The organism is Acidaminococcus nyctereutis, from assembly GCF_052216985.1.
Lineage (GTDB): Bacteria > Bacillota > Negativicutes > Acidaminococcales > Acidaminococcaceae > Acidaminococcus > Acidaminococcus fermentans_A.
On sequence record NZ_JBQOUY010000005.1, the window covers coordinates 1 to 54,383 of the forward strand.

66 protein-coding genes are annotated in these 54,383 nt (G+C 50.7%); 7 read left to right on the plus strand and 59 right to left on the minus strand.

What is annotated here, in order from left to right; translation table 11 throughout:
* Positions 1-684 precede the first annotated feature (684 nt).
* From ACTUHY_RS03950 to blaACI, 3 genes are all read left to right on the plus strand, one after another.
* Positions 685-1,905 carry an MFS transporter gene (locus ACTUHY_RS03950; RefSeq protein WP_002584949.1) on the plus strand — a complete coding sequence of 407 codons (1,221 nt, stop codon included), beginning with the start codon at positions 685-687 and terminating at the stop codon, positions 1,903-1,905.
* A gap of 182 nt (positions 1,906-2,087) precedes the next feature.
* Positions 2,088-2,921: a methyltransferase domain-containing protein gene (locus tag ACTUHY_RS03955; protein ID WP_279133747.1), complete on the plus strand. Its 834-nt coding sequence runs from the start codon at positions 2,088-2,090 to the stop codon at positions 2,919-2,921.
* A 297-nt stretch (positions 2,922-3,218) separates the two neighbouring features.
* Positions 3,219-4,073: an ACI family class A beta-lactamase gene (blaACI, locus tag ACTUHY_RS03960; protein ID WP_279133745.1), complete on the plus strand. Its 855-nt coding sequence runs from the start codon at positions 3,219-3,221 to the stop codon at positions 4,071-4,073.
* Positions 4,074-4,274: 201 nt separating this feature from the next.
* Here the strand turns inward: blaACI and ACTUHY_RS03965 are convergent, their stop codons facing one another.
* From ACTUHY_RS03965 to ACTUHY_RS03980, 4 genes are read right to left on the minus strand one after another with little or no spacing between them, the layout of a single operon-like run.
* Positions 4,275-5,843, minus strand: coding sequence for a recombinase family protein (locus ACTUHY_RS03965; protein ID WP_442826686.1), 1,569 nt, complete (start codon positions 5,841-5,843; stop codon positions 4,275-4,277).
* The gene (locus tag ACTUHY_RS03970) at positions 5,828-7,507 is read right to left on the minus strand and encodes a recombinase family protein (RefSeq protein ID WP_442826687.1); all 1,680 of its coding nucleotides are present in this window, start codon (positions 7,505-7,507) and stop codon (positions 5,828-5,830) included. Before ACTUHY_RS03970 ends, ACTUHY_RS03965 begins: the two co-directional genes overlap by 16 nt.
* 48 nt (positions 7,508-7,555) lie before the next feature.
* Positions 7,556-7,717: an SHOCT domain-containing protein gene (locus ACTUHY_RS03975; RefSeq protein ID WP_442826688.1), complete on the minus strand. Its 162-nt coding sequence runs from the start codon at positions 7,715-7,717 to the stop codon at positions 7,556-7,558.
* Positions 7,710-8,102 carry an RNA polymerase subunit sigma-70 gene (locus ACTUHY_RS03980; protein WP_442826689.1) on the minus strand — a complete coding sequence of 131 codons (393 nt, stop codon included), beginning with the start codon at positions 8,100-8,102 and terminating at the stop codon, positions 7,710-7,712. Before ACTUHY_RS03980 ends, ACTUHY_RS03975 begins: the two co-directional genes overlap by 8 nt.
* 250 nt (positions 8,103-8,352) lie before the next feature.
* Here ACTUHY_RS03980 and ACTUHY_RS03985 point away from each other — a divergent pair, with 250 nt between their 5' ends.
* Both ACTUHY_RS03985 and ACTUHY_RS03990 read left to right on the plus strand, forming a co-directional pair.
* Positions 8,353-8,895 carry a DNA-3-methyladenine glycosylase family protein gene (locus tag ACTUHY_RS03985; protein WP_442826690.1) on the plus strand — a complete coding sequence of 181 codons (543 nt, stop codon included), beginning with the start codon at positions 8,353-8,355 and terminating at the stop codon, positions 8,893-8,895.
* A 118-nt stretch (positions 8,896-9,013) separates the two neighbouring features.
* Positions 9,014-10,036 (plus strand): restriction endonuclease, encoded by a 1,023-nt coding sequence (locus ACTUHY_RS03990; protein ID WP_442826691.1) that lies wholly within the window; start codon positions 9,014-9,016, stop codon positions 10,034-10,036.
* Here the strand turns inward: ACTUHY_RS03990 and ACTUHY_RS03995 are convergent.
* The 18 genes from ACTUHY_RS03995 to ACTUHY_RS04080 form a co-directional block, all read right to left on the minus strand.
* A complete protein-coding gene (locus ACTUHY_RS03995) occupies positions 10,017-11,669 on the minus strand; it encodes an N-6 DNA methylase family protein (protein WP_442826692.1) in 1,653 nt (550 codons plus the stop codon). The two genes, ACTUHY_RS03990 and ACTUHY_RS03995, sit on opposite strands and share 20 nt — an antisense overlap.
* Before the next feature lie 373 nt (positions 11,670-12,042).
* On the minus strand, positions 12,043-12,336 hold the full coding sequence (locus ACTUHY_RS04000) for a hypothetical protein (protein WP_442826693.1): 294 nt from the start codon (positions 12,334-12,336) through the stop codon (positions 12,043-12,045).
* A 116-nt stretch (positions 12,337-12,452) separates the two neighbouring features.
* Complete coding sequence (locus ACTUHY_RS04005) at positions 12,453-12,725, minus strand: hypothetical protein (protein ID WP_442826694.1); 273 nt, start codon at positions 12,723-12,725, stop codon at positions 12,453-12,455.
* On the minus strand, positions 12,722-13,279 hold the full coding sequence (locus ACTUHY_RS04010) for an N-acetylmuramoyl-L-alanine amidase family protein (RefSeq protein WP_442826695.1): 558 nt from the start codon (positions 13,277-13,279) through the stop codon (positions 12,722-12,724). Before ACTUHY_RS04010 ends, ACTUHY_RS04005 begins: the two co-directional genes overlap by 4 nt.
* On the minus strand, positions 13,276-13,461 hold the full coding sequence (locus ACTUHY_RS04015; RefSeq protein WP_442826696.1) for a hypothetical protein: 186 nt from the start codon (positions 13,459-13,461) through the stop codon (positions 13,276-13,278). Before ACTUHY_RS04015 ends, ACTUHY_RS04010 begins: the two co-directional genes overlap by 4 nt.
* Entirely contained in the window at positions 13,458-14,315 is an 858-nt protein-coding gene (locus ACTUHY_RS04020; protein WP_442826697.1) for a hypothetical protein, read from the minus strand. The genes ACTUHY_RS04015 and ACTUHY_RS04020 overlap by 4 nt, the downstream gene beginning before the upstream one ends.
* Before the next feature lie 12 nt (positions 14,316-14,327).
* Entirely contained in the window at positions 14,328-14,834 is a 507-nt protein-coding gene (locus ACTUHY_RS04025) for a hypothetical protein (RefSeq protein ID WP_021840511.1), read from the minus strand.
* A gap of 13 nt (positions 14,835-14,847) precedes the next feature.
* Positions 14,848-15,060 carry a hypothetical protein gene (locus ACTUHY_RS04030; RefSeq protein WP_014128559.1) on the minus strand — a complete coding sequence of 71 codons (213 nt, stop codon included), beginning with the start codon at positions 15,058-15,060 and terminating at the stop codon, positions 14,848-14,850.
* Positions 15,050-15,415 carry a hypothetical protein gene (locus tag ACTUHY_RS04035; RefSeq protein ID WP_021840510.1) on the minus strand — a complete coding sequence of 122 codons (366 nt, stop codon included), beginning with the start codon at positions 15,413-15,415 and terminating at the stop codon, positions 15,050-15,052. Before ACTUHY_RS04035 ends, ACTUHY_RS04030 begins: the two co-directional genes overlap by 11 nt.
* Positions 15,412-15,684, minus strand: coding sequence for a hypothetical protein (locus ACTUHY_RS04040; RefSeq protein WP_225723669.1), 273 nt, complete (start codon positions 15,682-15,684; stop codon positions 15,412-15,414). Before ACTUHY_RS04040 ends, ACTUHY_RS04035 begins: the two co-directional genes overlap by 4 nt.
* Positions 15,685-15,696: 12 nt before the next feature.
* Entirely contained in the window at positions 15,697-16,680 is a 984-nt protein-coding gene (locus ACTUHY_RS04045; protein ID WP_127007594.1) for a phage baseplate protein, read from the minus strand.
* Positions 16,673-17,239: a putative phage tail protein gene (locus tag ACTUHY_RS04050; RefSeq protein ID WP_442826698.1), complete on the minus strand. Its 567-nt coding sequence runs from the start codon at positions 17,237-17,239 to the stop codon at positions 16,673-16,675. The genes ACTUHY_RS04045 and ACTUHY_RS04050 overlap by 8 nt, the downstream gene beginning before the upstream one ends.
* Positions 17,226-18,293 carry a baseplate J/gp47 family protein gene (locus tag ACTUHY_RS04055; protein WP_442826699.1) on the minus strand — a complete coding sequence of 356 codons (1,068 nt, stop codon included), beginning with the start codon at positions 18,291-18,293 and terminating at the stop codon, positions 17,226-17,228. Before ACTUHY_RS04055 ends, ACTUHY_RS04050 begins: the two co-directional genes overlap by 14 nt.
* On the minus strand, positions 18,290-18,739 hold the full coding sequence (locus ACTUHY_RS04060; RefSeq protein ID WP_014128565.1) for a DUF2634 domain-containing protein: 450 nt from the start codon (positions 18,737-18,739) through the stop codon (positions 18,290-18,292). Before ACTUHY_RS04060 ends, ACTUHY_RS04055 begins: the two co-directional genes overlap by 4 nt.
* Positions 18,732-19,151, minus strand: a complete 420-nt coding sequence (locus ACTUHY_RS04065) for a DUF2577 domain-containing protein (protein ID WP_442826700.1) — start codon at positions 19,149-19,151, stop codon at positions 18,732-18,734. Before ACTUHY_RS04065 ends, ACTUHY_RS04060 begins: the two co-directional genes overlap by 8 nt.
* Positions 19,152-19,157: 6 nt before the next feature.
* Positions 19,158-20,678, minus strand: coding sequence for an XkdQ/YqbQ family protein (locus ACTUHY_RS04070; protein ID WP_442826701.1), 1,521 nt, complete (start codon positions 20,676-20,678; stop codon positions 19,158-19,160).
* Positions 20,653-21,387, minus strand: coding sequence for a hypothetical protein (locus ACTUHY_RS04075; protein ID WP_021840505.1), 735 nt, complete (start codon positions 21,385-21,387; stop codon positions 20,653-20,655). Before ACTUHY_RS04075 ends, ACTUHY_RS04070 begins: the two co-directional genes overlap by 26 nt.
* Positions 21,387-23,507: a phage tail tape measure protein gene (locus ACTUHY_RS04080; RefSeq protein ID WP_014128569.1), complete on the minus strand. Its 2,121-nt coding sequence runs from the start codon at positions 23,505-23,507 to the stop codon at positions 21,387-21,389. Before ACTUHY_RS04080 ends, ACTUHY_RS04075 begins: the two co-directional genes overlap by 1 nt.
* Positions 23,508-23,587: 80 nt before the next feature.
* Between ACTUHY_RS04080 and ACTUHY_RS04085 the strand changes: the two genes are divergently transcribed.
* Positions 23,588-24,283 (plus strand): hypothetical protein, encoded by a 696-nt coding sequence (locus ACTUHY_RS04085; RefSeq protein WP_014128570.1) that lies wholly within the window; start codon positions 23,588-23,590, stop codon positions 24,281-24,283.
* Positions 24,284-24,313: 30 nt separating this feature from the next.
* Here the strand turns inward: ACTUHY_RS04085 and ACTUHY_RS04090 are convergent, their stop codons facing one another.
* From ACTUHY_RS04090 to ACTUHY_RS04255, 34 genes are all read right to left on the minus strand, one after another.
* Complete coding sequence (locus ACTUHY_RS04090) at positions 24,314-24,466, minus strand: hypothetical protein (RefSeq protein WP_179286728.1); 153 nt, start codon at positions 24,464-24,466, stop codon at positions 24,314-24,316.
* A 17-nt stretch (positions 24,467-24,483) separates the two neighbouring features.
* Complete coding sequence (locus ACTUHY_RS04095; protein WP_014128572.1) at positions 24,484-24,900, minus strand: phage tail assembly chaperone; 417 nt, start codon at positions 24,898-24,900, stop codon at positions 24,484-24,486.
* Between the two features lie 13 nt (positions 24,901-24,913).
* Positions 24,914-25,333, minus strand: coding sequence for a phage tail tube protein (locus ACTUHY_RS04100; protein ID WP_014128573.1), 420 nt, complete (start codon positions 25,331-25,333; stop codon positions 24,914-24,916).
* A 23-nt stretch (positions 25,334-25,356) separates the two neighbouring features.
* Entirely contained in the window at positions 25,357-26,433 is a 1,077-nt protein-coding gene (locus tag ACTUHY_RS04105) for a phage tail sheath subtilisin-like domain-containing protein (RefSeq protein ID WP_442826702.1), read from the minus strand.
* Positions 26,434-26,442: 9 nt separating this feature from the next.
* A complete protein-coding gene (locus ACTUHY_RS04110; RefSeq protein WP_014128575.1) occupies positions 26,443-26,883 on the minus strand; it encodes a phage tail terminator family protein in 441 nt (146 codons plus the stop codon).
* Complete coding sequence (locus tag ACTUHY_RS04115) at positions 26,880-27,299, minus strand: HK97 gp10 family phage protein (RefSeq protein ID WP_014128576.1); 420 nt, start codon at positions 27,297-27,299, stop codon at positions 26,880-26,882. The genes ACTUHY_RS04110 and ACTUHY_RS04115 overlap by 4 nt, the downstream gene beginning before the upstream one ends.
* Complete coding sequence (locus ACTUHY_RS04120; RefSeq protein WP_014128577.1) at positions 27,286-27,633, minus strand: phage head closure protein; 348 nt, start codon at positions 27,631-27,633, stop codon at positions 27,286-27,288. Before ACTUHY_RS04120 ends, ACTUHY_RS04115 begins: the two co-directional genes overlap by 14 nt.
* A gap of 8 nt (positions 27,634-27,641) precedes the next feature.
* Positions 27,642-27,923 (minus strand): head-tail connector protein, encoded by a 282-nt coding sequence (locus tag ACTUHY_RS04125; RefSeq protein WP_014128578.1) that lies wholly within the window; start codon positions 27,921-27,923, stop codon positions 27,642-27,644.
* A 3-nt stretch (positions 27,924-27,926) separates the two neighbouring features.
* Entirely contained in the window at positions 27,927-29,117 is a 1,191-nt protein-coding gene (locus ACTUHY_RS04130) for a phage major capsid protein (protein ID WP_014128579.1), read from the minus strand.
* A gap of 11 nt (positions 29,118-29,128) precedes the next feature.
* Complete coding sequence (locus ACTUHY_RS04135; protein WP_021841993.1) at positions 29,129-29,836, minus strand: head maturation protease, ClpP-related; 708 nt, start codon at positions 29,834-29,836, stop codon at positions 29,129-29,131.
* The gene (locus ACTUHY_RS04140; protein ID WP_021841994.1) at positions 29,826-31,082 is read right to left on the minus strand and encodes a phage portal protein; all 1,257 of its coding nucleotides are present in this window, start codon (positions 31,080-31,082) and stop codon (positions 29,826-29,828) included. The genes ACTUHY_RS04135 and ACTUHY_RS04140 overlap by 11 nt, the downstream gene beginning before the upstream one ends.
* 54 nt (positions 31,083-31,136) lie before the next feature.
* Positions 31,137-32,699, minus strand: a complete 1,563-nt coding sequence (locus tag ACTUHY_RS04145) for a terminase large subunit (protein WP_302358483.1) — start codon at positions 32,697-32,699, stop codon at positions 31,137-31,139.
* A gap of 35 nt (positions 32,700-32,734) precedes the next feature.
* The gene (locus ACTUHY_RS04150; RefSeq protein ID WP_296333841.1) at positions 32,735-33,205 is read right to left on the minus strand and encodes a phage terminase small subunit P27 family; all 471 of its coding nucleotides are present in this window, start codon (positions 33,203-33,205) and stop codon (positions 32,735-32,737) included.
* Positions 33,206-33,371: 166 nt separating this feature from the next.
* Complete coding sequence (locus ACTUHY_RS04155; protein ID WP_021840404.1) at positions 33,372-33,983, minus strand: DUF4314 domain-containing protein; 612 nt, start codon at positions 33,981-33,983, stop codon at positions 33,372-33,374.
* Positions 33,984-34,059: 76 nt separating this feature from the next.
* The gene (locus ACTUHY_RS04160; RefSeq protein WP_296309165.1) at positions 34,060-34,956 is read right to left on the minus strand and encodes an amidoligase family protein; all 897 of its coding nucleotides are present in this window, start codon (positions 34,954-34,956) and stop codon (positions 34,060-34,062) included.
* A 113-nt stretch (positions 34,957-35,069) separates the two neighbouring features.
* Positions 35,070-35,921, minus strand: coding sequence for a hypothetical protein (locus ACTUHY_RS04165; RefSeq protein WP_296333843.1), 852 nt, complete (start codon positions 35,919-35,921; stop codon positions 35,070-35,072).
* Between the two features lie 61 nt (positions 35,922-35,982).
* Positions 35,983-37,494 carry a DNA cytosine methyltransferase gene (locus ACTUHY_RS04170; RefSeq protein WP_366377292.1) on the minus strand — a complete coding sequence of 504 codons (1,512 nt, stop codon included), beginning with the start codon at positions 37,492-37,494 and terminating at the stop codon, positions 35,983-35,985.
* Entirely contained in the window at positions 37,481-38,716 is a 1,236-nt protein-coding gene (locus tag ACTUHY_RS04175) for a site-specific DNA-methyltransferase (RefSeq protein WP_302358478.1), read from the minus strand. The genes ACTUHY_RS04170 and ACTUHY_RS04175 overlap by 14 nt, the downstream gene beginning before the upstream one ends.
* Positions 38,667-38,906 carry a hypothetical protein gene (locus ACTUHY_RS04180; RefSeq protein WP_021840399.1) on the minus strand — a complete coding sequence of 80 codons (240 nt, stop codon included), beginning with the start codon at positions 38,904-38,906 and terminating at the stop codon, positions 38,667-38,669. Before ACTUHY_RS04180 ends, ACTUHY_RS04175 begins: the two co-directional genes overlap by 50 nt.
* 177 nt (positions 38,907-39,083) lie before the next feature.
* Entirely contained in the window at positions 39,084-39,443 is a 360-nt protein-coding gene (locus tag ACTUHY_RS04185) for an HNH endonuclease (RefSeq protein ID WP_442826703.1), read from the minus strand.
* Positions 39,444-39,566: 123 nt separating this feature from the next.
* Positions 39,567-40,016, minus strand: coding sequence for an ArpU family phage packaging/lysis transcriptional regulator (locus tag ACTUHY_RS04190; protein ID WP_442826704.1), 450 nt, complete (start codon positions 40,014-40,016; stop codon positions 39,567-39,569).
* On the minus strand, positions 40,013-41,383 hold the full coding sequence (locus ACTUHY_RS04195) for an SNF2-related protein (protein ID WP_442826705.1): 1,371 nt from the start codon (positions 41,381-41,383) through the stop codon (positions 40,013-40,015). Before ACTUHY_RS04195 ends, ACTUHY_RS04190 begins: the two co-directional genes overlap by 4 nt.
* Positions 41,380-41,688, minus strand: a complete 309-nt coding sequence (locus ACTUHY_RS04200) for a VRR-NUC domain-containing protein (protein ID WP_021840396.1) — start codon at positions 41,686-41,688, stop codon at positions 41,380-41,382. Before ACTUHY_RS04200 ends, ACTUHY_RS04195 begins: the two co-directional genes overlap by 4 nt.
* A gap of 139 nt (positions 41,689-41,827) precedes the next feature.
* On the minus strand, positions 41,828-44,071 hold the full coding sequence (locus ACTUHY_RS04205) for a phage/plasmid primase, P4 family (RefSeq protein ID WP_442826706.1): 2,244 nt from the start codon (positions 44,069-44,071) through the stop codon (positions 41,828-41,830).
* 1 nt (position 44,072) lies between these two features.
* Positions 44,073-44,378, minus strand: coding sequence for a DUF4406 domain-containing protein (locus ACTUHY_RS04210; protein ID WP_256999256.1), 306 nt, complete (start codon positions 44,376-44,378; stop codon positions 44,073-44,075).
* 70 nt (positions 44,379-44,448) lie between these two features.
* Positions 44,449-44,670 carry a hypothetical protein gene (locus tag ACTUHY_RS04215; protein WP_021840393.1) on the minus strand — a complete coding sequence of 74 codons (222 nt, stop codon included), beginning with the start codon at positions 44,668-44,670 and terminating at the stop codon, positions 44,449-44,451.
* A gap of 3 nt (positions 44,671-44,673) precedes the next feature.
* A complete protein-coding gene (locus ACTUHY_RS04220) occupies positions 44,674-45,336 on the minus strand; it encodes a Rha family transcriptional regulator (protein ID WP_095340924.1) in 663 nt (220 codons plus the stop codon).
* Positions 45,337-45,425: 89 nt separating this feature from the next.
* Complete coding sequence (locus ACTUHY_RS04225) at positions 45,426-47,414, minus strand: DNA polymerase (RefSeq protein ID WP_442826707.1); 1,989 nt, start codon at positions 47,412-47,414, stop codon at positions 45,426-45,428.
* Positions 47,415-47,469: 55 nt separating this feature from the next.
* The gene (locus tag ACTUHY_RS04230) at positions 47,470-47,652 is read right to left on the minus strand and encodes a hypothetical protein (RefSeq protein WP_442826708.1); all 183 of its coding nucleotides are present in this window, start codon (positions 47,650-47,652) and stop codon (positions 47,470-47,472) included.
* Positions 47,653-47,664: 12 nt separating this feature from the next.
* On the minus strand, positions 47,665-48,231 hold the full coding sequence (locus tag ACTUHY_RS04235) for a DUF2815 family protein (protein ID WP_014128598.1): 567 nt from the start codon (positions 48,229-48,231) through the stop codon (positions 47,665-47,667).
* Between the two features lie 13 nt (positions 48,232-48,244).
* Entirely contained in the window at positions 48,245-49,372 is a 1,128-nt protein-coding gene (locus ACTUHY_RS04240; protein ID WP_442826709.1) for a DUF2800 domain-containing protein, read from the minus strand.
* On the minus strand, positions 49,362-49,673 hold the full coding sequence (locus ACTUHY_RS04245; protein ID WP_095340929.1) for an rRNA biogenesis protein rrp5: 312 nt from the start codon (positions 49,671-49,673) through the stop codon (positions 49,362-49,364). Before ACTUHY_RS04245 ends, ACTUHY_RS04240 begins: the two co-directional genes overlap by 11 nt.
* Positions 49,660-49,830, minus strand: a complete 171-nt coding sequence (locus ACTUHY_RS04250; RefSeq protein WP_164726697.1) for a hypothetical protein — start codon at positions 49,828-49,830, stop codon at positions 49,660-49,662. Before ACTUHY_RS04250 ends, ACTUHY_RS04245 begins: the two co-directional genes overlap by 14 nt.
* Before the next feature lie 128 nt (positions 49,831-49,958).
* Positions 49,959-50,459 carry an RNA polymerase sigma factor gene (locus ACTUHY_RS04255; protein WP_095340930.1) on the minus strand — a complete coding sequence of 167 codons (501 nt, stop codon included), beginning with the start codon at positions 50,457-50,459 and terminating at the stop codon, positions 49,959-49,961.
* A gap of 385 nt (positions 50,460-50,844) precedes the next feature.
* Between ACTUHY_RS04255 and ACTUHY_RS04260 the strand changes: the two genes are divergently transcribed.
* Positions 50,845-51,681: a hypothetical protein gene (locus ACTUHY_RS04260; protein ID WP_179286733.1), complete on the plus strand. Its 837-nt coding sequence runs from the start codon at positions 50,845-50,847 to the stop codon at positions 51,679-51,681.
* A gap of 95 nt (positions 51,682-51,776) precedes the next feature.
* Here the strand turns inward: ACTUHY_RS04260 and ACTUHY_RS04265 are convergent, their stop codons facing one another.
* The 3 genes from ACTUHY_RS04265 to ACTUHY_RS04275 all read right to left on the minus strand — a co-directional run bounded on the left by ACTUHY_RS04265 (position 51,777) and on the right by ACTUHY_RS04275 (position 54,369).
* Positions 51,777-51,971, minus strand: coding sequence for a hypothetical protein (locus ACTUHY_RS04265; RefSeq protein ID WP_095340931.1), 195 nt, complete (start codon positions 51,969-51,971; stop codon positions 51,777-51,779).
* A gap of 17 nt (positions 51,972-51,988) precedes the next feature.
* Complete coding sequence (locus tag ACTUHY_RS04270; RefSeq protein ID WP_095340932.1) at positions 51,989-52,792, minus strand: helix-turn-helix domain-containing protein; 804 nt, start codon at positions 52,790-52,792, stop codon at positions 51,989-51,991.
* A gap of 302 nt (positions 52,793-53,094) precedes the next feature.
* On the minus strand, positions 53,095-54,369 hold the full coding sequence (locus ACTUHY_RS04275; protein WP_442826710.1) for a type IIL restriction-modification enzyme MmeI: 1,275 nt from the start codon (positions 54,367-54,369) through the stop codon (positions 53,095-53,097).
* Between the last annotated feature and the right edge of the window lie 14 nt (positions 54,370-54,383).

Below are 54,383 nucleotides of genomic sequence, written 5' to 3' on the forward strand. Positions count from 1 at the left end.
AACTATATGTCACCCAATGACTATGAAAAATTATATGCAAACTACAAGAAAAAGGCAGCTTTGATTGCTGGATAACTGATTGATAGAAACCTCAATTTAACTTGTACTCAAACTTGACATAGGACCAGACAAGGTGGCCAATCCCTAAAAGTGTTTGGCCGCACTCGTTCATTTTGGGGCCTTTCTTCTCCCAAAATTGAAATGGGCGGGAAAGCCCTAAAATGGCTTTCCCGCCTTGATTACCCATTAGCAAAGACGGGCGAGACTGTCAACGGCGGCGCTGAAAGCGCCGTTCATCTTGACCGTTGACTGGCTCGCCTGGCTTTGCTACTGCCCGTAAGAGATGGAAAAACAAGATGGAAAACAAGGTTAAAAATGGTTGACAAGTCTATCGGATGTGTGTTATACTGTGCGACAGTTTGAGATTGGAAGGAGGCTTACGTGTGTTAATTTGTGTACGCTAATAAGCAATAAAAAGTAGAAGTACCTTTCCACATGATGGTGGGCTTTTTTTGCGTGCGTATGCAAAGGAACACGTAGGTTTGACACGAGCAGTCTTTGAACTGTATCGTGGTGTTTTTTCGTGCTTTGTTGTTATGCAGGCGTCTGCCCTCTCTGTGGGACAACGCCTGCTTTTTATTGCAGAAACAAAGGAACAATGCAATAAAAAAGGAGGTTCGCATTATGACCCAAAACAACAATTCATGGAGAAAAACTTATTTTACACTTCTTGCCGGACAAGCAATATCCTTTATTAGCAGCGGTATTTTGCAAATGGCCATTATCTTTTATTTGGTTGCGAAAACTAATTCTGCAATCATATTGACGGCGGCAACACTGATTGGATTTTTGCCGCAAGCCTGTTTAGGCCCGTTTGCAGGTGCTTTTGTTGACCGGCACAGCCGTAAAAGCGTAATGATTGGTGCGGATTTGATAATTGCCGCCGCTGGCGGTATTCTGGCGCTGGTGGCGTTTTACATGGAATTGCCCGTATGGTCTATTATGGTTGTCCTGTTAATCCGAAGTGCGGGAACTGCTTTTCATTCTCCAGCATTCAGCGCAGCAACACCTATGATTGTGCCAAAAGAGGAACTTACAAAATGCGCTGGTTACACGCAGACCATGCAAGCAGTAAGTGCGATTATCAGTCCAGCTGCCGCAGCGTTTTTATATGCTGTTTGGCCTCTTAATGCAATTATATTGTTAGATATTGTGGGTGCAATCCTTGCCTGTGTGACTGTTGCGATTTCGTCCATACCAACGCCTGAACTATGTCCAGAAACGAAAAGACAACAGTTTTTACAGGATATGAAAGAGGGGTATGTGGTATTAAAGCAAAACAGGGGCCTCTTTGCTCTGCTCTGGATTGGTGTAATTTATATGTTCTTTTATATGCCAATCAGTACGCTTTTTCCTCTCATCTGTATGTCATACTTCAAAGGAACACCGGCCCATGCCTCTGCCGCTGAAATTGCTTTTGCGGTTGGTATGCTGCTTGGCGGAGTCATTCTGAGCATTTGGGGCGGTTTTAAGAAACGGCGGTACACCATCGGTCTTTCCGTTCTCCTGATGGGCGTTAGCAATATGCTCTCCGGGCTTTTGCCGCCAGACGCATTTCTTGTCTTTGTTGTGTGCTGTACTGTTATGGGAATTTCCGCTCCATTTTACGGTGTGCAAAATGCGATTTTTCAAGAAACGGTCAAACCAGAATATCTGGGGAGAGTTTTTTCTCTACTGACAAGCGCCGCTTCCCTCGCCATGCCGTTTGGCCTTGTCATTTCCGGGCCTCTGGCGGAGCGGCTGGGAGTTGAGAAATGGTTTGTCATTTGCGGAATTGGCATTATCATCGTTGCGCTTGCCGTATTTTTACTACCCGGTTTGAGAGAGATTGACAATACGCAATAATCAACTGCACCTTTTTCTATTACTAAACAAAATGCCTGGATGAAGGTATCTTACAAATCGGAGTTTGGAGGTGAGAATATGACAGCGCATATGAGATTAAGATAACACCGCGGGTTATGTTGCGGTGAATCCGTATTGCATAGCTCGCTTATTGGGCAAGTAATATAATAACGGAGGGAATAATGAATAAAATACTTAGATTTAGTGACAGTGAAAAAGTTTTTCAATGTCCTATATGTAAAACAGATTTAAAATTGAAACAAAAAAGTTTATTTTGTTCTAATCATCATTGTTTCGATATTTCAAAAACGGGTTATGTGAACTTTGCTGTAGGAACAAAATCTTCAAAACATTATAGCAGAGAGACTTTTCAAATTAGGCGGGAGGTTTTAGAAAAAGGCTATTATTCACATATCCTGAATGAAGTGGTGCAGCTTATAAAAAGCTTTAGCAGCATTGATACAATACTTGATGTTGGCTGCGGTGAAGGATATTATTCAAAGCAGATAAAAGAAGTATCAGGTGATAAAGAAATTATTGCATTTGATATTTCTAAAGATGCTGTTCAGCTTGCAGCAAAAAGTGATTTCAGTAATTCTATCAAATGGTTTGTGGGAAATTTGGAAGAAATGCCCATAAAAGACAAAAGGATAGATTGCATATTAGATATTTTTACTCCTGCTAACTATTCCGAATTTAACAGAGTTTTGAAAGAAGGCGGTTATGTAATTAAGGTAATTCCGGGAAATGCTCATCTTAAGGAGCTTCGAGAGACGGCAAAAGAACAATTGAAAAGCAATCAATATTCTAATGCGGCTGTCGTAGATTATTTCCAAAAGAAGTATTCCGTTGTTTATCACAAGAAAGTTTCAGCAACGTATACAATGACATCCGAGGAAATAAAAACCTTTGCGGATATGACTCCACTACTGTTTTGTGTAAATAAAGATGGAATAGATTTAAAAAAAACAAAAGAAATCACTATTGATGCAGAGATATTTGCAGGGAAATTATAAATTCAATTTCAAGGTGGCACTTAAAAATATTGGCGACAAAACTACCAAACCTGCGCGAAATGAACCTGAACTTAATCTTTTCAATCCAAAAGATAATATCGATTCGTTTTTTATGCCTGATTTTTTTAGTTTTGTGTCCAATTTTTGTTGACAAGTGCAAGTGACTGCATCTTTGATTGTATGAAGTGATGTATTAGTAATGGCAATAAGAGTGCTAATTGCTGATGATCACGCTCTATTGAGCCAATACGACCCGTTGAATTTGGCGGGTCGTTCAACAGATAGTAGGAGGTTATTATGAAGAAATTTTGTTTTTTGTTTTTGATAATCTGTGGCTTGATGGTTTTCTGCCTTCAGGATTGTCAAGCGCGGCAGAAATTAAATCTTGCTGATCTGGAAAATAAATATAACGCCGTGATTGGTGTTTACGCCGTTGACATGGAGAATGGAAAAAAAATTTGCTACAAACCTGATACGCGTTTTTCCTACTGCTCGACAATCAAAGTTTTTACGGCTGCAGAATTGCTAAGACAAAAAAATACCTCCGATTTGAATGAAATTCGTAAGTTTTCGGCGGAAGATATTTTGTCCTACGCGCCAATCACCAAAGACCATGTTGCTGATGGCATGACGCTGGCGGAAATTTGTTCGGCATCGCTCAGGTGGAGTGACAACACGGCGGCAAATTTAATTTTGCAGGAGATCGGCGGCGTGGAAAATTTCAAGGTGGCACTTAAAAATATTGGCGACAAAACTACCAAACCTGCGCGAAATGAACCTGAACTTAATCTTTTCAATCCAAAAGATAATCGTGATACTAGCACGCCGAGACAGATGGTAAAAAATTTGCAAGTCTATATATTCGGCGATATTTTGAGCGACGACAAGAAAAAACTGCTGATTGATTGGATGAGCGACAATTCCATAACCGACACGCTTATCAAGGCAGAAACTCCGCAAGGTTGGAAAGTTATCGACAAGAGCGGTTCAGGCGATTATGGGGCGCGGAATGATATTGCCGTGATTTATCCGCCCAATCGCAAACCCATTGTCATGGCGATAATGTCGCGCCGCACGGAAAAAAATGCAAAATCTGACGACGCTATGATTGCGGAGGCGGCAAAACGAATTTTTGATAATTTAGTATTTTAAAGGGGCTTGATAGCATCGGTATTGCCGATGGGCAGAGAGGGCCATCACGCAAAAATATTTCGCCAAACATTTATATCTCACTCAAACTTCGCACACCTGAAACCCTTACTATTATATCATATTCCGATTTTCTTCATCAAAAATACGGCAGAGAATCCTGCGTTTCCTCTTGGATTCTCTGCCGTAATCCTTTTTTCCTGCTTATGCTCTGATTTCCGTCCCGTCCTTGAAGGTCATCCGGATATCGTCTCTGCTGTACACTGTGATGAAATCCACCAGGCTGCCCCACAGCCGGGCATCGAACTCCTTAATGAGATCCTGATTCCTAAGCTCCTTGATGAAGCTGTCCATCTGACGGCTCCGGGCCTTGCGATACTGGATGGCTTCACAGGTCTTGTCGTACTGCGTCTTCGCTGCTTCATACCGACTGACCAGTTCGTTGTAGTTCCGGTCATAATCATCCTGGTTCTGCGCGACCCTGGCGTTCTCGGCTATGAGCTGCTGTATCTTGTCGGCCAGCAGGTTCAAATCTGTGCTTATCCTGTCCCGCTCCTCTTCCAAGTCTTCTGTGTCAGTGAGCCGTTCCTTCAGCAGTGTGATGCTGTCAAGTACGTCCGCTTTGTTTTCGATGAGCTGATTGACGGCCCGGACGAAGGCTTCCTTGATATCATCCTCTGTCAGATGTGGTGTCTTGCAATGGCTCTTGAACTTATCGTTGCATCGGTAGATGGTTCTGCGGTACTTGTCGGTCGAATGCCAGACCTTGGCCCCGTACCAGCCTCCGCACTGGCCGCACTTGATTTTGCTGGAGAAGATGGATACGCCGCTGTAACGTCCCCTGCCTTCACGCCGCCGCTTGATTTCTTCCTGTACCCAGTCGAAGACCTGCGGGCTGATGATGGCTTCGTGGTTATTTTCCACATAGTACTGCGGCACTTCCCCTTCATTCGCTTTCGTTTCTTTGGTCAGGAAGTTGACGGTGAACCGCTTCTGCAGCAGGGCATCGCCCTTGTATTTCTCATTTGTCAGGATGCTCTCTACCGTCCCCGGATACCAGCGTTTCTTTCTTGCCGGAGTTTCCAGCCCTCTGGAAGTCAGCTCCCTGGCAATGGAGTGGAAGGTATACCCGTCCAGGAACAAGCGGTAAATCAGTTTCACCGTCTTGGCCTGTTCCCGGTTGACGACCAGATTCCCGTCCGGTCCCCGGTCATAGCCAAGGAAATGGCCGAACGGCACACACACCTTCCCGTCAGCGAATCGCTTCCGATGGCCCCAGGTGACGTTTTCCGAGATGCTCCTGCTTTCTTCCTGCGCCAGGGAACTCATGATGGTGATGAGGAGTTCGCCCTTGGCATCGAGCGTCCAGATATTTTCCTTCTCGAAATATATCTCGATGCCCTTGTCCTTGAGCTTGCGTACCGTTGTCAGGCTGTCTACGGTATTTCTGGCGAAGCGGCTGACTGATTTTGTGACGATGAGGTCGATTTTCCCATCCATGGCATCCCTGACCATCCGCTTGAAGCCATCGCGGTGACGCGTGTTGGTAGCCGAGATGCCTTCATCGGTGTAGATGCCGACAAATTCCCAGTCATCCCGTTCCCTGATATAGTTCGTATAATAATCGACCTGTGCTTCATAGCTGCTGATCTGGTCATCATGATCCGTAGAAACCCGGGCATAGCCAGCTACTCTCCGCTTCTTCCGGCTGTTGATCGGGGCCGCTGTATAACGGCTGATGGTGGCCGGGATGGCCCTTACTGTCTTTGCCACTTTTCTCTGCTCTCCTTTCTCCGTGCCTTGGGACGTCGCTTGAACGGCGTAGGCGTATAAGAAATCTCTTCTGTTCTCCCATCCTTAAAATGGACAGTCAGGCAGTCTGGCTTTCCGGCTTCGATAGATTCCACTTTCTCCCGGAATCTATCCTCATCAAAGTTCTCTAACCCCATGGCCTCTGCGGCCACACGCTTCAGGTCATCTTCCCGGATGCTGACCGATTCACATTTGCCGCCTTTGCTGCATCGCCAATAAACAGGCCTGTCATGCTTCGTTTTGCACCGCCGGAAAGAGGATCCGCACAAGGCGCACCGGACACGTGTCGTAAAGGCGGAGAACCGTGTTCCCTTGCCATTGGCCATGTAGTTTTTCATCCATGCCCTCTGGCAATTCTTATACTCCTCGGTCCAGCAATCCTTCTTCGCCGTCGATACCCAGTGCTTGGTAAATTTCCGTCCGTTTTTCATACAGAAAACCATCACGTGGTATTCTGGCACTACTATCTTTTCGACCTGGTCAAGGAAGGCCTGCTCGTCAAAATCATCCAGTCCCAGGGCTTCGGTACACTCCTTTACGAGGACTGTCTGCGGGATACTGCCTTTTGCGCCGCAGTTCCGGCCTTTCAGCTTATGGGAGCCGCAATCCCAGAATTCTTCGAACCCCCGGTCCTTGCGGCGATTGTGCATATAACTCCGACCGCAGATGCCGCATTTGATTTTTCCCGTGAAGCAGGTCGTGTTCAAGGACTTATTGGCCAGCGCCCCCAGTTCCTTTCGCCGCGCCATCTCCTGCTGCACGTAATCAAAGGTTTCCTTGTCGATGATAGGCTCATGCGTATTTTCAACATAATACCTAGGAAGTTCGCCCCGGTTCTTCTTCCGCTTCTTGAGGATTGGATCCGTCACATATTCCTTCTGGAAAAGCATATTGCCAGTATAGGTAACATTGGTCAGGACAACCCTGATGTTGGAATCCATCCAGCGGCAGCCATTCCGGGTCGTGATGCCTTCGGCAGCAAATTCCCGTTCGGTTTCAAGACGTGACTTGCCATCAAGGAAATTCTGGAAGATGCGCCTGACAACAGCTGCTTCCTCGGGAACTACCACCAGGTTATCCCCTTCCCAGCGGTACCCGTAAACACGGAACCGCCCGTTAGGATTCCCCTGCTCAAATTGTTTCTTGATGCGCCACCGGATATTTTCACTAATGGAACGGCTTTCCTCCTGGGCAAAAGATGCCAGGATGGTCATCATAAGCTCGCCGTCCCCGCTCATGGTATGGATATTCTCTTTTTCAAACCAAACTTCGATGCCCAGCTCTTTCAGATGCCGGACGGTACGCAGAAGGTCTACGGTGTTGCGTGCGAAGCGCTGGATGGATTTGGTGAGGATGATGTCTATCTTCCCGGCTTCGGCATTCTCCAGCATCCGCAGGAATTCCTGCCGCTTCTTGATACCCGTCCCAGAGATGCCGTAGTCCGCATAGACGCCGGCGTATTCCCAGTCCGGGTTCTTCTGGATGAGACTGCTGTAATAACTGACCTGCGCCGAAAGGGAATGGTGCATCCGCTCCGATTCCATGGATACGCGGGCATAGGCTGCGACTTTCTTTCGCTGCTTCAAATTTGGTATGCGTCGTTCAATCTTACGGATAGTCCGCATAGAATCAGCTCCTTTCGACACTATATATCACTCTGTTTGATACAATTATCAAGTGTATAAGTCACCGGAAAACGGCTGATAGCGACAGATCATCTCCTGCACGAAGTCCCAGTACTCCTTCCCGGTGATGAGCTTTTCGGCCAACATCCGCCTTGCCAGATGCATCACCACCTGGAAGGCTGTTTCATTTTGAAACGCCCTCTTATCCATGGCGGACACCCCCGAATCGGTACTCGATATAACAGGCATGAGAACAGAACTTCCGATGGCTGTTGCCATAGACGATGAATTCTTTCCCGCAGGCCGGGCAAGTGAAGGTGTAGACTGCCTTCCGCTTCACCAGTTCCAGATGTGCGTTCCACCACTTATTCCGGCAGGCATCGCAGCAGAACCGTTTCCGCTTCCGTCCCGGATTCTGTTCAATCGGCTTTCCGCACTGCTCACAGACTGAGGCTGCCGACTTCGCCACCAAGCTGTGCCGTCGGCAGAACGACTTCACCGTGTTGATGGAAATCTGGAGCCGCACCGCTATCCTGCCATATCCTGCCCCATCCCGGCGCAGGGAAATAATCTGTTGTTTCTGTTCGTCCGTCATGATGGACACCTCCTGAAATTTTTGTCTTCAGGAGTAACAGGACAGAACGGCTATCGTTAAGTACTATGAAGGCAAAAAAATACGGATGCCCATGTGAGCATCCGATTTTTCATTACTCGTACTAAGTAATAAGTACGGCTGTGCTGTACCTATAGTAGCTGTCGTTTCAGTGTGTTATAATTAAAGAAACTCAATATAAACACACCACGGCTTAGAAAATTTACAGATGGTGTGTACACAAGGAGCTTCTATGGCCGCTATCGTCACCTTGAATCAAGACAGCCCTTCTGTCCAATATTTATGCAAAAAAGATAAACGACTGGCAAAAGTCATCAGCATGGTTGGCCCGATTACCTATGAACCACACACTGATAATCTCTTTCCTTTTCTGATCCATGAAATCATCGAGCAGATGCTGTCGATAAAAGCCGGAGCCAAAATTTATGGGTGGTTTGAAGAATTATCTGCTGGTCAGATAACCCCGGAGTTTATTTCAAAGCTCTCCGTTGAGGAAATCAAGGCAATCGGTACTTCTACTGCGAAGGCTAACTATATAAAAAGCGCAGCTTCAGCCGTCTTGACAGGAGAACTTGATTTTACGAAATTTCCTGATATGACAGATGAAGCTGCGCTCAAAGAATTAGTCAGTCTTCGCGGCATTGGTACTTGGACTGCAAAGATGTATTTGATCTTCGTCCTGGACAGACAGGATATCCTGCCATTCGAAGACGTTGCTTTTTACAAAGCTACAAATGGCTTTATAAAACAGAAGATGTGTCGAGAGCATCCATAGAAAAGAAATGTAAGAAGTGGAAACCTTATTCTTCTGTAGCGGCTAATTCCTTTACCGGGCGTTAGATATGGGATTTACAAAAGAAGAATTTTATTTATTTAAGAAAGGATGAAATATTATGATTGATTATGTAAAAAATATTTCTGCTAGTGGGCTTACAATCTATGACTTAATAAGTCATGATAATTCACAATTATATATACCAACAAAAAATCTGGAAGCCTTGTTATCCAACTCAATTATTGGTCTCTCATTAAATGGTCTACCACTAAGAACGCGTTCTAAAGTAGTCAAACAAGCAATATGTCACGCACTAGGTTACCCTATCCCAAAATCTTTTAAGAAGACCCAGCCAAGATTCCCTGGACAAAATTTTGATGTATACACGCAAAAGAGTTTAAATGTTCAAATATGGAATGAAGATGTTGAAATTAACCGTCGCTATGTCTTTCTTCGAGTAAATAATCAAGATATAGTAACCAAAGTAAAAATTATCACAGGAAAACAATTAATTTTATTAGATCATACAGGAACATTCACCCAAAAATATCAAGCACGTATGTGTTCATATGATAACAATATATGCTCAAATTCAGACTCTCCAACCGTTAATCAATGGGCAAAAGCCACTAGTTCTACCAATCTTCATTCAGTAAACCCTAATGCCCTGCCTCAAAGTAATATGCTTCTAAAAATATCAGAAGTATATAGACGCTTGTTACCCATCCTAGGCATGTCTGTTAGCCATTTAGATGCTATTCAAGAACGGAATAGAGGGGCAGAGTTACATGCTTTAATTTGTGAGCATCTCGGTTATTCTATTTTTGAAGATGACGGTTCCTACCCAGACATTATCAATCAACTCATCGAAATCAAACTACAAACATCGCCTACCATAGATTTAGGATTACATTCTCCAGAAGACGGTCACGAAATTTTAAGGACTGATTCTATGTTTTTTTATAGTGATGATATTAGATACGTTATTCTTGATGGGGACGTCCAAGGAGATCGTGTTGTTTTAAAGCACCTCTATCTAGTATCTGGAAAAGACTTTTCCACCTATTTTCCTCTATTTCAAGGAAAAATTTTAAACAAGAAATTACAAATTCCTCTTCCATCTAATTTTTTTGACAGCTAAACATTTCATTGACACATTGATTTAATTTTTCTTTATAGCTGGAGGCTGTATTTTCCCCTTCAGCTATAATTTTTTTTACTATAAAAATAGCTTCATGGGCTGCTTCTGTATTGTCAAAAGGGATGGGGAATTCTTCGACATACTGAGTCTGATATCTCCGCTTTCCTGAATATAATTTAGTGTTAAACTTGACATCATAATATTTTTCTATAAAGTCACTATTTGCCACAGCTAACGCTAAATACACTAGTTTTTCCGGAACTTCATCATTTATATCAATCCAATAACAATCTCCATTTACAATAGCACCAGTTTCATCCAACCAAAACTCTGGTTCCTTAGAAATATCTTTGAAAACAATTTTCCGATGTTCCCAAAATGCTGGATTTTGTGGAACCCAAATTTCATACCAATTACGATGAGCGTTTAAAACATATTTTCTTCCTGATAATTGTTCATAATGTTTCACCAAATATTTTTTAGCGTTAGGATAATCATCTAAATCATATGCTATTCTCTTCCCATTCTTCATTGTGTGAGTATACAGTACACTCCAATGCGGTTCGCTTTTCCCTACAATTTGACCAGCATTTCTATGAGTAATTAGTGGGCGTAATAGCTCAATACCGGATTTTTCTCCAGTCCAATCATCACCGATAAACACATTATCAGCTGTGGTTTTTATACCTACACGAACTTTTCCAATATCAGAAAATTTCATTGCGGTATTTTTTTGAATTGTTTCCAACCATTTTTTATCCTGACTCGATACTAAAGTCCATACTTCATCTAACGCAGTAGTATTCAAATTTCCTTGCTTGAACTTATAGCAACGACCATCTGCTAATGAATAATCACCCATACTATAAATTCTATCAAAAATACTATTTATTCTATTTCTATGACATACATCACTTTTGTCCATTTCATATACAGATGTAAATTTTACAGCTTCCGACTTACTGGTAGTTCCAAGAGAAAAAATCAAAATACATGGTAAAACAGCAGCTGAAAATAATTTAGTATCACCTAAATCAGTAATTTGATGAATATTATAATTTTTAATCATATAGTTTCTTACAGAATTCCCTGCTCTAATCGTTAGAAACTTATTTGAAGTGATATATCCAGCAATACCATTCTCTTTTAAAACTTGTTTCGTGCATACTAAAAAAGCATAATATATATCAACTCTTCCAGTCAGTTTTAACCTTTCCGCAATTTTTTGAGCTTTTTCACTGCCTAATATTTGAGTACGAATATATGGTGGATTCGCAATTACAAAGTCAAATTTCTCATTATTATCTTTCTCAATGCAATCAAGAAAATTACAACATTGTATATCTACCTCAACATCTGGAAATTGTTCTTGCAAGATTTTTTGTGTTTTTGTAGCTACATCTATATCGGTTTCATAACCTTTTGCAATTATTTTTTTCCCGATAGAACGAAGTTTATTAATCAATGCAATCAAAAGAGACCCTTCTCCTACGGCTGGATCTAGTATTTTTATAGATTCATCATCCAAGCGGCCGTATTTAATCATTTCTTCTGCTACATAATTCGCCATTTGATAAGGGGTATACACTACGCCATTTTGTTTATTTTTGCTCTCATTTTTATATCTAGCCACTATAATAACCCTCTTTCAAGTTACAAAATTTTCAAATTATAAATTCCTTTTATTACAGTATTATCATTTTAAATCGACTATACACTTATAGCAAGAAAAAAAAACAGTCAATACCAGAAAAACAAAAATGATATTGGCGTCTCGTACTTATGCAATTTTCTTTTTAAGTCTGCTGCGATGGCTTTAACAGTTTGCTGCAGCAAAATGATATACAGCCTGTTTCGAATCTTCACCCACCAGCTTGTTGTGGTCCGGATTTCCGCTTTCAACGAATTCGTAAGATTTCTTCATCTGCACTTGGCTGAGCTGCTGCAGATCATTGTGGTCGATGCCCTTAAGGGCTGCGTCGACTTCTTCTTTGGCAAAGAGAACCTTAATACCGATTTACAAAGGCTTCATAAAAATCACTACGTTTCTCTTCATCATCGAAATCTGAATCAATGAACATCTGCAGTTCTTTCTTCATTGATTCATACAGAGAAGATGAATCTTTGGCATCAGAATAAGCAGTGTGAACCATTTCGCCGTACACACCACAGGTGATGGCATCGTAACGAATGCATCGTTCTAAGGTAATACGGCATTGTCCTTTATATTCTTCATCTTTTAGAATCTTGCCGCCTTCAGAGCCGATTTGATTTAATTCTTCGGTGAGTACCTTCCACATGTTGCTTTCCTCTCAATCAGCCATTTACAGTCCAGACATTGAAAGTTCTTATTTTTCATTGTAACATAAAAAGCCGGTACAGAACATCCCTCCCGATGCCCCATACCGGCTTTTTCTCATGCAATCTTCTGTTTTACATCAGACACAATGGCTTTGACCGCCTGCTGCATCAGGGTGATGTAGAGTCGGTTGCGGATTTTGACCCACCAGCTGGTGGTGGTCTGGATTTCGGCTTCCAGCGGGTCTGTGAGGTTCTTCATCTGCGCTTCCACCAGCTTCTGGACGTCATCCAGGTCGATGGACTTGATGGCTGCTTCGGCTTCGCTCCTGGCAAAGCCTACGACGGTATCGGCGACGGCTTTCTTGATTTCTTCACGGTTCACGGTCATTTACCTCCTAGAATCAGCTGTTCATAATCGGTGACGCCCCTGGCCACGGCTCTGGCCAGGGCATCCTGGGCATTGGCCAGGATGTCTTCATCATCTGGATTGGTGATGAAGGCCAGCTCGACCAGGACAGCGGGCATGTCGGTATTGGTCAGGACATAGAGCCCGTTGACGCCAGGCGTGGCAATCTTTACGCCACGGTCTGTCATATCCAGGGCATCGACAATCTGGTTCTGGATGCAACTCGCCAGCATGCTGCCACGGTAACTGCCGGCGCAGGCCCAGGTTTCTGTGCCATTGGCTTCTTCGGCTTCAGCAGCATTGCAGTGGATGGACACGAAGATGTCGGCATCACTGGCATTGGCGGCCTCGCAGATTTCCTCCAGACTGTTGGACTGGAGCAGTTCTGTTGCTACTCCTGCCGCATTCAGGTAACTTTCCGCAGATTGACCGACGGCCAGAGCCACGTCACATTCACGCAGACCGCTTTCACTGTTGACGGCCCCCGGGTCGGGATGGCCGCCCGGCGCATGGCCAGGATTCAGGAATACTTTCATGTTTTTTCTTCTCCTTTCTGATGAACGGCGGACTTCACAGTGCCGCCGATGTAACCAAGCAGCCCTGACGCAATGGACATGGCCAGCTCGTTCAAGGCATAAAAAATCGCCAGGATCAGTGCTGTGACCAGACCGATGATGACGATACAGTCAGGAATATTCACTTTCTCAAACAAACTCATCCCACCACCTTAACTGTCAGTATGACTTCTGCATTTGTCTCTGAAGATTCTGCCAGATAAGAATATAAAGCATCCGATATTTCCCCAATCATTATGACCCCCAGATCATCATCTTTCTCATAGAACAATTCTGTGGTATCCGATATTCCTGTCCCTGTCGTAAGTTCAACTTTGCAACCTGCATATCGTTTTTCTTCATCCAACAGGAACAGCAGCCCTTTACGGCTTCCATTTTCCAGAGCCCCCACGCCGACTATCTTAGGGCTTTCCGGGGATTGCTTCGTCGTCATAAGCATATGGCCAGTCAGCCACTGCGTGCCCTGTCCCGTCATCGTAAGGCTTACATCTGTAAAAGGAACAGTGGGAATCGGGGCGGCGTCGGTTGCACTGACAATCATGCCATTACTGATGGGTGCCGATATATAAGCAAGTTGAGGATTGGTACTGCTGTTTTCCTGCTCTTCCCCGTTGATAGTGATTTTCCCCGCATAATAATCGGTATCTGCTTTCAAGTTGATGCTCAAGGTATCCTGATACGTTGTAGCATATACGGTATTTCCATCTGAGTCTGTTTGTGAGGATAACTCCGGATGGTTGCAGGTAAGCGTAATGGTCTGATGCTCTTTTTGAATCAGGGTTATCGTCTTTCGTGCATCTGCCTGTGACAGGTCAGCCGTCCCCGTCACCAGTTCACCCTCTGAAGTATAAAACTTTTTCCCCTTAGCCACATCGGCGGCTTTCGCCGTTGTGTCAGACACTTCGCAGAACCGTGCCCTGCCGCCTTTTTTTAGGGGAATCAGGATGGATGGCACTTCGCTGTAACTGGCTCCGGCTATCGTCACATTTACCTTCATGGCCTTCCCTCCTTACTCGACAGTCAGGATTTTCGTCAGGCTGTCCTGGGAAACGGAAACGGTCGTCAGACTGCCCGTCACCTTGGTACCATTGATGTAGGCCGTCTTACCGCTGACAATCGTCCCCGCGGCGGCGGTGGCATCACTGGTATCGACTACGCTGGACTTGCCGCTGATGCCGAGGACCGTCACCCCGGACTTGATGTTCCCGCTGACCAGCTTGGCCTGTTCCTCGCTGCTGATGCGGACTGCCCCTTTGCCGTTATGGAACCCGGCCGGGATGGTATACGTGCCATCGGCCTTGCTGATACTGCCGCTGATGGCTCCGTTATTGGGCATGGAACCCGCGACGAAGCCGTTCCCGATAAAAGCGGATTTTCCCGTCAGGATATCGCCCGATGCCGCCGCAGCCCCGGTCGTATCATAAAAGACAGCTGTCCCCTGCCCTTCTGCCAAAGGGATGGAAACCTGCGGCACTTCCGCATACACGACCGAATTGATTTTTACGTTTTTCGCCATGTTGATTGCTCCTTTACTCGACTTTCAACTCATAGCCATTAAAGCTGATTCTGCCATAGTTCGACGGGATGGCAGCTACCGTCACCCGGGAAAGGGCCGCATGACCGCTGTCAGCGGTGACGACCTGTTCCTCGTCGGATGGGACGATACATCTTTCCTGAAAGTCCCCGGAAGGGGCCTGGGGCATGGAAAGAATGCCGACAAGGTTGTTCCCCTTATGTGCCATTGTCCGTCACGCCCCTTTCCAGGAAAAAAGGCCGGGGCGGAATAAGGGTATCGGTGTATCCGTTCTCCCGCACCAGCTCCACATCATAGATATAACGGCCGCAGGGAAGGTTCCGGGTATCGTCCGGCCAGAAAACCAGGAAGCACGCCGCCCCTTCCTGCCGGATGCCCTGTTCCAGTGTCTTGGTCAGGACAGGCTTTTCATCGGCAAAGTTTTGTTTCAGCGTGAACGCCAGCTCATCGTGCTTTCCAGGGATGAAAGGTTCCCCCGTCACACGGTCGCAAATGACCAGGCGGATTTCTGCCGAATCACCCCTCACAAGGCGGATCCGGTTCTGCACTACAGAGAAGCTCATTTCCATCCCCCCTGTTCCGGCTGCCGCTGTTCCATGGCATCCAGTCTGCGGTGGGCATGTTCTGCCAGGGCTTCCACCCGGGACAGCCGTTCCGCCATCTTCTGCCGCTTGGCTTCCGTATCCGACAGCTGGCGGCGAAGTTCTGCGATACAGTCCCGGAGGCTCCGCACCGATTCATTCAGCGGCTTGATGACGCTGAAATTAAAGATGACGCCGCAGAGCATCAGGACCGATACCAAGGATGCGGCCATCTGTAACCATTCAGCCATATTCCTCACCTCCTAGCCTGTCCGCTGGAACATGTACACGACGATGGACGGCTGCATGTTGTTGTGCGGCTGGCCACCACCCGTCCGGGAAAGGCTGTGGGAATGATTCCCATCCCAGGAGGTATGCCCGTCCACCTGATTCCCATGCCAGCAACCGTCGCCATAACCTACGGCAACAGGTGCATCATTGCCTTCACAGGCATCCCACTGGAAGTTGCGCGGCAATGACCCGCAGGACCAGTGACGATGATTTCCGCTGTCTCCGACTGTATGGCCATGAGCCGGAGTTTCTGGAATCGTAAGGTTGTGCTTCTCCTCACCCAGCTTGTCCCCGGCCTTGTACATGGTTCCGCTGTCTGCTGCTCCGGCCCCGATCAGGCAACGTCCCATGGCAAAGGCCACCCAGGTCGTCCCGGGCCAGTATGTCGCGGGATTCTTCCCGTCCGTAGAAATGTAGATGGCATTGACAGGGAACGGGCATGCCTGGATCTTGGCCACGGCTTCCTCGTCCATATCGGCGTAGGTGACCTTGCCCCAGCTGCCGTTGCTGTGCAGGACGGTATTCAGCTTCCCAGCAGAAGGTGACGGGACCATACCGCTCTGGCCTGCCGTCTTTTCGCCGCAGCCGCTGAAATCTGGCAGTGTAATATCCTTCGTGCCATCAAAGACAACCCGGTGAATCTTCCGCCCCGTCTGCAGCTTCGACGCACTGGCCGCATTGCCGCTGATGCCAGTTGCGTGGGCATTGGCGTCCGTCAGATGGGCATTGATGTCGGCAGCCGTAGCGGAAATCCGCTCATAGAGCCGGGCATCATTGCTGACCAGCTGGGACACGGTCTTGTTCTGCTGGTTGAATACAACCGGGTCTTCCGAAAGATACTGTGGGAAAAGCACATCATAATCCAGCGTATTCTCCACCGCTTCTGTGGGCCGGACTTCCTGTCCGGCACGGTCCGGGAAGTCGGCAGACCATTTCTCTTTGCTGTAATCATCCATTTATCATCACTCCTTTCTTGGATACGATGGTTGCCGTCGAGAAGGTAGCTTCTCCGTTCCAGTGAATCTTGCCATTCCAGGAATAACCCAGGTAGATGGCGTATCCCAGATGGGCCGGCTTGTAGATGTTGAGCTGCGTGATGAGCTTCTGCAAGATCGTGGTATCTTTGTCGTTCATGATGCAGTACACCTTGAAGTAATACTCCTCATTGACTTCCTCGATATGGCCGACACTGTAGAGATTGATGATGGAGTTCATGAAATCTTTTGTAGACACATCCACGTGCTGCAGCTTGAAGAGAATCCGCTGCCTGCGGAATTCGTCACTATCTCCGTCACTGGGCTTGATGCCCAGGAACGATTCATAAAGCGGCAGCGCCCAGGTGGCGGTGTTCACGAAGAAGTTGTCCGCCAGGTCCTGCAGAGCCAGGCGCAGACGGTCATGCTCCTCATTGCAGGTTTCTGCCGCGCAATGGAACATCGGGTCTTTGGATAAGAAATTCGGCAAATACTTCAGGATATCCATCCGGCTCTGCCGCATCCAGTCATTGGCTGACAAGGTTCAGCACCACCTTCCCTGCCACGGGGATCTGCTCGTTCGTCAGTTCCACGTTGGCCGCTTTTCCATTAAGCTTCAAATCCTTATAATCCGTAATGCCGCTGATGGAAAGGAGGAGTTTCCCCATCTGGGCCAGGCTGACATAAGAAAGCGTGAAGCCCGTCTGCTTGAGATAGGCTGTCATGGCTGCCTTTACGGCATCGGGGCTGGCTGTGCCATAGACATCTGCCGTCAAATCAACGGATAATGGCGCCGGCGAAACGACGGTCACGGTCGCACCGATAGGCCGCTGGCTTTCGATGTAGTCATAGACCTCCTGGATCAGTTCAGCCGATGCCGATTCATTCTCTGCCGTGACGATGATGACCTTCACCGTGCCATTGCCCTGCCAGAGCGGGATGACTTTGCAGTTCCCGACGCCATCGACAGACATGGCCCAGTCACGATAATGATTGGCATTGCCCGAAGTAATGGGCTGGCGCACCCGGAACAGGAGCCGGGCAAGGAGTGCGGCATCCGTTTCTTCATCCGCCCCATCGGAGCATTTCTTATGGTTAACGACCGCCGAGACATTCGGGATGGAATAGGGGATTTCCGTAATCGTTCCTTCGGCCACATTGCCAGTCGCTCCGGCATCGGCAGCTTCCACAGGAATCGTAACCTCGGCGGCACCGGCAGGAATGGTGGCCGACTCCAGGGTGTAAAAGCGCCGGCCGTCTTTTGTCTGGAAGAGACTGCTGCGGATGATATAGGCCCCTGCCATCCCTGTCACCGTGACTTCTCCTTTTGCTTTGACGGCCTTCTTGCGATCGACGCCAAATTCCGCTGCCCGCAGCGTCAGGTAGTCGCCCCAGGACGTTTCGGCAAAGGCCGCGTCGCGCAACATGGCCATCTCGGCATAGCTGCTCTCAAATTCCACAGCATTGGCGTCGATCAGGTCGCGGGCAAAGGTGCCTTCCATGGTACTTTGCTCTTTTTCCGTAATGGTGTGCAGGGTTTGGGCCATGCGGCTCTCAATCACATCTTTGGTCTGTGCATCAAATAAATTGCTCATGCCTCGCTCCTTCCTGCCGTCACGGTCAATGATTCGTCACTGTAAATGGAAGTGACGTCAACCGTAATGGCCAAATCATCCCGTTCCCGCTTCTCCACCTCGATATGGTTAATGCGGGCAATGTATGGATTCACCATCAATCCCTCACGGATATTCTGGCAAATCCTGTCTGCCGTATACTGGCTGTTTGGCGCTCTCCCCTGATACGGCTCGATGGTAATGCCATAGCTGTCATCATAGGCCAAGTAGCGATACCGCTCGGTGAGGATTGCCTTATAAATCCAGACCTTGAGGGCTTCATTTTCTGTCACCATCAGGTTCTGGCCTTTTTCATCGTAGCGGAAGCACTGCTTATCAAAGTCATAGCCGTATTCTACGAAAAGAGGCAGCGACTCATTCCGGTTCGCTGCCTGGATGCTGTTCATTGCTACAAAAGGATCAGCCATGGCCATCAATCCTCACAATCTCATCCAAAATAATGTACTGCTGAATCCGGTCGTTGATGAGCATGGGCATGATGGCCACGTACATGCCGGGCTTTAGTGTATCCGTATAGATGACGGAATCGGTGTAGTCATTATCGATATCATGATTATGGGACTGGTAAGCCGCATCACCGCTGCCGCCGGCACGATTCTGTGTCGCCGATACCAGATGGCCTTTAGCTGTGCGGCCGTAGCCTGCCAGGAGATAATGGGAAATCCACAGCTCCTCTTTCGTCAGGACGATGCCATTGTAGCGGACCTTGATATCTGGCGGCGAGGCCAGGATCTGCCCGATTTGAATGTCCGGGCTGTTGCTGCTGCGGCTGACCTGCTCCATCAGATTCAGCAGGCTGATATACGGATTTTTCTGCATCTCCTGTCACCCCCTCGATGTCTTGATGATGGTCGCCGGATAATAGTCGCTCCCCATATCGATGCTGCCTTCGTAGTGATGAAAACAGCCATAGACATGGGAGCTGTTGCCCCAGCAGCCGCCGCTTCCGTCATAGACGACGACATGCCAGTTCGGGTCCGGCTTGCTGTAGCGGTTGTACATGATGATGTCGCCCTTTTCGAGCTGCGACGGGTCATAAGGGATAGCCAGACCCTGCGCTTCGGCATCGGCCCGCAGCTGATCGCAGCCTTTCACGCCATTGTTATATTCCTGCGCTGCAAAAGGGGAATAGCCCGCCGCAGCGATGGTCGCCCGGTCGACACAGCCTTCTGAGCCATAGGGAGAAACGGTACCCTCGAAATTGGCCATACACGCATCGACCACACTGCTGCCAGCCATAGCGCCACCTGCAGAAACAGAAGATGTCGATTTCGTTTCCGCTGGCGGCACATAGTCCGGGTTGGCATTGTACGATGTACTATCCAGTTCCTGTTTCTGCTCATCCAGCAGTTTGTTGAATACCAGATGCAGTTCCATCAGGTGCTTGCTGCCTTCGATTTTATGGCTGTCCGACTTGATGAAGAACTGCCCCTTGAGCTGTTCTTCCTGGACTGAGACAGAAAAACCGGCGATGCACTGGATATGACCGATGGCCCGGATGGACATGTCATGGGCGACGGTCTTCAGCATGGCCCTTGCCTGCGAAGCATCGTCCTGCTTGGGGTCGGCCTTGCAAATGGCCTGGATGAGACCGAATCGGTCGATATCCGTCTGATTGGGCAGTTCGCCTTTCGTCTGCCCGGCACTGTCGACGACGATGACCTTAGAAACCATGTCTTCGACCGACTCCGACACGGAAGCGCCGGTCAGGTTTGTCACATCGCTGATCAGGAAATCTTCCACCACCTGGTCGTTCATGCAGACCACGTTGAGCTTCCCTTCGGTCATGTAGATATGGTATCCCTTGCCATCCTGTGCGGATTGATAGGATAATGCCTGCTTGATAGCCTCCGTAGCCGAGATATCATCGGCAATGAAATTGCAGGTGACGGACAGGTCGGGAATAGTCCCGGCCGGAATAGAAAAGTCATTGATGGTCTGGCGGATGGCGTCGGCCACTGTGACGTTCGTGTACTTCTTGGTTATGCGGGACTTGGCCAGATAGACGATATTGTCAAAGGCTGTAAAATGCATCACGGAAGAGCCGCTCTCCCGGCTGCGGCCAAAAATACGTCCCTGGAACAGGTGGACAGTCTGCTGCGTCTTATCGTCAATGTGGATAAACAGCACCTCGTCCCCCAGTTCCAGTTCCGGATTCTGCCAAGATTTATCCCGTGTCGTATAGGCCAGGTCGAATTCCAGCCTGCGTCCGGCCTGCTCGACGTCCCCGGACCAAGTTGCACAAATCAGCCAGCCCGTAAGGTCTGCGTTCTCGGGCTTTTTCTGGCCTTCCGTCTGAGCATCCTCGGTATTGCTTTTCTTATTGATTCTTTGCAACTGGAACATTTTCATCATTCCTTTTGAGGTTCATCGTCGTCAGGCGGATGATATCCCCGGGCGAAAGACCGCCGTTACGGACGATGCTGCGATAGATCTGGAACTTCGAGAACTGCTCATTGTTGAGCGTCACCGATTTCCCCACGGCCCGGCCGATGACGTTGCCGATGCTGTCACCGGGATAATAGGTGATGTTCTTCTTCATCTTCGACCAGAACGATTCCGGCCGCTTCTTCAGCCCTGTCGCAGCATCGGTCTTTCCCGTCTCCGGTGCTGTGACGTAGCGGTACTCCGTCAGGCCCAGCTCGTAATAGACATCGCCGCTGCCGTCCTTTTCACCAAACTTGAAGGACGAAATCAGGCAGGGCATGGAAAGCGGCGTATCCGACACCGTCAGCTGACAGACGCTGTCACCGGTACGCATCGTTTCCAGTTGGGCGATGTATGTATAAGGCGCAAGGCCCATCATGGCAAAGGGATAATCCTGTGCTGGGAAAAATCCGGAAAGGGTCAGTGTCCTGAGTCCCGTCTTTCCCATCATGAGGTAGTCGCCGAAGTTATTGATGTTCACCGTGCCATGATTCGTATTGACAGATACCATCAGCTCCGAAGGCAGGACGGGAAAGACCACCGCTGCCGATTCAGAAGAGAGAGAAATCGTGAGGGAAGATGCAGCCTGGCCGATGGCGTTCAACAGAGATGCTAAGAAAGAACTCATCAGAGGGTCGCTCCTTTCATGCGGTTCATGCCGTACAGTCTCATTTTTTCGACGAGTTTTTCAGCGACGGCGTCGATGTCCTGCTCGCTGCGGACGTTCATCGTATCAATGCAGATGGTGATGCCGCCGCTGCCGGCGTTCATGGCCTGACGGATGCTTTCATCATGAGGTATGACCGTACTGCCGTTGGGCAGGTGTACCAGCTCGCCCCGGCGGTCTTCATTGATGACGGCAAAGCCGCCACGAAAGTTCTCGACACCGCTTTCAAAGTGGCTGATACTTGGGATATCAAATCCCACATGGGTCGGCGCCCCTCCCGTCAGGGACGGAATGTCGATAGACAGGCCGTTGATGCTGGAAATCAGGCCGTTCACCTGGTCGATGACCCAGTTCACACCGCTGCGAAAGGTGTCCTTGATGCTTTCCCAGATACTGGAGGCCGTCTCGCTGATGCCGTTCATGGCTCCGTCCCAGGCAGAACTGATCCAGTTCATCCCTGCATCGACGGCGTCCGATACAGCCTGTATAGCCTGTTCGATATAATGCGACACGGTATCCCAGTTCCTCCACAGAAGGTACAAGGCAGCAATAATCGCGGCAATGATGATAATGATGGGATTGGCCATGGCTGCGGCGCCTACGGCACGGATGATGGTGATCATCATGCGTCCGGCAGTCAGAAAGGTACTGCCCATGCCCCTGGCCACGATGGCAATGCCCCGGCAGACCGGAATGAGTCCTTTGAACTGGGTCGAGAGATACTTCGAGACACTGCCGGCTTTGCTAATGCCCGTGGCAATAGAGTTGAAAGTACCAAAAGCCCTGCCGCCGACCGTCAGCACCCGCCCCAGGGTGGAACCGAAGAGCTGGAAGGTCACGATGCCAAAAGCCACCTGGCCAATCAGCGTTTTCTGTTCCGGTGTAAGCGCACGAAACCAGGCAGCCAGTTCCTTGACGCGCATCGACATGGCCTTGAAGTACGGCGTAAACGACACTGCTAAATCCATGCCGGCATTCTTCAGCTGGTTCATGGTAATTTGCATCTGCTCCGACGGGGTCAGCATCTTCTCATAGGCTTCCCGGGTCATGCCGGCAGACTGGGCCATCTGGTCCATGACCTTATCGAAGTCCCCGGCTCCCTTGCCCGTCAGGACCAGGATGCTGTTCAGGCCCTCGACAGAGCCAAAGAGCTGGGCCATCTGTTCGGCATCGCCGCCTGTCGCCCGCTTCACTTCGTCCAGGAACTTCACCCAGCCCACGCTCTGCAGATGAGCCGCATTGAACTCAAGGCCAAGGGACTGAGCCAGTTTCGCCGCTTCGGCAGACGGCTTCAGGATGTTGCTGTAAGCCGCCTTGAGTCCGGTAATGGCCTCGCTGGTCCGGATACCGTTCTTGGTCAGGACGGCGATGGAACCGAACAGTTCCTGGGTACTGACATTGAGCTGTGCCGCAATGGGGATGACATTGCCCATGGACTGGGCCATCTCGCCAAAGGATGTCTTGCCGAAGTTCTGTGCCAGGAGCATCTGGTCCGTCACCGCCGTGGCTTCTTCTGCCGATTTTCCATAGGCATTGAGGACCGTGGTCACACCGTTAACGGCAGTCGTCGTGTCGGTGAAGCCGGCTTTCGCAGCAATTGTCATGTCTTTGACAAAGCCCACGGCATGGGCCGCATCGACACCAGCGGAAATGGCCTGGTAGACCGATTCCGAAAGATCAGCGACACCTGCGCCCGTTTCATCGCTGACAGCACGAATCTCATCACTGACCTTCTGCATGGAAACAACCGTCGTGTCGACCAAAGTCGAAATCTTGGCGATACCGTTGGCAAAGTCGCTGTGCAGCTTGAAGCCTGCCGTTGCGGCTGCCAGGATGGGGGCTGACAGCAGGGCTATCTTGTCTGATAAGCCGGAAATCTTGCTTCCCGTCTGCTCGATGCTCTTCGCCGTCCGTTTCTGGATGCGCTCATGCTCCGTCAGCTTGTCCGACAGTCCGCTGACCGATTGTTTCGCCGCCGCCATCTGGGTCTTCATGGTCCCCAGGCTGGCATTGACGCTATGCACGGTCGGCGTGAACAAATCCCGCAGCCGGATGGCGGCATCGATGACATTATTGGCCATGCTGTTTCACCTCTCAATGTTGTTACAGATATTAAAAATATAGTAAGATAAAAGAAATCTATCGTTACGGAGGAATTCCAATGCGCTATTTCAATGAAACAGAAAAAAGATTAGCTGAACGATATCACCATATGGAGCTTGGTACTTGCAAAATCTGTGAAGAATGTCACAAGAAAGAACATTTATCCTTACCGATTGGCTGCTGGTGCGTAGGTTCCGATTTTAATAAAACTTCCAAGAGAATTCTATTTGTCGGTAAAAATGCCAGAAACAATCCCGGCACGATTGAAGACGGCTTCCGCAATCCCTTTCAATATACCCGTGAATCTCTGTGGAACAAAAGCTGGCCATATTGGAGCTATACTCGTGCTATCACTCAGAGAATATTCGGTGACGATTCTATAGAACACATCGCATTTACCAATATTGTCAAATGCAACAATTCCGGAGGAAAGGATACTACCTCAGATTTTGTAAAATCCAACTGTATCCTAAACCTAAAAGTCCTTCAGCAGGAATTAAAGGTAATACATCCTACTCATATCATTTTTTATACATCTTGGTATTATGACGATTACATCCCTAACGTTTTTGACCGTTATAATATTCATTACAACGGTTTTAAAGACATTGGGAAAAGAAAAATGCCCTGGCAGGAAGCCATTTCCACCCTGGGCAATCAAACCTTTCATGTACTACGTGTCGGCCACCCACAATGCAAGAAAAAAAGCGACTTCGTCTATGAAATATCTAAGTGGCTTGAGCCTGCCTTATGACTTTATGGCAGATAGCCGTATTTTCAGCAGTTAATCCGATAATGCTGAAGATACTTTTTTATCGCGTTCTTCCATCTCATAGCGGATGAAAGCATACAGCACCTGCCGTTCGCCGTATCCCAGTTTCATGACCGCTGACGGCAGCAGGTGATGCTCCCGGAACAGGAGATACATTGCCTGCACTTCGCCATCGGTCCGGATCAGTTTTTTACGGCTTTGTCCGCCTTTTCCTGGGTCGTATAGCCGTTGAGTTCTGTGATCTGCGCTGTGAGATCAGCAATCTCACCTGCCAGGAAGAGCTTGCGGATGATGTCACCAGGAAGTACGGCCCCGAATTTTTCCAGCAGATCCTTGTTCTTGAGGTCCGGATCGGCAATCCCCGCCAGGAGCGTCTGGGTCTGCATCTGATAAATGTCGATGTTATCGGCGCTGCCGTTGGTGAAGTCCACGGCCATCTTCTGGATATCGGCGTAGCGTTCCGGGTCGATAGCCCGGAGCGTGATGATAAAATCGAATCCGAACAGCTTCGAGAGCCGTTCCATCTTCACTTTCTTTTCAGGCCGTTCGGCCAGCTTGTTCACTACATCTGCTTTCAGCAGTCGGTCTACCATATTCATGTGCTTGTTCTCCTTATGCTAAATCCAAGAGGTCCCAGTCCGAGAAAGTGAAGCTGTAGCTTTCCTCGCCCATCTTGTCCACTTCCCAGTCGGCCAGAATGAGGCTGTCAAAGGTCGCATCCTTGATGACGATGCGTTCGCTGCCTATGGCATCCTTGTCATCTAGGACGGAGACGATGGTCACGACGGTCTGCTTGCCCGCCTTAATGTTGTCGTTCATCTTCTTGATCATGTAGCTCGAGACTTTATGGAGCTTCAGCTGCCCTTTGCAGTCATAGCCCGTGACCTTGTAGCCCTTGCCGACATGGCGGAGCATCTTCACTTCTTCCTTGGTCAGGGTGACCTCGGCCTTGAAAGCCGTGGCTTCGGCCATGAGGTCGCCGTCGATATAGAGGTCGGCATACTTTCCGTTCATCACCCGTTTGGCTTCCATGCTGTTCACTGTACTTCACCTCCTCAGATATTGACGGCAATCGTGACATCTTCCATGGCATCCAGGAGCGAAGCATCTACGGCTATAAAGACATTGCTGCCGATATTGGCCATCTTGATGTCCATTTCCGACATATCCGCCAGTTCCTCTTTCGTATACTTGCCATTGGATTCCAGCCAGATCTTTGTGGATTCCACATCGATATAAGCCGTATTCTGCCCCTGCTCCAGCAGGCCCTCCTGGGCCAGCTGGTCAAGATACCCCTGGATAGCCGTCACCAGGAGGCATCGGTTGGCATAGCTGTTGGCATACTTGCCAAGGTAATGATCCTGGGCTGTGGTGCGGATATCGTCATACATCATGTCCATCAAATCGACGAGCTTGATTTTCTGGAACGATACCCCTTTGCCCTGGACCGTCGTGACCAGGGAGTTGATGCCGCGGCCCAGCTTGACCTTTTCCCCGTCAAAGAAGAAGAACAATTTGCCGGCATCCGTCATAGTATCCATTTCTTCCTTCGTCCAGACGTCGCAGCCGATGACTTCCGGCAGCGGCGCATACGTACAGGCAATGGTCATCGGCGTTCCTGCGATGATGCCCGCGATGCGCCCGCAGTACTGGGCCGTCGTGTAGGTCTTCGTTTTCGTACGGATGACTTGATTGACGAAGTTGATGACTCCTTCCGTATCCGCCGTGCAGTCCGGCAGGACGGCCTTGATGCGCTTATTCTTATTCGTCCGCATCCCCTTGATCCAGGTCGCGATAGTGTCGATGTGGTTTTCTTCGATGTCCGGGATGACTAGGTAATCGAAGCGCTTGTTCTCGATGGCCTTGAGGACATCGGTATAATCTTCTGCATCCTTGCTGATGATTTCGGCGATGACCTTCTTCGGACTGTTCACGTAGCCGCGAAGGGTCAGTTCCAGCTGCTCACGGTTGCTGTCTGAGAGTTCTTTGGGAATGTCATCTGCCGTGTACAGGTTCACTTCCGTCTGGGACGGCAGTGTCTCTTCTTTCAGAATCAGAAGGACAATACCGCGTTCGCTGCGTTCGACGGCACTGATGCCTTTTTCTTTGAACGCGATATTAATGGATGGCATTTTCATGGGTTACGTCTCCTTTCCCTGATACCGCTGATGCAGTACCTTCATGATTTCTGCCGTTTCTTCTTTTTCCCGGGCGTCATAGTACTGGAAGGTCAGCGTCAGACGCCCGCCGTCATTGTCCGTCCCCATCAGCTCCTCACTCATAGACACGACAGGGAGATAACGGTTGCCGACTTTCAGTCCGTCCCGGAATAAATTTTCCGCAGCAAAAAGCACGGCGTAGATGGCCGTGCTTTTTTCCTGCTTCTTCGGCAGATACGTAATGTAGAGGTCCGTATCCCGGTAGACCTCGTTTTCTTTCTGCGGCGTCGCTACCGTCATTGTCTTCAGGAAAAAGGCCGGCGGCGCAAAGCCTTCCTTGACTTCCTGCAAATAGACGGGGTACGGGAACCGCTCTTTGAGTTTCTGCTGCACCGCCTGCAAGATATCGATATCATGGATCATGTGCCGCCTGCTTTCTTGAGGAGCTTCTTCGTGAGTCTCTCCAGTCCCGGCTGCAAGTCGCTGGCTTCGAAGACCTTGACGGATTTCTCCGTATAGTGCTGGCCTTCATAATAGCCCACGGTCCTGCCGCCAGGTGTTTTCTTCGCATGGCCGTTATTTAAGAGGTGATGTACGGGATGCTTGTTGATCAGCTCATAGACCAGCTCGGAACCGTTGTAGCCTTCCACCTTATGCTTCCAGCCTTTCTTCAGCTTGCCCGTGCTGCCTTCCGGCGTGTTTTTTACGCACTCCTTCTTGAGCTTGTTGCCAAGCGTCACCAGGCCCTTTTCGGTAGTGCCGGGAAACTCTTCAATAGCAGAAAGCAGTTTTTCTGAAAGGTCATCCAATCCTTTGACCTCAAAGTCACTTCCGCTCATTGTCCGTCCCCCTCACTTCTTCCGTACAGTACAGTTCCAGAGCTTCATGGCGCATATACGGGTCAACTATGGTATCGATGTCGTAGAGGTGATCCTGATACTTCACCTTCATATCGTGGGTGACACCCGGACGCCAGCGAATGGTGATCTTGCTGTACTCCGTGTCCGCCTTGCGTTCCATCTCATAGAACACTTTGCCCCGGGCAGGCTCGATGGATGCCCAGCAGCGGTACACTACGACGTCGGCCTGGGTATCGAAACCATATTCATCCGTCACGGCCTGCTTTCCCAGAATCTCAATCCGTTTATTCAAAAGCCCCGTCTTCATGGGCATCCCCCTTTTCAAAAACAGCTCCGCCGGACCCCGAACAGCAGCCAGCGCAGACGTTTCAAAAGGCCTGCGTAGTCCGCTTCCTCCCGGTGCTCATATAAAAAAGCCGCAGCGAAGAGAATCGCTTCGTGAAAAACCACGGGATTCTCTTCGGCATCGGCTTCCTCGCAACGGGATATATCCAGGCAGAGGGCCTGGGCTGTTTCCAGGGAAGACTGGATGACGTCATCATTACTCGTGTCATCTTCATCAATCCGCAGGTATTCCCTGGCTTCTTCCAGCGTCACAATCATGGCTTATCCCTTCGCTTTCATCTCCAGGGCCTTGACCGCTTCCTTGAGCATCAGCATGCCATCGACGCGCTGGCTGGCAAGGAAGCCGATCTGGCCGTTGGCGGCATACAATTCGTTAAGCCGCTTGAAGGAGCGGTATTCCCTATCGGCAATCCAGTAGTAGCTGAAGTCCCCGAAGAGCATGGGACGGCTGCCCGCCGCCAGTTCCGGTGCAAAGGAAGTGCAGTAGCAGGGACGGTTCAGGATAGTATCCGGCGTACCTGCGGTGACAGACGGCTGCCAGATGTAGTTGCCGTTGTTGTCCTTCACCTTGCGCAAGGCCTTAATGGTTGCATCGTTCAGGAGCCATACGGCCTTGCGGCGGTACGGGATGCGCAGGGAGTGATACAGGTCGATGACATCATCAAAGGTGATGGATGCGCCATTGGCTATCACGCCCAGCTCCGCGGACGGGAACACGCCAGTCGGCTTGTTCTTCCCGTCACCGGTGAGGAAGGCTTCTTCTTCCTTCGTGCCGATACGGCGGGCAAATTCACCGGCAATGTAGCTTTCCAGGTCGAAAGCGCTGTCGTTCAGCAGTTCTTCCGACACACGGATAGCCGTCCCCAGCTTGTACGCCCCGATGGACTGCTGGCCGAAGGTATCCTGGCTGTCCGGGTAGAGGCCGTTCTCTTCCATCCAGGACGCTTCGCCATGACCCGTCACGATGGGAATCTTGCGGTCGCCGCTGGTGTGGATGACCGTGGCCAGGCCGCGGAAGAAATTCTCTTCCTGGAGCTTGTCGATGAGCTGGTGTTCGAATTCGTCCGGTACCAGATAGCCACCATCAGCATCGGTGCCTGCACTCAGGGCGTTCTGTACATCAATGAAGTTCTTATGGCGGATGCTGTCCCAGAAAGCCTTACGATAGGCATCGGACGCACGGCCTCTCTTTTCTGCTCCATTCTGGCCTGCGCCAGGGAGTTCAGTAATCGGCATCGTGGTCGGCTGGGACAGCTGGGCATCGAGCTGCTGCTGGCGTTCCAGGCGGTCGATTTCTTTGCCGAGGTTCACCACATCCGCTTCCATCTTGTCGTAGCGAGCCGCATCTTCTGCAGAGACCATGCCGTTTTCATCACGGACGGTATCCAGAAAATTCTTGGCGGCATCCCACAGATTCTTGCGTTTCTCACGCAGTGCTAAAATCGTATCCATTGTTGTCCTCCTTAATGAATGAGCAATGCCAGCCGGTTCTCCAGGGAAGCGGCTGGCACTTTATTGACAGGTTCACGTGGTTTTAATTTCTGTACTAACGAATTGGTGACAGTAACAGGGGTGTAAATCATGGCTTCCGGCTGCTCCCCATCGTCTTTCTTCTGGTCGAAGAGGATTTCATCGGCAAAGCCAAGTTCCACGGCCTTCTTCGCGTTGAGCCAGGTCTCGTCATCCATCATGTGCGAAATCTTCGTGCGGGCCAGGCCGCTCTTGATTTCGTAAGCGTTGATGATGCTCTCCTTGACTTCGCTCAGCATGCCGATGGTCTTTTCCATCTCTGCCTGATCGCCATAGGCCAGGGTCGCCGGATTATGGATCATCAGCATGGCCACTGGCGACATGCAGACCTTGGTCCCGGCCATAGCGATGACGGACGCAGCCGAAGCGGCCAGGCCGTCAATCTTGACGGTGACGTTCCCCGGATAATCCATGAGCATGTTATAGATTTGGGCAGCGGCAAAACAGTCACCGCCCGGACTGTTGATCCAGAGTGTGATATCGCCGCTGCCCGCATTCAGTTCTTCTTTGAATGCCTTCGGCGTTACCTCATCGCCCCACCAGGTCTCATCCGAAATCTGGCCGTCCAGATACAGCGTCCGTTCACTGCCGAAAGAATCCGGTGCTTCGTTAGTCACCCACTTCCAAAATTTATGTTTCATTCGTATCTCCCTTCTGGGCAAAAGCCCCGGCATCCTTGAGCTTGGTCATGCTGCCATTGACAAGGTATAGATTACCGCCCTCTTCATCCGACACGGGATTCATGTCTTCCATCTCCCGGATATCGTTGGCGGACAGCCAGCCGTTCTGCCGGCCGATGCTGTACCCGGTCATGCGGCTCTCATAGTCGCCGCGCATGAGACCGTTCACGTTGAACTTCAGGAAATACTGTTTCTTCTCTTCCGGCAGGAACAGGGCTTTCTGCATGGCCTGTTCCCAGCGGATGACCCATGGATCCAGCGTGTACTTCACAAATTCCATGGACTGCTGCTCAATATTATTGAAGGAACTTTTCTCCAGGTCGCCAATCATGTGTGGCGGGATGCGGTAGAGCCGGGCAATCTCATCGAGCTGGAACTTCCGTGTTTCCAGGAACTGTGCTTCTTCCGGCGGGATGCCGATCTGCTGGTACTTCATGCCTTCTTCCAGCACAGCCACCTTGTGGGCATTGCCCGTCCCCCGGTAGACGGCATTCCACGAATCCCGGACTTTGGCCGGATCCTTCAGAACGCCTGGATGTTCCAGCACCCCGCTGGGGCTGGCCCCGTTCGCAAAGAAAGAGGCACCGTATTCCTCGCAGGCCATGGTCATGCCCACGGCATTGCGGGCCATGGCAATCGGCGAATAACCGACCAGGCCGTCAAACCCAAGGCCGGGGATATGCAGCACTTCTTCCTTCTGCAGGGCCACCTGCCCGTACGGCTTGATGTTCGGATTCTCGTCTCCCGTCTTGGTATACAGATAAAAAATCTTTCCCCGGTCATCCCGGCAGACGGTCATCTTGTCCGGCCTGAGCGGGTATAGTCCCTGTACCCGCCCTAATCGGTCGCGGATGATCTGGGCGTAAGCATTGCCCCAGATGAGCAGGTGGCTCATGAGCGTTTCCCGGAAGATAAACGAAGTCATCTCCGGATTCGGCTCATCATGGAGCAGATGGTACAGCGGATGGTCATAGACCCGCTCCTTGCCGCCAGGCGTGTAACGGTACAGCTGGAGCGGCAAGGCCGCCAGAGTTTCCGCCAGGATGCGGACGCAGGCATACACTGCCGTCGTCTGCATAGCCGTGAACTCGTTCACCGTCTTGCCACTGGCAGAGGGGCCGAACAGATAACGAAAATCCGTGCCGATATAATAGTTCTGAGGCTTGTCCCGGGTACGGAACAGGCTGGATAAAAAGGGGATTCTCATAAAATACCTCCAAAAACGGGCACAAAAAAGCACCTGCCATTTTTGCAAATGTCTTTAAAATGCAATAACACCTCGTTCGTCATAGACACTGCCACTGCCAGTCCCGTTGCGGATGCAGCGGTCTAGTGCCATGATGGACGCCACGATTCCGTCAATCTTTTCGACGGATTTTTCTTTGTCCGGCTTGATGTTTCCCGCAGGATCTTGGCGCATGACGACGTTGCTGGCCATCCATTTGAGAACGGGATTGCCGCCATGGATGATGTTCCCTTCCATCAGGAGCTTGAACAGCTCCTTCGACGGCGGCGACATATCCTTGAACCCCTGGCCGAAAGGCACCATGGTGAAGCCCATATCTTCCAGGTTCTGCACCATCTGGGTGGCGTTCCAGCGGTCATAGGCGATTTCCCGTATGTGGTACGTTTCCCCCAGGCGTTCGATAAACTTCTCGATGAAGCCGTAATGGATGACGTTCCCTTCCGTCGTCTGGATGAAGCCCTGCTTCTGCCAGACGTCGTAGAGAACATGGTCCCGGCGGCACCGCAGTTCCAGCGTGTCTTCCGGCAGCCAGAAGAAAGGCAACAGGATGTATTTCTCATCATCGCTCCGTGGCGGGAAAGCCAGTACCAGGGCCGTGATATCCGATGTACTGGACAAGTCCAGCCCGCCGTAGCACATCCGTCCCCGCAGGGAATCCAGGTCAATGGGAAGGCTCCCCTTGTCGTAGACCTGTTCCGGTATCCAGCGGATGCTGGCCGAAGTCCAGATATTGAGCCGGAGCTGCTTAAAGACATTCTCTTCCGCCGGATTTTCGACAGCATTCCGATAGGCTTCCCGGACGCGATCAATCTGAATGGTATGCCCCAGAGAAGGATTGGCTTTGTACCAATTGGCTTCATCCGTCCAGTCTTCCTCATGTTCCAGGCCATAGACCACGGGGTAAAAGGTGGAATCTTTCTTTCGGCCCGCCATCAAGTCAAGGGCCTTTGTGTGCAACTCATAGCAGATACTGTTCTTGTCGTTGCCCGCCGTCGTGATGATGAAGAAGAGCGGCTGCTCCCGGGCATCGCCGGAGCCTTTGGTCAGGACATCATAGAGCTTGCGGTTCGGCTGGGCGTGGATTTCGTCAAAGACCAGGCCCGACACATTGAGTCCGTGTTTGGTCCCGGTTTCCGCCGACAGCACCTGGTAGAACCCGGCGTTGCGATAATTGATGATGCGCTTGCCCGCCGTCCGTATCTTGGAGCGGCGCATCAGGGCCGGACTCATCTCGACCATCTGCCGTGCCACATCAAAGACAATGGAAGCCTGGTTGCGGTCACAGGCCGCACCATACACTTCGGCACTCGGCTCGTTATCGGCATAAAGAAGGTACAGGGCGATGGCTGCAGCCAGCTCGCTTTTCCCGTTCTTCTTTGGAATCTCTATATAGGCCGTCAGGAACTGCCGCTTCCCGTTTTCCTTGACGATGCCGAAGAGATCACGCACAATCTGTTCCTGCCACGGCAGGAGCAGGAACGGCTGCCCGGCCCATTTGCCTTTGGTATGACAGAGATGCTCGATGAAGGCAACCGCCCTGTCGGCCTTGTCCTTGTCGTAATGGGAATCCGGCAGCATGAACGCTGACGGCTTATATACAAATGCCAAACTTGTCACCCCCTTAACAGCAGTTCCATTTCATCCGTTTCTTTTTCTGCCCCGTTCTCTTCCCCAACTATGCGGCTCCGGGCTGACGGGGTCAGGCCAAACTGCTCACAGAATTTCAGCATGATCTTGAGGTTCGTCTGGGCAATGGCTACCTGCGGTACCTGCTGCAGGTAGCCGTTCGGCGTCCGCACCATATCCCCATGCTGGGTGATGAACTCTTCCGCTCCTTTCCATCGGGCATATGCCTGGCAGTACCCGGCAAAGGCCATCATATCCAGGTTGGTCAGCATCCCCATCTCAGCAAGGACTTTCCCCAGCCGCTTCCATTCTTTCTTGGCGTCATCTTCCAGCCAGTCCGGGCAGCGAGGGAGCCGTCCCTTTAGCATGGGTTCCTTCTTATTGAGGGGACGATGGCCGGGATTGCCTTCCAGCACCTTGAGCGCCGTCGGCTTCGGTTTTCTTCCTCGTACAGCCAATGGCGCTCACCTCCCAATAAAAAAGCCCTTGCGGGCTGTACGACAGAGGGGACCGCATCTGCGTTCCCCTCGGGTTCTCTTTTTTAATTCTTCATGACCCATTCGATGGCGTGGCCATTGTCTTCGAACAGTTCGACGCTGACTGCCTATCCGATATTTATGCATCTTATTCGATGACTTCCCATTCGTCGGTTCCGGGTATCAGCCCAAGACTGCTGCCTGTATCCCACTGTACATGGATGGTTCCAGCATCATCGACGAACTGGACGGTGCCTTCAGTTCCCTTGGGCGGAGCTTGCCTGTCATCCATGGCGATAAGCCGGAGCCGCGTTCCTTCCATCCGTTCCCGGCTGTGCCGCAGGCCGGCTCGCAGGATAGACAGGTCGAAACCGAACCTGCGGTAATCCCGCTCCATGTTCTGATAATACCAGTCCTCCGGAATACCGAACCGCCGGTCTTCGTGCATGATGTACACAAGACCGCTGATGATGCCGTCATCTGTTTCCACATCCACTTCTTTTTTATAATAGAACCGCGGGAAGCCTTCATAGGCATCGAGCCGCCGTTCATCCGCCGGAGAAATGCGCCAGAAAACAACCGGCACGAAGGCATCCGCCTTCTTCTCGATAGTGGCGTAACATCCTGTCAGAGAACCTTTGAAGAGGAGTTCATAGCCCCGGATTCGGCCCGTCCCTGAAAGAACGGCGTCAGGACACCGTCTTGCCATCTGTACTTCACTCATGTTGCTGCCGTAGGCAATGTAGATTCTTTGTTTCATCGCTCTCATCCTTTCTGAAGGGATTACCCTTCTACCACCCCAAGGGCAGCCGAAGCTGCCCGTAAGGCTATCCCCTTCAAGCGGCGGCATTGCGCCATGCGGAATTGCCCGTGAGGTGTTTCAGGAAGTGGAGCCGGCAGGTCTTGAACTCGTCACCGATGAGTCCGAGCCGGAGCATCCAGCACCGGAAAGCGTATTTCTCATTGTCCGTTTCGGTCTTTCGGGCCGAGGCTTTCTTCTGGGCCAGGGCCTGATGAGCGACGGCCAGGCAGAACTGAATGTATGCCTTGATTTCCCCAGCGTGGAGTGTCCCGTTGAAAAGCCGGAACTCGACGGTTCCTTTGGTGAAGGTGGCATGCAGGTTCAGCCCGTGGTAGCGGGTGCTGTTGTAATGATGGTTCCGTCCGTAGGGTGCTTCCTGATACCAGAGGTCGGCGATGCCGTCCAGCGTGTCCGGCTTTTTCCGGTTGAGATCCTTCAGGAAGGTGGTGTTCGTTTTCCGGCAGTATCGGTTTTCCCGCGAGGGGTTGATCTGGAGGGCGCGGTAAATCATGTCTTCTTTGCTCGCCATAATGTTCACCAGGTTCCGTAGGGTCTTTGCCGTGAAGCGTTCGGCCCCGACGTGAATGTGGATGCCGCAGGATTTATTGGCAAAGGCCCCGGCCTTGCGTAGCATCCGCACCAGTTCCTGCAGCTTCGGGATGTCTTCGTAGGAAAGAATGGGACTGACCACTTCCGTGCGGTAGAAGCTGGAAGCATCTGTAATGTTTCCGTTCACCTTCTTCTGTGGAACCAGGCTGGAGTCGTTCATGGCTTTCCATTTCCGTCCCTGTTCATCCCTTGCGGTGTAGGTATCGTAGGCTCCGCCTTCATGCCGACTTTCCGTCCCGAAGAAGCGGGCCATGAGGCTGGCGGCCCGGCTTCTTGTAATCCCTGTCATTTCCATTTCGATGCCAAAGTGCAGTGTTTTCATAATCCTCTCTGTCCTTTCTATGTGTGCGTGTGTTCTTTTGGTACACTATATATCACTCTAAAGGCACACAATAGCAAGTCATTTTGAGAATAATTATGAATTAAATTGAAAATTTATGGGTTCTGATGCCGGCGTTCCTTCTGCTTTCTGGCATGAGCCTTGGCTTCTTCTTCCGTGCGGAAGGCACTCCATCCCTTCAGGCCTTTCAGCAGGGCCATGCGCGATTCGTGGCTGGCCTTGGTCCCCATGCCGATGCGCAGGAGCCACATCCGCAGGTAGTACTTCTCGTTTTCAGGCTTCCGTGTGTCAGCCTGAACCCGTTTCGCTTTTTTCGCTGCGCTGACCATGAAGGCCGCTAGTTCAATCAGGGCGCGGTTCTTCACAGCATTGCCGGTTGCGGCAATGCAGAATGTCACCGTATCTGCCGCAATCCAGAAGCCCCGCCCTTCCTTGCGATAGTTCTGATAGATGGCAAAGAAGGAAGTCTGGTCGGTACCAGGTTCTTCTTTCAAGTCTTCCACCAGCCTGTCCGGCACATGGATGTTTTCATGTCCTGCCGCCCGGTTCAGCAGGTACTGCTGGGCGTGGAGCATGAAGACCAGGTTGCGGAGCTGCGCACCGTCCATGCCATCAATGGGAACCTTGATTTCCATCCTGTCCGGATGCGGCAGTGCGTCCAATCCTGGCGTTTCATCCTGCTCCAGCGGCTCTTGCGGCACTTCGGGTTCCGTTCCTTCTGCCGGTTCCGGATGCGGAAGGATTCCTGCTTCCTGCAGGAAAGCCGTGATGGCGGCTTCTGTCTTTTCATCATCGCATTCGATATCGCCGCTGCGAAGGATGCGGAACCCCCGCCCTTCGTAGGCAAAGGCCGGCGTCCCCGTATAGCGGAGCTTTTCGTTATGGTTGAAGGGAATCAGCCTTCTGGCCAGTTCCTTGCGGTCGTTCAGGTTCGTCTGGATTGTCATGGTCTATGTACCTCCTTGTTTTGCTAGTACATATATCACTCTGAACGCCGATAATAGCAAATCATTTTTGCATCTTTTTCTCAAAGAAGCAGGCAATGCCGGCCAAGACGAAATACACGCAGGGAAGGGCGACACCGTTGCCCCACATCTTGTATTCCGCAGAATCCCGGTACGGTTCCTTCAGCCATTTGATAATCTGGTTCCGGGTCTTGGGCTTTGTCTTTTTCCCCAGGGCTTTCCGATGGGTCTCAAAGACATCGCTCCAAAAGCGGATGTCTTCTTCAGACGGGTTCCCTGTTTCCAGATGGCTGCACCACCAGTCCGGGAATCCCTGGAGCCTTGCACATTCTGCCGGCATCAGGCGGCGGACACGAGCATGGCTGTTGATGAGCGGCGGATCTTTATAATCCGTAGCTACCAGGGAACTGGCCATTTCCTTCGCCGCCCGTGTGAAGTGGGAATTCTTGCTGGCACTATAGGTCAGCTCCACCACAGCGATGCCGCCCTGGTTGCTCCCCGGTACATTTCCCGAACGGTCGACGGTCCGGCAGGTATCGCTCTCATAGATATGGTTCCGCATATTGCGGGTGCCGTCCGAGGTCTGCCGTACATCATAGGTTTTCTTTTCTCTGTTGCCCCCGCCCTGCAGGATCAGCGGCTGGTTGTTGCCGCCCGTCCCGTACCGCGCCGTGAGTGATGGGTTCACAGAGAGCGGCCCCTTGTACCGGGCATCGGCTCCATGGTTCTCAAACACCGGACCCGGCAGATTGACGATGACCGGAGGATGATGGGCTTCTGCCCGTAAGGTGTTCGTCCGCTCTTCCGTCACATCCATTCGGATGCCGCCCTGGTCATTCAGGCAGATTGTGCCTGCCGTTCCAGGGCCAGGCGCAAGACGTCCGGCAGCACCCTGCCATGCTCGGAAGCCCTGCGCAGAATACCCTGACAGGCCCTCGGACTCAAATAGAACCTTTCCGGCACTTTGTCCATTAAAATCTGCGACAAGGTAGATGCGCTTTCTTCGCTGGGGGACGCCCCAGTATTGGGCATCGAGGACGCGCCAGGCCACAGAGTACCCGTTTCCCAGGATGCATCCCGCAGGCTGCCATCTGGCACAGCCAGCCACTGAAACCGCAGGGTCTTTGATGCGGCAGATTTCTTCAAGGACCGTCCGGAAGTCCTCTCCCTTGTTGCTGGAGAAAGCCCCAGGGACATTCTCCCACACGATATATCTTGGATATTGTCCATTCGTTTCTTCCCTCATTTCCTTCACGATGCGCACTGCCTGATAGAACAGCGAGGACTGCGAACCGCCAAGGCCATCCCTTTTTCCGGCAATCGACATATCCTGGCAGGGACTGCCGAAGGTAATGATGTCTACCGGCTCGATTTGTGCGCCGTTTATGGCACTCACATCGCCGTAATGCTTCACAGATGGCAGCCGTCTCGTCGTCACGCGGATGGGGAACGGCTCGATTTCCGAGTTCCATACAGGACGGATGCCCGCCAGGATGGCGCCCAGTTCAAAACCGCCGCTCCCGGAGAACAGGCTGCCCAGCTTAATCTGTTCCATCATCTGCCACCTCCGCATACGGGATTTTCTCGTCCCCGCGCAGGACAAACACACCCGCGTCCCCATATTCACTGATGTAGCGCCTGACGATGACGTCGACGAACTTCTCGTCCAGCTCGATGCCGTAACAGATGCGGCCCGTCTGCTGGCAGGCCATGAGCGTAGAACCGGAACCGAGGAACGGGTCCAGGATGATGCAGTGGCTCATGGATGAATTCTGTATAGGGTACGCCATCAGGGCTATAGGCTTCATGGTGGGATGCTCTTTGCTGGCTTTCGGCCGGTCGTATTCCCAGATGGTCGTCTGTTTGCGGTCGGAATACCATTGATGCCTGCCGTTCAGCTTCCAGCCAAAAAGGCACGGTTCATGCTGCCATTGATACGGGCTACGTCCCAGTACCAGGGCGTTCTTCTTCCAGATGCAGCAGCCAGACAAGTAGAATCCTGCGTCCTTGAATGCCTTGCGGAAGTTCAGCCCCTGGGTATCTGCGTGGAATACATAGATGGAAGCATCCTGCTCCATGTTCTGTTCCATATTGACAAAGGCCGCGAAAAGGAACTGGTAGAACTTGTCATCCGGCATATTGTCGTTCTTGATCTTGCCGGCTGTTTCTTCCACATCGACGTTATACGGCGGATCCGTCAGCACCATGTTGGCCTTCTTCCCCGCCATCAGCCGTTCATAGGTTTCCGGCAGCGTCGCATCGCCACAGATGACGCGGTGGTCACCCAGGAGCCAGATATCTCCCGCACGGGCGACAGTCGGCTTTGCCAGTTCGCCGTCGACATCAAAGTCATCTTCCTTGATTTTCTTGTTGTACACTTTCGAGAAGAGCTGCTCGACTTCCGGTGCTTCAAAGCCCGTCAGGTCGACGTTGAAGTCGACGCTCTGCAAATCGACGATAAGGTCGGCCAGGAGCTGTTCGTTCCAGGCACCCGTGATTTTGTTGAGCGCAATGTTGAGCGCCTTGACCTTATGCTCATCCTCGATATGGACAACGACACACTGGACTTCTTCGTAGCCCAGGTTCTTCAGTACGGTCAGGCGCTGATGCCCGCCGATGACCGTCATGTCGTAATTGACGATGATGGGTTCCACATAGCCAAACTCCTGAATGGACTTCTTGATTTTCTCGTATTCCTTGTCGCCAGGCTTCAGCTGCTTCCTGGGGTTATATGCCGCAGGCTTCAGCTGGCCGATGGGCAGCATCTTCCATTCCATATCCGATGTCTTCACACGCTTGCTCCTCTCTGAAGGCAGCCGCCACCGCTCTGCCGTAACCGGCGAGGTGGTGCCACCTGCAATAATTCCGTACGCTGTCCCGTGACAGCTTGGTCTTTCTGGCGATGGCCTTGTAGCCCATCCCCTGCTTCCGCATGTCTTCTATCTGCCGGCGCTGGCAGTCGTTCATGACAGGCTCCTTTCACACAACAAAAAAGCTCCGGGCCAAATAGCCTGGAGCAGATGATTCGATTTTAGATGCCGGGTATCCCCCCTTATGAATTTCGCGTTTTTTCACGTTTGAGGGGGCGACGGTCATGGACGGAAGGGCTGCAGAGATTTGCATCCCCCCGCCCTACGGACGGATTCAGTACTTGTACTCGATGTTCCGGTCTTCGGTCATCGTCTTATGGTCATGGCAGCTCTTGCAAAGGGGCTGCCAGTTCGTTTCGTCCCAGAACAGTTTCTCATCACCGCGATGCGGTTTGATATGGTCAACGACCGTTGCCGGGACGAGACGGCCTTTTGCTTCGCAGCGAATGCACCAGGGATGACGTTTCAGGAAAAACTTCCTGGCCTTCTGCCACTCCCATCCGTAGCCACGTGTTTCTGCATCAGCCCGTTCCCCCTGGCACTGCCGTTCATGTTCCTCACAATATTTTCTTCCATACGGCACCAGCCTGGGGCAGCCCGGATATTTGCAGGGCGTCTTCGGTCTTCTGGGCATTTACATCATCTCCGGCATCAAAAAAGGACCGATGGCGTTCAAGCCTCGGCCCTTCATTCTTTTCTTGCTGATTATAGTATATCTTACAGAAGCCAGTGACATCAAGTGCTGCTTTAGTGACATTCAGTGACATTCGCCAGAAATCTCGATGTGTTTCAGGGCTTCGTCATGCAGGCGGTACACCTGGCGGACATGAAGTCCGAGGGCATCGGCAATGGATGCCCAGTCTTTAAAGGCCAAGTAGCGGAGTTCCAGGATGACCCGTTCCCGGGCATCCGGAATCCGGCTGATGGCTTTCATGATATCTACCTTGAGTTCGATCAGGCCGTCGATGGCTTCATCCACTTCATGCTCCATATCCATCATACGGGCGATGGTTTCTTCCAGACGGTGCGGATTGGGTGTCCCGCTTGGCGGCACCGGGCTGAGTGTCGATGACGCCTTGATAGCCAGCTGCCGCAAAGACGATACCTGCTCCAGCTTGCTGTCTATCTGTATGTTGATGTTCCGTGCCTGTTCCAGGTACGCCTTGGCTTCCATACGCTTTTCTTCTCCTTCTGTTTCCTGTTTCATAGTATACCCCCATTTTCTGTTTCCGTCATGCCCAGGTCAGCCTTTACGGCTTCAATCAGTGCGGCCTGGGTTCCGTCTTTGTGTTTCAAGACGTTCAGGATGCGTTCGTCAATCGTGTCCTTGGCTACGATGTGCTGTATGATGACCGTCTTGTCCGCCTGCCCCTGCCGCCAGAGCCGGGCGTTGGTCTGCTGGTACAGCTCCAGGCTCCAGGTCAGGCCGAACCAGATCAGGATGGAACCGCCTTGCTGCAGGTTCAGGCCGTGTCCGGCAGAAGCTGGATGGATGAGGGCCACAGGAATCTTTCCTGCGTTCCAGTCGGCGAAATCCTGCGGCTCCTTCAGTTCCCTGGCTTCCATCCGCTCCCGGATGCGGTCCTTATCGTGCTTGAACCAGTACGCCACCAGGACAGACTTCCCGTTGGCACTTTCTACCAGGTCTTCCAGGGCTTCCAGTTTACGGTCATGGATATTCACGACGTTCTTGTCATCTGTGTAAATGGCGCCGTTCGCCATCTGCGAAAGCTTCAGGGTAAGCGACGCGGCATTGGCAGAGGTGACCTCGCCGTCTGGAAGCTTCAGTACCAGGGACTTCTTCAGCTCATCGTACCGTTTCTTTTCCGTTTCACTCAAGCGGACCTCTTTCGCTACGCTCACCAGTTCCGGCATCTCCAGATAATCTGTTGCCTTCATGGACACAGTGATGTCGGCAATCTGGTGATAGATGGCTTCTTCCGCTCCCGGCAGTGGCTTGTAGGAATACACCACCATGCCGTTGCGTTTGTCCGGCTGGAAGTAGAGGTTCCGGTACTGGCTGATATATCTTCCCAGCCGCTCTCCCATATCCAGGATGCGGAACTCAGCCCAGAGGTCCATCAAACCATTGCCGCTGGGCGTCCCTGTAAGGCCGACGATGCGTTTCACTTTAGGACGCAGGGCCTTCATGGCACGGAACCGCTTCGACTGGTGGTTCTTGAAACTCGACAGCTCGTCCAGAACGACCATATCGAAATCCAGGCGGCTGTTCTCATAGAGCCAGGCCAGGTTCTCGCGGTTCACGATATAGATATCCGCATCCTGCTGCAAAGCCCGCCGCCGTTCTGCCACGGTTCCCACGACCACACTGCAGGTCAGCTCTTTCAGGTGATTCCACTTCCTGAGTTCATCCGGCCAGGTGTCTCTCGCCACCCGCAGCGGAGCTACCACCAGCACCCGCTTAACTTCAAAGGCATCATACATGAGGTCACGGATGGCTGTCAGCGTTGTCACCGTCTTGCCAAGGCCCATGTCTAGGAACAGGGCTGTAATGGGATGGGACTTGATGTATTCGATGGCGTATTTCTGATAATCATGCGGCATGAACTTCATGCACCTCCGCCCCCTTTCCCATCAGGCATGTGGGCGATAGCCTTCAGGACTGCGGGAATATCCTCCATGGCATCCAGGACGAATACCTGGTAGCCCAGCCGTCGCAACATGGCATGGCGCTTCAGCTGCAGCGGCCTTGGCTTCTGCCCCGGCGCCTTTACTTCCACAAAGCCCATCTTCCCATCAGCCAATAGAATCAAGCGGTCCGGCATACCTGCAAATGATGGCGAAACAAGCTTCACTGCCTTACCGCCAGCCTTCTCCGTTTCCATCACCAGGTGGTGTTCGATTACTTTCTCTCGCATATTACTCACCCCTTTTTTATAGGGGTGCAGGTCGGTGAAGGTCGTTTCATAAACTTCCCTTAAAGACATTTTTTCTATTTTTCAGCCCTAAAGGGGGTTTATATATTGACCTGCACCGACCTGCACACTTCCCTTTTTCTTACAGGAAGTCTGTGACTTTCAGCTTCAGCCCATAAATGAAATACCCGGCTTTCCGCTTACGCCTGTCAAACCCAGTTTTCTCTAATGCTCCGTAAAAATCCGTCGTACTGCGGGTATACTCGTTCATCTGCTGGCAGTACAGCCGATAGGCCGTATAAAGTTCCCCGGACTTCTCGCTGAAAGAGGCATCTTCTTCACAGCAGTCATCCAGGAAATGCCGAAGCCAGTCATTCTGCCCGCGGTATTCATTGATGGCAGATGCGACGCAATCAGGCGTATCCAGGTGATAGTTCTTGGCAATGACCCTCTCCGCCCCTTCGATAATCCACTGCAGGATGGCAGGACCGGCTTTCTCCACCAGGTAGTCTGCGTAGTTCTTGATGTCGCTCTTCCCTTCGAACTGGGCCTTGAAGGGCATGACGATAAGACGCCGCCATGTCCCTTCGTCATTGGCTCCCACCCTGGGCAGGTGGTTCGTGTAGAGGACCAGCGTGTGTGTCGGTACGAACTTAAAAGGATCCTTATACTTCTTTTCGCCGCTCACTTCATCCGTCGAGCAGAGCTGTTTCAGGATGGACGTAGAAAGCCGGACGCCTTCTTCCATTTCGGCGGCAATGATCATGCGCTTCCCCTTCAGCTCCGCCATTTCCGGACGGACGTTCCGCTTGCATCCTGCCGTCAGGGCATCGGCAGAGATGCCGCCGCAGTAGCTGCCAAGGACGCGGGCCAGGGAATTCCAGTAGGTCGACTTGCCGTTGCGGCCGTCGCCGTACGCGATGACCAGGGCTTCTACATAGACTTTGCCGATAGCCATGAGACCGCTGATTTCCTGGGCGTAGTCGATGAGCGCCGTATCGCCGATAAAGAACTGCCGGACGGCCTGTTCCCAAATAGCTTTCCCTTCGATGCCCGGGTCTACAGAGGTACATTTCGTGATGAAGTCCGTCGCTCGGTGTTCCTGCCGTCCCCGCATCCCCTTCCTCAGATCATACGTATAGGACGGGGTGTTCAGCAAAAACTCATCTGCATCCAGTGCCTGGATAGGCATCTGGACCATGGGCTTCAGTGCCTGCAGCGCCGACAGGATATAGCGCATATCGCGGCGTTTCAGGACAAACTTCCGGTACGCTTCTGCGGCAAGGTAGGCGGCGTAGGCTTTGGCCTGCTTTTCCTCGATCATCTTTTCCAGGTTCCGTCCGCCCTTACGGATGATATCTTCCGAAATCCCTGTCCCTGCTAATTCCCTGAGTGCCTGCTCGGACTGTTCATTAGCATCAGCCAGCTGCAAATCCAGGAATTCTTCCGCTGCACCGACCGCTGCCTGCCGCGATTCTTCCCAGCAGATGCCATCGTAGCGGATGAAATCCGTGCTGTCGGTGTAGCGCAGCTCGTTGCCGTATTCTCTGGCGATGACCTTGGCCTGGCCGATATCCGAATAATCCTCCGGCCGCAAGGAGTCCCGGGTGCCGAAATCGTTGTTGTATTCATCCGGGCTGACGTAACCTTCCTGCTTTGCGATGCGCTTGCCGAACCGTACGGCACTGCCCCAGATAGTGTTCAGCTCGGTGTCGGGAAGCGGCGGGTCGCACTTTTCCGCTTCGTCGAGGAAAATCTGGTACGCCTTTTCCGTCGCCCCGTAACGTTTGATGACGCGGCCGGCAAAACGGCTCATGGTGCTGTTCCGGCGTCCGGCCGGGATACTGCGTGACTCGGTATCTCCCACTTTGAGTACCTGGTCGATTGTCGTTTCCCCGTCCTGCCACAATACTTTCTCGACAGGGCAGCCATAAATGAACCGGGCTGCATCGAGAGCCGCTTCATCAAAGAAGGGATAGGCACGGTGGATTGCCCGTTTCAGTTCTGCATAGTGCTGTTCATCCGTGATATCCGGAATCCCGAAATAGGCATGGAAGCGTGGTCTGGCACACTTGCCGTCCTTGGGTTTCATGTGATTCCTTGACGGCACGATGGCCACCGAGACTTTTGGCAGCATGGCCAGGAGGTTTTCCATGGTAATCCAGTCAGCAGGATTCTCCGAGTGAGTGTTGTCACAATCCATGACCAGGACGTCGGCGGAGAGAAAATTCTCCCGCTTCCGATAACAATCTTCGAAGGCTACGCAGACATGATCGAAGGCGGCTGCCGCCTTCAGGTCCTCGGCACAGCTGATTTTCTGCTGCCTGGGATAGCGGCAATTCGCTTCCACGCCAGCAAAGTCTGACCTATAAAGTGTAAAATCCATCTTATTTCACCTCGTTAATATACCGAATTGGTTTTCCTTTTCTTTGGGCGTACTGGATTTCTTTTTCCATTCCCGCCGAAATCACATCGCCAAAGACCCAGAGTTCGACGCAACGGGACAATAGTGCAATATCCATAAAGAGTGCCAGTTCCCGTTCCGATTCTTCGTCGAGGAACTGCGGTAGATACAGATGCGGTGCCAGAGGGATATATCCCTGGTCTACCGTATAGCGGCAGTAGGCACAGGCTTTCCGGATATTTTCTTCCACATCCCCGGCATAGGGCGAACACACGTACACAACAGGCATGAACGGGAACCTTTGTGGTTCCACGTTCCTGATTGCCTGATACGCTGTCGGGTCCGGATAGTACTCTGCATTACGTTTCGGATTGTTTTCCATGCAGTTCCATCCACCCCTCCGCACATTCATCGCACAATACTGCCGTTCCCACCAGGTCAGCGTCACTGTCTGACAGGACATCCTTCAGATTGACAGGTACTTCCCTGCCACAGACCGGGCAACGGCAGAAAACGTTTTCGTCATTGATTTCGACCGTCACATCGACACCATCCTTAAGTGGTTCTTTTACGTAAAACATGTTTCATCCTTCCAGTTCCGTCTTGTAATAGGTCATGAGCATCTGCTTGCGCTGCTGGAAATCCGGGCAGGAATACAGCAGGCCGTAATCCAGGTGCTGCAGCCGGTCCAGAGCATGGATCTGCTGTGCAGTCAGATAAGGCCGGATGCTCTGCCCTTTTTCGATGCCGTTGGCCAGCCGGAACTGCTTGGCAGACATCCCCAGCACGATGCGGTTCAACATGTCACATTCATTGCTGAAGTGGTACGGCTTCGGACTTTCATGCAGGCGGCAGATCATGTCCGTCAGCATCGGGAATTCCTGCCGGGCAGACAGGAGCGACCGGATGCACTGCTCCATCTCATTGAAGCGATGGATATAGAGTTCCTTGAAATGCATCGCCTTCGAGCCTGTGTAGCCCATGACCAGCATGGTGAACCCATCGCGGGTCAGTAGGTAACGTGGCAGTTTTCTTCCCCTGGCATCACGATATGTATTGCCCTCAAAATTGAGTGCAATGAATTCTGGGCTTAATCCAGAATTGGATGCAGTGATTCGTCCGATATCACGCAGAACGTTATAATGCTGTTTTTCAAAAGTCGCTGCAACAAACAGGCTGTCGACCCTTGGTACACCTCTCTGATCAGCAAACACGCCAAATTCATCTTCCGGAATCAAAAACTTCATAGCGAATCCCGCCTTTCTTAAAATAAACATCCGAGGAAATTCCCTCTGATAGTGAAAGGACAGGAATCACTATGTTAAGTACCGGGAAATCAATCTTTTTTATAAAATTCGCACTCATACCCGTCTGCCCGGAGCAATAGCCCTTCAGCCCACGACGGCGTCCGGCCCATCTGCTCACAGATGGCATCGACGCTAGTGTCTTTGGGACACTCGATAATCAGTTCATCATGGACATGGCCGACGATGGCGCAGCATCGCAGCGTCTGCATGGCATAGCAGAGGATGTCCCGGCTGATGCCCTGGACGATGTTCTCCACGAACTTCGGGCCATAGCTTTCGAGCCGTTCCCACTTCTTCGTTGCGCCGATGCCTTCATAGGTGACGGATTCCCCACCGAAGCGGTTCTCGCCTATCCGGGGCTTTACGTAGGAAAGCCGCCGTCCACTGGGGAGCTGTATGAACAGCATGCCGCTCTGATACAGAAAGCGGATGCAGCCAGTCCGCATGGGGATACGTTCCTTGATGGCTGTCTTCACGGCGGCGTCCACCTGCCACCAGAAATCGACGATGTGCAGATTGGCCGACCGCCAGGACTGCACCAGAGGATACAGCTCATCTTCCGAAAGTCCCATGTCCAGGGCACCCATGGCCTTCAGCGCTCCTACGGAGCCGCCATAGCCAAGGGCCAGTTCTGCGATTTTCCCTTTCTGCCTGAGATGCCCGTTGACACCATGCTTTTCCACGGGAACGCCGAACATGGAGCTGGCCGAGGCGCAGTAAATGTCGCCGTTCCTGGCAAAGACATCCGAACGCCATGTTTCTCCTGCCAGCCATGAAAGCACCCTGGCTTCAATGGCCGAAAAGTCAGATACCACAAACTTCAGCCCCTGCCGTGGTACAAAGGCGGTGCGAATGAGCTGGGAAAGGACATCGGGGATGGAATCATACAGGAGTTCCAGGGCTTCATAATTTCCCTGGCGTACCAGTTCCCTGGCTTCCGAGAGGTCCGGCAGATGATTCTGGGGCAGATTCTGCAGCTGGATGTGCCGGCCGGCAAACCGCCCGGTCCGGTTGGCTCCATAGAATTGGAACATGCCTCTGGCCCGGCTATCCTCGCAGGCCGTCATTTCCATGGCCTGGTATTTTTTGACCGAGGATTTGGCCAGCTTCTGCCGGAGCAGCAGTACACTGCGCAGCGGTTCTTCTGCCGTCTTCAGCAGTTCCTGCACCTGCTTCTTTCCCAAAGAATCGGTCTTCATCCCATGCTGTTCCAGCCAGCCGATCATCTGGATAACGGAGTTCGGATTCTCCAGGCCCGTCTTTCCCTTCAGTACAGCCATCAGGCTGTCCCGGCTGCGGGCATCGATGACGATGGCATTTTCAGCCAGCGTCCGGTCAATGGCGATGCCCCGGTCGTTGATTTCCTGGTCGAGATGATATTCATCCCATATCGGTTCCGGTACGGGATACTTCTTCAGCCGCTCTTGGATAGCCATTTCCACTTCCACGTCCCGTTTGTTGTAGGACTTGAACAGCGCCCATTTATCCGGGGCATGATGAGGAAGGTTCCTTGTCCGGCCGCCATTCGATTTTGTTTCCTTGCAGGGAACACAGAAATAGCGGATCAGGTCTTTGCCTTCCTTTATCTTCTGGCTGTCCAGCCTCAGCACGGCCCCCACGCCTTCCAGAGAAAGGGGCAGCCCCATGTAAGCCGACCAGATCATGGAACATTTCCATCCTGCCGAATTGAGGAATCTGGCACAATCCCGGGAAAGCGGATGATGGTCATGGAACGGATCCAGGCTCATCCCCAGGTCACGCAGATACCGTGACAGGCAGACCCGTTCGAAGCTGGCATTGAACGCCCACTTGGTAACGGATTCATCGGTCAGGGCATCCAGGATAGCATCCGGGATGCGCTCTCCCTGCGTCAAGTCAACGACCTGTACCTCGCCGCCGTCCACAGCATACCCGAAGAGGAGGATTTCAAAGGCTGGCGATTCTGCGTATTTGTACACGCCGCATTTCGCCAGATTGACATCGCTGAATGTCTCAATATCGATACTGATTGTTTTCATACTCTTCACCTCGAAAAAGCGGCGAGGCACAAGGCCCCGCCGCCGCTATTCACTACTACTTGTTCCGGAAGGATTCCATCTGCTTGCGATGATATTCTTCTTCCCGGTGCCGGGCCATTTCTTCATCCCGCTGGTCTTTTTTGATATCCGTATAAATCATAGACACGAAGAATCCACAAGCGCACAGCGCAAGCAGGCAGTACAGGCACTCCAGAATCAGTCTCATCATAGTTTCCATAATCACGCCTCCTTATGCCAGGAAATCATCATCGTCAGCCGTAGCGAAGTCATCTTCTGCACGCGGCTTGCCGCCAAGGGGTTCACCATCACGGATTTTCTGCAGGTTGTTCAGGCCGCAGGCGATGCCCTTGTTGCCATTGCTGTTGAAGGCATAGAAGTTGATGGATGCACGGCCATAGACGCCGGAGTAGACTTCAGAGCGTTCCAGGATATGCTGGCAGTCAGCATCAACGATGCCCGGCTTGGTCGCCGAGTTGGCATTGACGAAGAAGCTGTCTTTATAGGCATCATCGCCCGGGCGTTCCAGGTCGCCGTCACGGAGCGGCGTTTTGATGGCTTCGAGAGCCGGTACAGTGCGGCCATTGCCCTTGAGCTTGCTTTCGCCTTCTTCGTAAGCAGCCTTGATGGCAGCGCGGATTTTTTCTACGGTCTTTGTATCCGACTTAGGGATGATCAGGCTGACGCTGTATTTCGGCGTACCGCCGTTGATGGACTTCGGTTCCCAGACGTTGGCGTAAGACCAGCGCGTATTGACTCCGGTGATTACCTTGCACGGATTGACGTAGTTGTTAGACATAGTAGTTTCCTCCTTAATTTGCAGCGTTAAAATCATCAGCCGCCGTATGCATCGCCGGACGCTTGTCCGATTCCGGTACCAGGACCGGTTTTCCCTGCGGCTTTTCGACTAAATTTGACAGCAGTTCTTCGAACCGCTTCTTGCCGAGCTGTTTTGTCATTGCCGTGATGCCGAGCAGCTTCTTTTCATATGGGTCGAAGCCCGCTTCTTCCACTTTGGCGGCGACTGCTTCTTCACTTACGTAGCGGCGGTTCGACCGGCCTTCGACCAGTTTCCATCCGTCCCACTGCTTGCCGGAAAGGGCTTGCTGCAATGCGTATTCCTTGACATCCCCGGCCCAGTTCACCAGTTCATCGGCCCTCTCCAGGACGGCTTCGATTTCTTCATCCTGCAGCGTGGACGGGACGGCAAAATCATACCGGGCCAGTTCCAGATTGTACTCGGCCCGCTTGCGGCAGGTTGCCTTGATCTTGCAGAAGCGGCAGTGGTCACCGGCTTTATATTCGCCCTCACCTTTCGCCGCCAGTTCTGCCGCAGGCTTCAGCACCGTTTCGGCCCACTGGAGCAGTTCTTCCTTGCTCATGGTGCAGGTGCTGACGTTGTCCCGGCGGGGCTGGAAGATCGTCATGGACACCTGGCGGATATCATAGATGCCATCAAACAGGTTCAGCGCACCGAGGGCATAGCACATCATCTGCGGATTCTTCTCGGAATCCACCAGGACTCCCAAGCCATGCTTGTAATCGATGACTGTCAGGGTATCGTCGGCTACGATGAGGCAGTCGCCTGTTCCAAAACCGCCTGGCACCCACTGGGAAAAGTCCAGCCGCTGTTCGATCATGATCATCGGGTCCTTGCAGGATGCTTTGGCTGTGGCCAGGCATTCCATGACGAACTGCGCGTATTCATCAGTGCATTCCGCCATCTCCTCATCAAAGAACGTGAGTCCCTTCGTCGGGTTTTCCAGTTTCTGGCCCAAGGCCGTCTTCACCTTGAATTCACAGAGCGTATGGGCATCCGTCCCCTGCCGGGCGAATTCACTGGAGGTATCCGGCAGCTTGGCACATTCCTTTGCAGATGGTGGGCAGGCCAGCCAGCGGTAGCAGGAAGATGCGGACAGCACCGCGTGTTTATCCGGCATGTCCAATCACCTCCAGTTCCTTCAGGAAGGCTTCGTACTGCGCCGCATCAATGCCGGAGAGCTTGTCCGCCCCGTACTTCTGAATAAGGCTGCGGACTTCTTCCGTGAATCCCTTGCGGGCCTTGTCGGCAGCGACTTTGCGGACATCTTCCAGTGCCAGCGGCTTTTCCGCTTTTTTTGATTTCGCTTCCGAAGCTGTCGGATTATCTTCTTTCACCGCCATGACTTCGGAAATCTTCAGCAGCGCCTTGCCGCAATCGCCCAGGGCTGCTGCCAGTTTCTGCAGTTCATCGTTTTTCATGTGGATTGACTCCTTTCACATGTCTTTGCATTGATAAGAGATAGATGTTCCTGGCAATACTGCGGGTCGTGACGCTGATGGACATCAGCACCGCCGCCAGTTCCCGGTCCAGCTTTTGCTGCTGAGCCAGTTTTTCAGGTGTCTGTGTGTACATCATCTTGAGTTCCTCCTTCCTGAATGGCTTCTTCGTTCGCCCTTCACCAGTAATAGGACAGCCGCGTCATCGTTAAGTACCGATTCCGAAAAAAATCCGGCCACATTTTTTGTGACCGGATCTTTTTCTTCTTAACGGAAGTCTTTGAGATGTTCCTTCAGGAGTGCATACAGCTTGTGTTTGCGCTTATTCACCGCTTTCTGGCTCAAGCCGACGGCCTTCCCGGTTGCCGCTTCGCTGGCACCGTCGGCAATCATCAGTAAGATGGTCCGGTCGATATCCTGCAAGGCCGCCAGTTCATGGCGCAGTGCTGCCAGCAACTCTTTCTTCACGACTTCTTCCTCTAAGTTGAAGTCATCAGGCACCTCCAGCTCGTAGTCATCCCGCACTTTGTCCGCCGATACTTCATCGGCACCATGCCGCTGCTGGCGCTTATCTTCCCGCCAGAGCGGACGCATGTATTCACGATACTGTTCTTCAGTTGCCGGAATCAGGACAGTACGAACCTTACGGCAGCCGATTTTTGACCAGCGGACTTCACAGTCCTTGTATTCCTCGGTGATGACGGTTTCTGGAGTGCGTTCCAGAGGAATGTAGTATTGCTTCTGTTTGTTTGTCTGTAGATTGGCCATGCGCGATCTCCTTCGCATAATGCGAAGCGAGAATCCACGCAGGCAGCCTGTCGAAATTGACCATAAGATGCATCCTCGCTTCTATGGCCAACCATCCCAGTAGGCTGACGTGATTAACTTTCCAGACCGTCTCTCGGCTCTGGGCACACCCGCGTCCGGGAGTGAACGTTGAGACGGAAATTTCATTCAAATGTCTTTATAAGCTCATCTATTTCCCCAAGGTATGATAAAATATAAGTAATTCATGGTGTTTCCTTGGTTGTCCAGATGCTTGCTCATTGGTTCTGCCTTAATTCTAGCAATTCCCTCTCGTCAAAAATCGGACTGGATGGACAGCCTCGGACAATTTCGGACAGCATCAATCGGTTAAAGGGAGGTATATGATTTGAACTTTTCAGAATTTGCAACCGGGTTGTTTCCTTTTTGCTCTGGTCACCTAGGCAAAGAACAATACTTTAATGAAATTATTGGAAATTTTATTCAGGATTCCGCCATGGATTCATGTCCGATTCTTGAGAAGAAGCCTGACACTAAATATCGTTATTTAAGCGGCAAACGTGTTATTCCACTTAAAGAGGCTAAATACATTTATAATCATCGTGATAAGAAAAAATTTTCCCAATGGATTGCAACTCAAACCGATGAATTTGATTCATATGACGGTGTAGTAGGCTGGTTAAAAAGCAATGGTATAAATGATACTTATGCAGACGATGCTTGTGCCGATTTATTCGAGCAGATTTTATGTGATATTGTTTCTTCATCAAAAAATAAGCGCTCTCTTAAACCACCAATATCAAAGCTATTATCAGGCAGAGACTTAGAGCATCTTGATAAATTTATGAACGATTTTAACGAAATTCTGAAATTTTGTATTAGCACAGATCCTACAATTGAACCTATGCCACTTGAACTTCCAACACAATTCGATATGTTATATGAAATGTGGAAATATAGAGATACCGATTTTAAAAATGCGAAGCTCAATTCACTAAAATATGATATTATTAATAATCTCTACGATTATTTTTCTTATTGGGGACTTTTGATGTCATATGATACAGTTAGCGGCTATTGTGTATATAAAAAGCCACTTTATCCAAGAAGTGAAGAAGTTAAAAAATCCCATCAAAAAAAGATGCTTGCTTTTAGAAAGATATTTGCTAATTTGCATGAAAATCTATGTGAATTCGTTAATAATGCCGATTTGCCGATACAATAAAAAAAGAGCTATCTACATGACCTTTCAGTCAATATAGATAGCTCCATTTTACAGCTCCGCATAAAACACATCGGGCTATTGAGGTAACTTCTACTTTATCTTAGTAAGCTTATATCTTTTGCTGCATCCACCTGGGATACAACATCTTCCCAAGGGATCTGCACAAGTTTTCTTTGACTAGTCTTAATTTCGAGTATGACTTTATCTCCTTCAACGATAGCATCAAAAACTCGTTGTCCATTAAGAGTTGTATCGTGCAAATTTCTAATCTGTTTCCTAATTTTCACCATATACACTGCCTCCTCTTTTAAAATGGAATTTCTTCATCAAACTGTTGTGGCGGATCATCCTCATTTTCACCTTTCATGAAAGAATCAATGATATACCTGAATTCCTGCTTTACTTTTGGATGCTTTGTATTTTCAGCCACTGCTGCATAAAGGTTGTTAATGAACTCTGCCAGTTTGGAATCGCCATGATCACTGCACAGATATTGCGGTTCTTGTCCCGGTATGCTCATCCATATCTCTTTTGCAAAGACCTCCGAGTCATTGGTACGATACACACTCTTAGAAATATTCATGAGGTGCAAGTAGGCTCCATTCTTTAACCTCAATTCGAAACAATCCCCATGAATCGAAGTATGAACACCGAACGAATTTGAAACAAATACGACTCTTGAAACCTCTTCCGGGTACTCGCTCTCTCCCTCTTCATAGAAACGATGAAAATCAAATAATGGATGATTTGTAATACCATTCTGATCCGTTTCCATGTTGTTTAAACTTTCTGCCGAAACTCTTTCCCAGGCTAACAAATCATGAACTGTATCATGTTCCAACTTTTTCAAAAATGATATTAAATATCGTTCCGTCGGTGTGAGCGAAGATATATCCACTTTCAAAAGAGTATCGATACTAACATGGAGTACTTTTGCTATATTCATAATGAAATCAATACCTGGCCGACTTCCACCGTCCTTGCTAGTTCTAGATATATATCCGGCGCTGACACCTGCATCACTTTCAACCTCACCAATTTTCCGGTTCTCACTTTTTATTAAGAAGTCAACATTGTCAAACAGTACCTTAGGATTGAACTGTTCCGTCATATCTATCATTCCTCCTTTGATTATATGTAAATAATATCATGTTTTTACCTATACGTCAATATTTTAAAAAAGTTGATTTATAGGCCAATTATTCCGCAGTTCTGGTATCTTATTGAACTTAAGGATTTTCCCAGCGGTCATCCTCTACGGCAGTAACGATAAAAAGCTATCGTTACTGCCGTATTCTTATTGCCGTCTTTTTCTTCGCCTTTGCCTTAAGGCCACTCCCCTATTTCCAGGCACAAAAAAAGCCGGCCATCTGCCGACGTTTGCCAAGCCCCCGCTATATATGGACTTTTCCACTATGCACACCGTCCCCAATATTGTATCAATCCCAAGCATCTTTGCTCCAAGAAAGATAATCCAGCCAGTTCATCCTGGAAGCTTTCCAGTTTTTTCCGGTAATCCGCTGTCATGAGGATTTCTTTGGTATTTCGGTTTCTCCGATATTTTTTGGAATCGGGAACGCCAACAATCGATTCATATTTCTTTTTCAGGTCATCCAGGAAAAGGGGATCGATCACCTTATGGATATTTTCAACGCTGGTATAATGCATGCCCCCGCTGCGCCGGGTCTCCGGGTTCAATGTACTTTCAAAAACAGCTCCAAAGATGGTGGGAGAAATCCGGCTCCAGTCAAATCCCTTGCTCATATCGTCCACAATAATATGGTACGTTTCCTCACTGATGGGCGGAACTTCCACTTTTTTATCCGGTCCCGTTCCTTCCCGGAAAAGACCTCCGTTTACATACGGGAATGCTTTTAATTTGGCTTCCAGGAAACGGTCCCGCTGTTCGACCGGCTGATCCAAAACTTCAAAGAGTTTCTTCAATGCCTCCCTGGCATTTTCTGGCTTCCAAGATTCCAGGTAATGACAAAATTGCTCTGGTTCTTCGAAAAGGCCGGAATCTTCAGCATAGAGGCAAAAAACGATCCGGACACAGACTACATTGATATCATGGTAATCTTTTGCAGAAAGCTCACCAAATTGGGCATAGGTGGTATAAAAAGCATCATATAGTTTACCTACCAGTGATCCTGCCTGGACAGAAACTTCCACTTCGTTGTGGTATTCCGGTTTTTTCCCTTTATCCGCAAGGAAATCCAGGGTTTCCAGGTGTTTGGGCAAGTCCTTTAACTCTAATTTAATCACTTGTGCCTTACGGTCTTTTTCCGGCAGGCTCATATCGTAAATCCAGAACTCATGGAAATTACAGGCAATAATGTACTTTGCCCGCTCATCGCTGCCCATAGTCTGATCGTACTCAGCAGCTTGTTCATAAACGGACTGGTAGCGGATATTACGTCGTGTATACGGTTGGTCCAAAGGTACTTTAGTATTTTTTTGTTCAATGATTACTTTTGCAGAAGGGATATACGCATCAAGATAAAGAGCATTGCCCTTGGCATCGTGTTTGACGGTCTTTTCAAATTGAATGTACTGGGGATCAGTAATACCATAGATTTCACGCAATAAATCCAGCCAGAAAGGGGCGGTTTGTCCATCCTCTTTATATTCCCCTCTCCAACGCCCTGCAAATTCCTGGGCTGCTTTTTTCTTTTCTTTGATATTCATGTGCTGCCCCCCTT

Bases quoted from the DNA above. Each gene is read 5' to 3' on its own strand.
- ACTUHY_RS04165 (WP_296333843.1), bottom strand. From the start codon at position 35,921: ATGACAATCCAGACGAACCTGAACGACCGCAAGGAACTGGCCAGAAGG.
- ACTUHY_RS04070 (WP_442826701.1), bottom strand. From the start codon at position 20,678: ATGTTCCAGTTGCAAAGAATCAATAAGAAAAGCAATACCGAGGATGCT.
- ACTUHY_RS04265 (WP_095340931.1), bottom strand. From the start codon at position 51,971: ATGGTGAAAATTAGGAAACAGATTAGAAATTTGCACGATACAACTCTT.
- ACTUHY_RS04215 (WP_021840393.1), bottom strand. From the start codon at position 44,670: ATGTTTTACGTAAAAGAACCACTTAAGGATGGTGTCGATGTGACGGTC.
- ACTUHY_RS04275 (WP_442826710.1), bottom strand. From the start codon at position 54,369: ATGAATATCAAAGAAAAGAAAAAAGCAGCCCAGGAATTTGCAGGGCGT.
- ACTUHY_RS04140 (WP_021841994.1), bottom strand. From the start codon at position 31,082: ATGAGAATCCCCTTTTTATCCAGCCTGTTCCGTACCCGGGACAAGCCT.
- ACTUHY_RS04160 (WP_296309165.1), bottom strand. From the start codon at position 34,956: ATGAAAACACTGCACTTTGGCATCGAAATGGAAATGACAGGGATTACA.
- ACTUHY_RS04250 (WP_164726697.1), bottom strand. From the start codon at position 49,830: ATGATGTACACACAGACACCTGAAAAACTGGCTCAGCAGCAAAAGCTG.
- ACTUHY_RS04205 (WP_442826706.1), bottom strand. From the start codon at position 44,071: ATGGATTTTACACTTTATAGGTCAGACTTTGCTGGCGTGGAAGCGAAT.
- ACTUHY_RS04045 (WP_127007594.1), bottom strand. From the start codon at position 16,680: ATGGATGATTACAGCAAAGAGAAATGGTCTGCCGACTTCCCGGACCGT.
- ACTUHY_RS04220 (WP_095340924.1), bottom strand. From the start codon at position 45,336: ATGAAGTTTTTGATTCCGGAAGATGAATTTGGCGTGTTTGCTGATCAG.
- ACTUHY_RS04200 (WP_021840396.1), bottom strand. From the start codon at position 41,688: ATGCGAGAGAAAGTAATCGAACACCACCTGGTGATGGAAACGGAGAAG.
- ACTUHY_RS03955 (WP_279133747.1), top strand. From the start codon at position 2,088: ATGAATAAAATACTTAGATTTAGTGACAGTGAAAAAGTTTTTCAATGT.
- ACTUHY_RS04125 (WP_014128578.1), bottom strand. From the start codon at position 27,923: ATGATTGTGACGCTGGAAGAAGCCAGGGAATACCTGCGGATTGATGAA.
- ACTUHY_RS04240 (WP_442826709.1), bottom strand. From the start codon at position 49,372: ATGCCGGATAAACACGCGGTGCTGTCCGCATCTTCCTGCTACCGCTGG.
- ACTUHY_RS03950 (WP_002584949.1), top strand. From the start codon at position 685: ATGACCCAAAACAACAATTCATGGAGAAAAACTTATTTTACACTTCTT.
- ACTUHY_RS04135 (WP_021841993.1), bottom strand. From the start codon at position 29,836: ATGAAACATAAATTTTGGAAGTGGGTGACTAACGAAGCACCGGATTCT.
- ACTUHY_RS04020 (WP_442826697.1), bottom strand. From the start codon at position 14,315: ATGAAGGTAAATGTGACGATAGCCGGAGCCAGTTACAGCGAAGTGCCA.
- ACTUHY_RS04085 (WP_014128570.1), top strand. From the start codon at position 23,588: ATGCGCTATTTCAATGAAACAGAAAAAAGATTAGCTGAACGATATCAC.
- ACTUHY_RS04025 (WP_021840511.1), bottom strand. From the start codon at position 14,834: ATGGCGAAAAACGTAAAAATCAATTCGGTCGTGTATGCGGAAGTGCCG.
- ACTUHY_RS03975 (WP_442826688.1), bottom strand. From the start codon at position 7,717: ATGGATAAGAGGGCGTTTCAAAATGAAACAGCCTTCCAGGTGGTGATG.
- ACTUHY_RS04005 (WP_442826694.1), bottom strand. From the start codon at position 12,725: ATGACCGTGAACCGTGAAGAAATCAAGAAAGCCGTCGCCGATACCGTC.
- ACTUHY_RS04120 (WP_014128577.1), bottom strand. From the start codon at position 27,633: ATGCCCATGAAGACGGGGCTTTTGAATAAACGGATTGAGATTCTGGGA.
- ACTUHY_RS04080 (WP_014128569.1), bottom strand. From the start codon at position 23,507: ATGGCCAATAATGTCATCGATGCCGCCATCCGGCTGCGGGATTTGTTC.
- ACTUHY_RS04270 (WP_095340932.1), bottom strand. From the start codon at position 52,792: ATGACGGAACAGTTCAATCCTAAGGTACTGTTTGACAATGTTGACTTC.
- ACTUHY_RS04230 (WP_442826708.1), bottom strand. From the start codon at position 47,652: ATGGAAACTATGATGAGACTGATTCTGGAGTGCCTGTACTGCCTGCTT.
- ACTUHY_RS04040 (WP_225723669.1), bottom strand. From the start codon at position 15,684: ATGGCTGAATGGTTACAGATGGCCGCATCCTTGGTATCGGTCCTGATG.
- ACTUHY_RS03990 (WP_442826691.1), top strand. From the start codon at position 9,014: ATGATTGATTATGTAAAAAATATTTCTGCTAGTGGGCTTACAATCTAT.
- ACTUHY_RS04255 (WP_095340930.1), bottom strand. From the start codon at position 50,459: ATGGCCAATCTACAGACAAACAAACAGAAGCAATACTACATTCCTCTG.
- ACTUHY_RS04110 (WP_014128575.1), bottom strand. From the start codon at position 26,883: ATGATCCATGATATCGATATCTTGCAGGCGGTGCAGCAGAAACTCAAA.
- ACTUHY_RS04235 (WP_014128598.1), bottom strand. From the start codon at position 48,231: ATGTCTAACAACTACGTCAATCCGTGCAAGGTAATCACCGGAGTCAAT.
- ACTUHY_RS04010 (WP_442826695.1), bottom strand. From the start codon at position 13,279: ATGAAAGTATTCCTGAATCCTGGCCATGCGCCGGGCGGCCATCCCGAC.
- ACTUHY_RS04060 (WP_014128565.1), bottom strand. From the start codon at position 18,739: ATGGCTGATCCTTTTGTAGCAATGAACAGCATCCAGGCAGCGAACCGG.
- ACTUHY_RS04180 (WP_021840399.1), bottom strand. From the start codon at position 38,906: ATGAACGACTGCCAGCGCCGGCAGATAGAAGACATGCGGAAGCAGGGG.
- ACTUHY_RS04210 (WP_256999256.1), bottom strand. From the start codon at position 44,378: ATGCCTGTTGTGTACGTGTGTTCGCCCTATGCCGGGGATGTGGAAGAA.
- ACTUHY_RS04245 (WP_095340929.1), bottom strand. From the start codon at position 49,673: ATGAAAAACGATGAACTGCAGAAACTGGCAGCAGCCCTGGGCGATTGC.
- ACTUHY_RS04115 (WP_014128576.1), bottom strand. From the start codon at position 27,299: ATGAGCGGAAGTGACTTTGAGGTCAAAGGATTGGATGACCTTTCAGAA.
- ACTUHY_RS04195 (WP_442826705.1), bottom strand. From the start codon at position 41,383: ATGAAGTTCATGCCGCATGATTATCAGAAATACGCCATCGAATACATC.
- ACTUHY_RS04105 (WP_442826702.1), bottom strand. From the start codon at position 26,433: ATGCCATCCATTAATATCGCGTTCAAAGAAAAAGGCATCAGTGCCGTC.
- blaACI (WP_279133745.1), top strand. From the start codon at position 3,219: ATGAAGAAATTTTGTTTTTTGTTTTTGATAATCTGTGGCTTGATGGTT.
- ACTUHY_RS04065 (WP_442826700.1), bottom strand. From the start codon at position 19,151: ATGCAGAAAAATCCGTATATCAGCCTGCTGAATCTGATGGAGCAGGTC.
- ACTUHY_RS04015 (WP_442826696.1), bottom strand. From the start codon at position 13,461: ATGAGTTTGTTTGAGAAAGTGAATATTCCTGACTGTATCGTCATCATC.
- ACTUHY_RS04030 (WP_014128559.1), bottom strand. From the start codon at position 15,060: ATGGCACATAAGGGGAACAACCTTGTCGGCATTCTTTCCATGCCCCAG.
- ACTUHY_RS04095 (WP_014128572.1), bottom strand. From the start codon at position 24,900: ATGAATATGGTAGACCGACTGCTGAAAGCAGATGTAGTGAACAAGCTG.
- ACTUHY_RS03985 (WP_442826690.1), top strand. From the start codon at position 8,353: ATGGCCGCTATCGTCACCTTGAATCAAGACAGCCCTTCTGTCCAATAT.
- ACTUHY_RS04155 (WP_021840404.1), bottom strand. From the start codon at position 33,983: ATGAAACAAAGAATCTACATTGCCTACGGCAGCAACATGAGTGAAGTA.
- ACTUHY_RS04225 (WP_442826707.1), bottom strand. From the start codon at position 47,414: ATGAAAACAATCAGTATCGATATTGAGACATTCAGCGATGTCAATCTG.
- ACTUHY_RS03980 (WP_442826689.1), bottom strand. From the start codon at position 8,102: ATGACGGACGAACAGAAACAACAGATTATTTCCCTGCGCCGGGATGGG.
- ACTUHY_RS04145 (WP_302358483.1), bottom strand. From the start codon at position 32,699: ATGCTGCCGGATTCCCATTACGACAAGGACAAGGCCGACAGGGCGGTT.
- ACTUHY_RS04100 (WP_014128573.1), bottom strand. From the start codon at position 25,333: ATGGAAGCCAAACGGGTGATGAACGGAAAGTATGCCGACCTCTATATC.
- ACTUHY_RS04130 (WP_014128579.1), bottom strand. From the start codon at position 29,117: ATGGATACGATTTTAGCACTGCGTGAGAAACGCAAGAATCTGTGGGAT.
- ACTUHY_RS04055 (WP_442826699.1), bottom strand. From the start codon at position 18,293: ATGAGCAATTTATTTGATGCACAGACCAAAGATGTGATTGAGAGCCGC.
- ACTUHY_RS03970 (WP_442826687.1), bottom strand. From the start codon at position 7,507: ATGCGGACTATCCGTAAGATTGAACGACGCATACCAAATTTGAAGCAG.
- ACTUHY_RS04075 (WP_021840505.1), bottom strand. From the start codon at position 21,387: ATGAGTTCTTTCTTAGCATCTCTGTTGAACGCCATCGGCCAGGCTGCA.
- ACTUHY_RS04190 (WP_442826704.1), bottom strand. From the start codon at position 40,016: ATGAAACAGGAAACAGAAGGAGAAGAAAAGCGTATGGAAGCCAAGGCG.
- ACTUHY_RS04175 (WP_302358478.1), bottom strand. From the start codon at position 38,716: ATGGAATGGAAGATGCTGCCCATCGGCCAGCTGAAGCCTGCGGCATAT.
- ACTUHY_RS04035 (WP_021840510.1), bottom strand. From the start codon at position 15,415: ATGAGCTTCTCTGTAGTGCAGAACCGGATCCGCCTTGTGAGGGGTGAT.
- ACTUHY_RS04185 (WP_442826703.1), bottom strand. From the start codon at position 39,443: ATGCCCAGAAGACCGAAGACGCCCTGCAAATATCCGGGCTGCCCCAGG.
- ACTUHY_RS04170 (WP_366377292.1), bottom strand. From the start codon at position 37,494: ATGGAACAGATTAAGCTGGGCAGCCTGTTCTCCGGGAGCGGCGGTTTT.
- ACTUHY_RS04000 (WP_442826693.1), bottom strand. From the start codon at position 12,336: ATGTGGAAGGTACTCACCGAAGAATTAAATCAAATCGGCTCTGAAGGC.